The organism is Pseudomonas nitroreducens TX1 (genome assembly GCF_000313755.1).
GTDB classification, from domain to species: domain Bacteria; phylum Pseudomonadota; class Gammaproteobacteria; order Pseudomonadales; family Pseudomonadaceae; genus Pseudomonas; species Pseudomonas nitroreducens_A.
The window spans coordinates 1-57,467 of the sequence record NZ_AMZB01000088.1 but is presented as its reverse complement, the minus strand read 5'-3'; the positions used below and the strand labels follow the sequence as shown (position 1 = coordinate 57,467).

48 protein-coding genes, 1 tRNA gene and 2 pseudogenes (1 of these 51 running past the window's edge) are annotated in these 57,467 nt (G+C 65.0%); 25 read left to right on the top strand and 26 right to left on the bottom strand.

Annotated features, from left to right (window positions below; all coding sequences use genetic code 11):
- The 4 genes from xdhA to guaD form a co-directional block, all read left to right on the top strand.
- Positions 1-596: the final stretch of a xanthine dehydrogenase small subunit gene (gene xdhA, locus C167_RS0106915; RefSeq protein ID WP_017517535.1), read on the top strand. 868 nt of this gene lie to the left of the window's left edge; only the last 596 of its 1,464 coding nucleotides appear in the window; its start codon lies beyond the left edge, outside the window; its stop codon occupies positions 594-596.
- On the top strand, positions 589-2,979 hold the full coding sequence (gene xdhB, locus C167_RS0106910) for a xanthine dehydrogenase molybdopterin binding subunit (RefSeq protein WP_017517534.1): 2,391 nt from the start codon (positions 589-591) through the stop codon (positions 2,977-2,979). The genes xdhA and xdhB overlap by 8 nt, the downstream gene beginning before the upstream one ends.
- A 192-nt stretch (positions 2,980-3,171) precedes the next feature.
- Positions 3,172-4,023, top strand: coding sequence for a xanthine dehydrogenase accessory protein XdhC (gene xdhC / locus C167_RS0106905; protein ID WP_017517533.1), 852 nt, complete (start codon positions 3,172-3,174; stop codon positions 4,021-4,023).
- Positions 4,024-4,106: 83 nt separating this feature from the next.
- Positions 4,107-5,411: a guanine deaminase gene (gene guaD / locus C167_RS0106900; RefSeq protein WP_017517532.1), complete on the top strand. Its 1,305-nt coding sequence runs from the start codon at positions 4,107-4,109 to the stop codon at positions 5,409-5,411.
- 186 nt (positions 5,412-5,597) lie between these two features.
- On the opposite strand, the gene C167_RS0106895 is transcribed toward guaD, so the two are convergent.
- On the bottom strand, positions 5,598-6,020 hold the full coding sequence (locus tag C167_RS0106895; protein ID WP_017517531.1) for a universal stress protein: 423 nt from the start codon (positions 6,018-6,020) through the stop codon (positions 5,598-5,600).
- Between the two features lie 165 nt (positions 6,021-6,185).
- On the opposite strand from C167_RS0106895, the gene C167_RS0106890 reads away from it, so the two are divergent.
- From C167_RS0106890 to C167_RS0106875, 4 genes are all read left to right on the top strand, one after another.
- Positions 6,186-7,109: a LysR family transcriptional regulator gene (locus C167_RS0106890; protein ID WP_026078849.1), complete on the top strand. Its 924-nt coding sequence runs from the start codon at positions 6,186-6,188 to the stop codon at positions 7,107-7,109.
- A 163-nt stretch (positions 7,110-7,272) separates the two neighbouring features.
- Positions 7,273-8,853 (top strand): MFS transporter, encoded by a 1,581-nt coding sequence (locus C167_RS0106885; RefSeq protein WP_017517529.1) that lies wholly within the window; start codon positions 7,273-7,275, stop codon positions 8,851-8,853.
- 11 nt (positions 8,854-8,864) lie between these two features.
- Positions 8,865-9,932: an HlyD family secretion protein gene (locus tag C167_RS0106880; RefSeq protein WP_017517528.1), complete on the top strand. Its 1,068-nt coding sequence runs from the start codon at positions 8,865-8,867 to the stop codon at positions 9,930-9,932.
- Positions 9,929-11,419 carry an efflux transporter outer membrane subunit gene (locus tag C167_RS0106875; protein ID WP_017517527.1) on the top strand — a complete coding sequence of 497 codons (1,491 nt, stop codon included), beginning with the start codon at positions 9,929-9,931 and terminating at the stop codon, positions 11,417-11,419. Before C167_RS0106880 ends, C167_RS0106875 begins: the two co-directional genes overlap by 4 nt.
- A 39-nt stretch (positions 11,420-11,458) precedes the next feature.
- Here the strand turns inward: C167_RS0106875 and C167_RS0106870 are convergent, their stop codons facing one another.
- Positions 11,459-12,235 (bottom strand): GntR family transcriptional regulator, encoded by a 777-nt coding sequence (locus tag C167_RS0106870; RefSeq protein WP_017517526.1) that lies wholly within the window; start codon positions 12,233-12,235, stop codon positions 11,459-11,461.
- A gap of 396 nt (positions 12,236-12,631) precedes the next feature.
- Between C167_RS0106870 and C167_RS0106865 the strand changes: the two genes are divergently transcribed.
- Positions 12,632-13,978 (top strand): NCS2 family permease, encoded by a 1,347-nt coding sequence (locus tag C167_RS0106865; protein ID WP_017517525.1) that lies wholly within the window; start codon positions 12,632-12,634, stop codon positions 13,976-13,978.
- Positions 13,979-14,061: 83 nt separating this feature from the next.
- On the opposite strand, the gene C167_RS0106860 is transcribed toward C167_RS0106865, so the two are convergent.
- Positions 14,062-15,855, bottom strand: coding sequence for an ATP-binding protein (locus C167_RS0106860; RefSeq protein WP_017517524.1), 1,794 nt, complete (start codon positions 15,853-15,855; stop codon positions 14,062-14,064).
- A gap of 159 nt (positions 15,856-16,014) precedes the next feature.
- Positions 16,015-16,368 (bottom strand): hydroxyisourate hydrolase, encoded by a 354-nt coding sequence (uraH, locus tag C167_RS0106855; protein WP_017517523.1) that lies wholly within the window; start codon positions 16,366-16,368, stop codon positions 16,015-16,017.
- A 410-nt stretch (positions 16,369-16,778) separates the two neighbouring features.
- On the opposite strand from uraH, the gene puuE reads away from it, so the two are divergent.
- From puuE to C167_RS0106830, 5 genes are all read left to right on the top strand, one after another.
- Positions 16,779-17,714 (top strand): allantoinase PuuE, encoded by a 936-nt coding sequence (gene puuE / locus C167_RS0106850; RefSeq protein ID WP_017517522.1) that lies wholly within the window; start codon positions 16,779-16,781, stop codon positions 17,712-17,714.
- Complete coding sequence (gene uraD / locus C167_RS0106845) at positions 17,711-18,226, top strand: 2-oxo-4-hydroxy-4-carboxy-5-ureidoimidazoline decarboxylase (RefSeq protein ID WP_017517521.1); 516 nt, start codon at positions 17,711-17,713, stop codon at positions 18,224-18,226. Before puuE ends, uraD begins: the two co-directional genes overlap by 4 nt.
- 79 nt (positions 18,227-18,305) lie before the next feature.
- On the top strand, positions 18,306-18,812 hold the full coding sequence (locus tag C167_RS0106840) for an ureidoglycolate lyase (RefSeq protein WP_017517520.1): 507 nt from the start codon (positions 18,306-18,308) through the stop codon (positions 18,810-18,812).
- A 52-nt stretch (positions 18,813-18,864) separates the two neighbouring features.
- Entirely contained in the window at positions 18,865-20,205 is a 1,341-nt protein-coding gene (locus C167_RS0106835; protein ID WP_017517519.1) for a urate hydroxylase PuuD, read from the top strand.
- Between the two features lie 433 nt (positions 20,206-20,638).
- On the top strand, positions 20,639-21,985 hold the full coding sequence (locus tag C167_RS0106830) for a nucleobase:cation symporter-2 family protein (RefSeq protein WP_017517518.1): 1,347 nt from the start codon (positions 20,639-20,641) through the stop codon (positions 21,983-21,985).
- Between the two features lie 183 nt (positions 21,986-22,168).
- On the opposite strand, the gene C167_RS32285 is transcribed toward C167_RS0106830, so the two are convergent.
- Both C167_RS32285 and C167_RS33230 read right to left on the bottom strand, forming a co-directional pair.
- Positions 22,169-23,386: a methyl-accepting chemotaxis protein gene (locus tag C167_RS32285; protein WP_419146526.1), complete on the bottom strand. Its 1,218-nt coding sequence runs from the start codon at positions 23,384-23,386 to the stop codon at positions 22,169-22,171.
- 490 nt (positions 23,387-23,876) lie between these two features.
- The gene (locus tag C167_RS33230; RefSeq protein WP_157791820.1) at positions 23,877-24,218 is read right to left on the bottom strand and encodes a hypothetical protein; all 342 of its coding nucleotides are present in this window, start codon (positions 24,216-24,218) and stop codon (positions 23,877-23,879) included.
- Between the two features lie 191 nt (positions 24,219-24,409).
- Between C167_RS33230 and dusA the strand changes: the two genes are divergently transcribed.
- Complete coding sequence (dusA, locus tag C167_RS0106815; RefSeq protein WP_017517515.1) at positions 24,410-25,414, top strand: tRNA dihydrouridine(20/20a) synthase DusA; 1,005 nt, start codon at positions 24,410-24,412, stop codon at positions 25,412-25,414.
- Positions 25,415-25,476: 62 nt separating this feature from the next.
- Positions 25,477-26,397, top strand: a complete 921-nt coding sequence (gene tal, locus C167_RS0106810; protein ID WP_017517514.1) for a transaldolase — start codon at positions 25,477-25,479, stop codon at positions 26,395-26,397.
- Positions 26,398-26,462: 65 nt separating this feature from the next.
- On the opposite strand, the gene rssC is transcribed toward tal, so the two are convergent.
- The 4 genes from rssC to C167_RS0106790 form a co-directional block, all read right to left on the bottom strand.
- Complete coding sequence (rssC, locus tag C167_RS0106805) at positions 26,463-26,945, bottom strand: anti-sigma factor antagonist RssC (protein ID WP_017517513.1); 483 nt, start codon at positions 26,943-26,945, stop codon at positions 26,463-26,465.
- On the bottom strand, positions 26,942-28,126 hold the full coding sequence (rssB, locus tag C167_RS0106800) for a two-component system response regulator RssB (protein WP_017517512.1): 1,185 nt from the start codon (positions 28,124-28,126) through the stop codon (positions 26,942-26,944). The genes rssC and rssB overlap by 4 nt, the downstream gene beginning before the upstream one ends.
- 181 nt (positions 28,127-28,307) lie before the next feature.
- Positions 28,308-29,009: a VacJ family lipoprotein gene (locus C167_RS0106795; protein ID WP_017517511.1), complete on the bottom strand. Its 702-nt coding sequence runs from the start codon at positions 29,007-29,009 to the stop codon at positions 28,308-28,310.
- A 166-nt stretch (positions 29,010-29,175) separates the two neighbouring features.
- The gene (locus C167_RS0106790; protein WP_017517510.1) at positions 29,176-29,892 is read right to left on the bottom strand and encodes a UTRA domain-containing protein; all 717 of its coding nucleotides are present in this window, start codon (positions 29,890-29,892) and stop codon (positions 29,176-29,178) included.
- A 112-nt stretch (positions 29,893-30,004) separates the two neighbouring features.
- On the opposite strand from C167_RS0106790, the gene C167_RS0106785 reads away from it, so the two are divergent.
- The 3 genes from C167_RS0106785 (at position 30,005) to C167_RS0106775 (ending at position 31,668) form a co-directional block, all read left to right on the top strand.
- Positions 30,005-30,748, top strand: a complete 744-nt coding sequence (locus C167_RS0106785; protein ID WP_017517509.1) for a hypothetical protein — start codon at positions 30,005-30,007, stop codon at positions 30,746-30,748.
- Complete coding sequence (locus tag C167_RS0106780) at positions 30,745-31,326, top strand: phosphonate degradation HD-domain oxygenase (protein WP_017517508.1); 582 nt, start codon at positions 30,745-30,747, stop codon at positions 31,324-31,326. Before C167_RS0106785 ends, C167_RS0106780 begins: the two co-directional genes overlap by 4 nt.
- Positions 31,327-31,404: 78 nt before the next feature.
- Positions 31,405-31,668 carry a DUF4404 family protein gene (locus C167_RS0106775; RefSeq protein ID WP_017517507.1) on the top strand — a complete coding sequence of 88 codons (264 nt, stop codon included), beginning with the start codon at positions 31,405-31,407 and terminating at the stop codon, positions 31,666-31,668.
- 74 nt (positions 31,669-31,742) lie between these two features.
- On the opposite strand, the gene queF is transcribed toward C167_RS0106775, so the two are convergent.
- From queF to C167_RS35275, 5 genes are all read right to left on the bottom strand, one after another.
- Entirely contained in the window at positions 31,743-32,573 is an 831-nt protein-coding gene (gene queF / locus C167_RS0106770) for an NADPH-dependent 7-cyano-7-deazaguanine reductase QueF (RefSeq protein ID WP_017517506.1), read from the bottom strand.
- Positions 32,574-32,964: 391 nt separating this feature from the next.
- Complete coding sequence (locus tag C167_RS0106765) at positions 32,965-33,672, bottom strand: copper resistance protein B (protein WP_017517505.1); 708 nt, start codon at positions 33,670-33,672, stop codon at positions 32,965-32,967.
- 9 nt (positions 33,673-33,681) lie between these two features.
- Entirely contained in the window at positions 33,682-35,361 is a 1,680-nt protein-coding gene (locus C167_RS0106760) for a copper resistance system multicopper oxidase (protein WP_017517504.1), read from the bottom strand.
- Between the two features lie 14 nt (positions 35,362-35,375).
- Positions 35,376-35,927, bottom strand: a complete 552-nt coding sequence (locus C167_RS0106755) for a cupredoxin domain-containing protein (protein WP_017517503.1) — start codon at positions 35,925-35,927, stop codon at positions 35,376-35,378.
- A gap of 171 nt (positions 35,928-36,098) precedes the next feature.
- On the bottom strand, positions 36,099-36,230 hold the full coding sequence (locus C167_RS35275) for a co-regulatory protein PtrA N-terminal domain-containing protein (RefSeq protein ID WP_017517502.1): 132 nt from the start codon (positions 36,228-36,230) through the stop codon (positions 36,099-36,101).
- 126 nt (positions 36,231-36,356) lie between these two features.
- Between C167_RS35275 and C167_RS0106745 the strand changes: the two genes are divergently transcribed.
- Together C167_RS0106745 and C167_RS0106740 are read left to right on the top strand one after the other, a co-directional pair.
- Positions 36,357-37,037, top strand: a complete 681-nt coding sequence (locus tag C167_RS0106745; RefSeq protein ID WP_017517501.1) for a heavy metal response regulator transcription factor — start codon at positions 36,357-36,359, stop codon at positions 37,035-37,037.
- The gene (locus C167_RS0106740; RefSeq protein ID WP_017517500.1) at positions 37,034-38,350 is read left to right on the top strand and encodes a heavy metal sensor histidine kinase; all 1,317 of its coding nucleotides are present in this window, start codon (positions 37,034-37,036) and stop codon (positions 38,348-38,350) included. Before C167_RS0106745 ends, C167_RS0106740 begins: the two co-directional genes overlap by 4 nt.
- 86 nt (positions 38,351-38,436) lie before the next feature.
- Here C167_RS0106740 and C167_RS0106735 read toward each other — a convergent pair whose 3' ends face one another.
- From C167_RS0106735 to C167_RS0106720, 4 genes are all read right to left on the bottom strand, one after another.
- Entirely contained in the window at positions 38,437-39,216 is a 780-nt protein-coding gene (locus tag C167_RS0106735) for an ABC transporter permease (RefSeq protein ID WP_017517499.1), read from the bottom strand.
- Positions 39,213-40,145: an ABC transporter ATP-binding protein gene (locus C167_RS0106730; RefSeq protein WP_017517498.1), complete on the bottom strand. Its 933-nt coding sequence runs from the start codon at positions 40,143-40,145 to the stop codon at positions 39,213-39,215. Before C167_RS0106730 ends, C167_RS0106735 begins: the two co-directional genes overlap by 4 nt.
- Positions 40,146-40,252: 107 nt before the next feature.
- Positions 40,253-40,870 carry a glutathione S-transferase gene (locus tag C167_RS0106725; RefSeq protein WP_017517497.1) on the bottom strand — a complete coding sequence of 206 codons (618 nt, stop codon included), beginning with the start codon at positions 40,868-40,870 and terminating at the stop codon, positions 40,253-40,255.
- A gap of 172 nt (positions 40,871-41,042) precedes the next feature.
- Positions 41,043-41,702 (bottom strand): transglutaminase-like domain-containing protein, encoded by a 660-nt coding sequence (locus C167_RS0106720; protein WP_017517496.1) that lies wholly within the window; start codon positions 41,700-41,702, stop codon positions 41,043-41,045.
- 248 nt (positions 41,703-41,950) lie between these two features.
- On the opposite strand from C167_RS0106720, the gene C167_RS0106715 reads away from it, so the two are divergent.
- From C167_RS0106715 to C167_RS0106700, 4 genes are all read left to right on the top strand, one after another.
- Entirely contained in the window at positions 41,951-44,386 is a 2,436-nt protein-coding gene (locus tag C167_RS0106715; RefSeq protein WP_017517495.1) for an acyl-CoA dehydrogenase, read from the top strand.
- Positions 44,387-44,502: 116 nt separating this feature from the next.
- Positions 44,503-44,916: a PA2816 family glutamine-rich protein gene (locus C167_RS0106710; protein ID WP_017517494.1), complete on the top strand. Its 414-nt coding sequence runs from the start codon at positions 44,503-44,505 to the stop codon at positions 44,914-44,916.
- Positions 44,917-44,988: 72 nt separating this feature from the next.
- A complete protein-coding gene (locus C167_RS0106705; protein WP_017517493.1) occupies positions 44,989-45,399 on the top strand; it encodes a PA2817 family protein in 411 nt (136 codons plus the stop codon).
- A 292-nt stretch (positions 45,400-45,691) separates the two neighbouring features.
- Entirely contained in the window at positions 45,692-50,209 is a 4,518-nt protein-coding gene (locus tag C167_RS0106700) for a DUF5801 repeats-in-toxin domain-containing protein (RefSeq protein WP_017517492.1), read from the top strand.
- An 81-nt stretch (positions 50,210-50,290) separates the two neighbouring features.
- On the opposite strand, the gene C167_RS32275 is transcribed toward C167_RS0106700, so the two are convergent.
- From C167_RS32275 to C167_RS0106670, 7 genes and pseudogenes are all read right to left on the bottom strand, one after another.
- Entirely contained in the window at positions 50,291-51,049 is a 759-nt protein-coding gene (locus C167_RS32275) for a response regulator transcription factor (protein ID WP_051167946.1), read from the bottom strand.
- 649 nt (positions 51,050-51,698) lie between these two features.
- Positions 51,699-53,078: a TolC family outer membrane protein gene (locus tag C167_RS0106690; RefSeq protein WP_017517490.1), complete on the bottom strand. Its 1,380-nt coding sequence runs from the start codon at positions 53,076-53,078 to the stop codon at positions 51,699-51,701.
- Positions 53,079-53,080: 2 nt separating this feature from the next.
- Positions 53,081-54,394 (bottom strand): HlyD family type I secretion periplasmic adaptor subunit, encoded by a 1,314-nt coding sequence (locus C167_RS0106685; RefSeq protein ID WP_017517489.1) that lies wholly within the window; start codon positions 54,392-54,394, stop codon positions 53,081-53,083.
- Positions 54,375-56,150: a type I secretion system permease/ATPase gene (locus C167_RS0106680; protein WP_017517488.1), complete on the bottom strand. Its 1,776-nt coding sequence runs from the start codon at positions 56,148-56,150 to the stop codon at positions 54,375-54,377. Before C167_RS0106680 ends, C167_RS0106685 begins: the two co-directional genes overlap by 20 nt.
- Positions 56,151-56,522: 372 nt before the next feature.
- A pseudogene (locus C167_RS0106675) lies at positions 56,523-56,759 on the bottom strand (tellurium resistance protein TerC); the annotation flags it as partial.
- Positions 56,756-56,925 (bottom strand): annotated as a pseudogene (locus tag C167_RS35445) (hypothetical protein); the annotation flags it as partial. The pseudogenes C167_RS35445 and C167_RS0106675, both read right to left, overlap by 4 nt.
- Before the next feature lie 364 nt (positions 56,926-57,289).
- Positions 57,290-57,365 (bottom strand) — tRNA-Gly (locus C167_RS0106670).
- Positions 57,366-57,467 lie beyond the last annotated feature (102 nt).

Here is a 57,467-nt window from a genome sequence, read left to right as displayed (position 1 = left end):
ACCGCTTCGCCTCGCTGCAGATCCGCAACCAGGGCACCCTGGGCGGCAACATCGGCAACGCCTCCCCCATCGGCGACTCGCCGCCGCTGCTGATCGCACTCGGTGCGCGCCTGGTGCTGCGCAAGGGCAGCGAGCGCCGCGAGCTGCCGATCGATGAATATTTCATCGACTACAAGGTCACCGCGCGCCAGGAAGGCGAATTCATCGAGCAGGTGATCATCCCGCGCCCGCAGGCCAACCAGGCGTTCCGCGCCTACAAGGTGTCCAAGCGCCTGGACGACGACATTTCCGCCGTCTGCGCCGCGTTCAACCTGACGGTCGAGAACTGCAAGATTACCGCCGTGCGCACCGGTTTTGGCGGCATGGCCGCCATCCCGAAACGTGCCAAGACCTGTGAAGCCGCCCTGCTCGGCCAGGCCTTCAACAGCGCCACCTTCGAACGTGCGGCGCTTGCGCTGAGCGAAGACTTCACCCCGCTCACCGACTTCCGTGCGAGCAAGGAATACCGCCTGCTCACCGCGCAGAACCTGCTGCGCAAGTGCTTCCTGGAACTGGAAGCTCCCCAGGCCGTAACTCGGGTGACCTCTTATGCATAAGCCACAAAAAACCCAGGAAGAACTCGCCGAACTGTTCCGCGCCGACCTGACCACTGGCGTCGGCCGCAGCGTCAAGCACGAGAGCGCACCCAAGCACGTCAGCGGCGAGGCGATCTACATCGACGACCGCCTGGAATTCCCCAACCAGCTGCACGTGTATGCCCGCATGAGCGACCGCGCCCACGCGCGCATCACCCGGCTGGACGTCAGCCCCTGCTACCAGTTCCCCGGTGTGGCTATCGCCATCACCAAGGACGACGTGCCCGGCCAGCTGGACATCGGCCCGGTGGTCGCCGGTGATCCGCTGCTGGCGGACGGCAAGGTCGAGTACGTCGGCCAGATGGTCATCGCCGTGGCCGCCGACAGCCTGGAAACCGCGCGCAAGGCGGCCATGGCCGCGATCATCGAGTACGAAGACCTGGAGCCGGTGCTCGACGTGGTCGAAGCGCTGCGCAAGAAGCACTTCGTACTCGATAGCCACCAACACAAGATCGGCGACTCGCAAGGCATGCTCGCTACCGCGCCGAACCGCATCCAGGGCACCCTGCACATCGGCGGCCAGGAGCACTTCTACCTGGAGACGCAGATTTCCTCGGTGATGCCCACCGAAGACGGCGGCGTGATCGTCTACACGTCCACGCAGAACCCCACCGAAGTGCAGAAGCTCGTCGCCGAAGTGCTGGGCATCTCCTTCAACAAGGTCGTCATCGACATGCGCCGCATGGGCGGAGGCTTTGGCGGCAAGGAAACCCAGGCGGCCGCTCCGGCCTGCCTGTGCGCCGTGATCGCGCGCCTCACCGGCCGCCCGGCGAAGATGCGCCTGCCGCGTGTCGAAGACATGCAGATGACCGGCAAGCGCCACCCGTTCTACGTCGAGTACGACGTGGGCTTCGAGGATGACGGCCTGCTGCACGGCATCAACATCGACCTGGCTGGCAACTGCGGCTACTCGCCGGACCTCTCCGGCTCCATCGTCGACCGCGCGATGTTCCACTCCGACAACGCCTACTTCCTCGGCAACGCCACGGTGAACGGTCACCGCTGCAAGACCAACACCGCGTCGAACACCGCCTACCGCGGCTTTGGCGGCCCACAGGGCATGGTCGCCATCGAGGAGATCATGGACGCGGTCGCGCGCCACCTCGGCAAGGACCCGCTGGAAGTGCGCAAGCGCAACTATTACGGCAAGGACGAACGCAACGTCACCCACTACTACCAGCAGGTGGAACACAACCTGCTGCAGGAGATGACCGAGGAGCTGGAAGCCAGCGCCGAGTACGCCAAGCGTCGCGCCGAAATTCGCGAGTTCAACGCCAACAGTCCGGTGCTGAAGAAAGGCCTGGCGCTGACCCCGGTGAAATTCGGCATCAGCTTCACCGCGACCTTCCTCAACCAGGCTGGCGCGCTGATCCACATCTACACCGACGGCAGCATCCACCTCAACCACGGCGGCACCGAGATGGGCCAGGGCCTGAACACCAAGGTCGCCCAGGTGGTGGCCGAGGTCTTCCAGGTCGACATCGACCGCGTGCAGATCACCGCGACCAACACCGACAAGGTGCCCAACACCTCGCCGACCGCCGCCTCGAGCGGTGCCGACCTGAACGGCAAGGCCGCGCAGAACGCCGCCGAGATCCTCAAGCAGCGCCTGGTGGAGTTCGCCGCCAAGCACTGGAAGGTGACCGAGGAAGACGTCGAGTTCCGCAACAACCAGGTGCGCGTGCGCGATCTGATCGTGCCCTTCGAGGAGCTGGTACAGCAGGCCTACTTCGGCCAGGTATCGCTCTCCTCCACCGGCTTCTACCGCACGCCGAAGATCTACTACGACCGCAGCCAGGCGCGCGGCCGGCCGTTCTACTACTTCGCCTACGGCGTGTCCTGCTCGGAGGTGATCGTCGACACCCTCACCGGCGAGTACAAGATGCTGCGCAGCGACATCCTGCATGACGTCGGCGCCTCGCTGAACCCGGCCATCGACATCGGCCAGGTGGAAGGCGGCTTCGTCCAGGGCATGGGCTGGCTGACCATGGAAGAGCTGGTGTGGAACGCCAAGGGCAAGCTGATGACCAACGGCCCGGCGAGCTACAAGATCCCGGCCATTGCGGACATGCCCATCGACCTGCGGGTGAAGCTGGTGGAAAACCGCAAGAACCCGGAGCAGACGGTGTTCCATTCCAAGGCCGTCGGCGAGCCGCCGTTCATGCTGGGCATCTCGGTGTTCTGCGCGATCAAGGACGCCGTGGCGAGCCTGGCCGACTACCGCGCCCAGCCGCAGATCGACGCCCCGGCCACCCCGGAGCGCGTGCTCTGGGGCGTGGAGCAGATGCGCAAGCTGAAGCTGGCCCAGGCCGAGAAAGCACCGGCTCAGGTCGAACCGGCCTGATGTGACCATGGGGTGCCGCTGGCACGGGAAGACGTCCCCAATCCCGTCCTCCCCCGGACCAGCGGCGCCCCACCCTTACCAAGAACCGTAGGGCGCATAAAGCGGAGCGCTTTATCCGCCACCGCCATTTCGGCGGATAACGCCCGAGGCGTTATTCGCCCTACGACCAGCCCAGCTTTGAGGTTCGTAACGATGAACTGGATCAGTGCCCTCGCCGACCTGCAACAGCGCGCCGAAGCCAGCGTGCTGGTGACCATCATCGAAGAGCGCGGCTCGACCCCGCGCAACGCCGGCTCCAAGATGGTCGTCAGCGCCGACAAGGCCTACGACACCATCGGTGGCGGCCACCTCGAATTCAAGGCCATGGCCATCGCCCGCGAGATGCTGCAGAGGCGCGAGCGCGAGCCGAAGCTGGAGCGATTCAGCCTCGGCGCCAGCCTCGGCCAGTGCTGCGGTGGCGCCACCGTGCTGCTGTTCGAACCCATGGGCCAGCCCCAGGCGCATATCGCCGTGTTCGGCGCCGGCCACGTCGGCCGCGCCCTGGTGCCGCTGCTCGCCAGCCTGCCGTGCAAGGTACGCTGGATCGACTCACGGGAAGCCGAGTTCCCCGACCACATCCCCGAAGGCGTGACCCGCGTGATCAACGAGGACGTCATCGACGAGATCGACGAGATGCCCGCCGGCAGCTACTTCATCGTCATGACCCACAACCACGCGCTGGACCTGGAGCTGACCGCGAAAATCCTCGAGCGCAACGACTTCGCCTACTTCGGCCTGATCGGCTCGGACACCAAGCGCGCCAAGTTCGAGCATCGCCTGCGCGACCGTGGCTTCGCCGCCGACACCGTGCAGCGCATGCGCTGCCCCATGGGCATCAGCGAAGTGAAGGGCAAGCTGCCGGTGGAAATCGCCGTGTCCATCGCTGGAGAAGTCATCGCCACCTACAACGCCACCTTCGGTCAGCAGACCAGCAAAGGCGAGAACACCGTGGCCAAACTGTTACCTACGAGCCGCCGCGCACGCACCGCCGAAAGCGGCGCCTGAAATTTCCGTAGCATGGGCGCACGCCCATCACGCCCCGGCACTTGCGAGCGCCCCGGCCCCGAAACACGACTGAAGAGAGATCGATGAGCATTCAAGCCAAAGCCTACCGCGCCAGCATCCTGCACAGCGTCGCCGACCCCGCCGAAGTCGGCGTGGAGAAGTCCTACCAGTACTTCGAAGACGGCATCCTGCTAGTGGAAGACGGCAAGGTCGCCCGCCTCGGCCATGCCGCCGAACTGCTGCCGCAACTGGGCGGTGTGGAAGTGGTCGAGTACCGCGACGCGCTGATCACCCCCGGCTTCATCGACACCCACATCCACTACCCGCAGACCGGCATGATCGCCTCCTACGGCGAGCAATTGCTGGACTGGCTGAACACCTACACCTTCCCCACCGAGAAGCAGTTCGCCGATCCGGCCCACGCCGCTGACGTCGCCGGTATCTTCCTCAAGGAACTGCTGCGCGCCGGCACCACCACCGCACTGGTCTTCGGCACCGTGCACCCGCAGTCGGTGGATGCGCTGTTCGGCGCCGCCGAAAAGCTCGACCTGCGCCTGATCGCCGGCAAGGTGATGATGGACCGCAATGCGCCGGACTACCTGACCGATACCGCCGAAAGCAGCTACGTCGACAGCAAGGCGCTGATCGAGCGCTGGCACGGCAAGGGCCGCTTGCTGTACGCGGTGACCCCGCGCTTCGCCCCGACCAGCACGCCGGAACAGCTCGACGCCGCCGGCCGCCTGCTCAAGGAACACCCTGGCGTGTACCTGCACACGCACCTGTCGGAAAACCTCAAGGAAATCGAGTGGGTCAAGGAACTGTTCCCGGAGCGCAAGGGCTACCTGGACGTCTACGACCACCACGGCCTGCTCGGCCCGCGCTCGGTATTTGCCCACGGCGTGCACCTGTGCGACGGCGAGTGCCAGCGCCTGTCGGAAACCGGCTCGGCCGTGGCCTTCTGCCCGACGTCGAACCTGTTCCTGGGCAGCGGCCTGTTCGACCTGGCCAAGCTTGAGAAGCACAAGGTGAAAGTTGGCCTGGGCACCGATGTCGGCGCCGGCACCAGCTTCTCCCAGCTGCAATCGCTGAACGAGGCCTACAAGGTGATGCAACTGCAAGGCATCAAACTGGACCCGTTCAAGTCGCTGTACCTGGCCACCCTCGGCGGCGCCCGCGCGCTGGAGCTGGAAGACAAGGTCGGCAGCTTCGCCCAGGGCAACGAGGCCGACTTCGTGGTCCTCGACTACAAGGCCACCCCGCTGCTGGACTACCGCCTGCAACAGGCCAAGACCCTGGAGGAGAAACTCTTCGCACTGGTCATCCTCGGCGACGACCGTACCGTGAAGGAAACCTTCGCGCACGGCCGCAACGTGCATCGCCGCGGCTGACCCCTTACGGCTTCGGCGCCGGGTCCTCGCTCAGGACCAACCCGGCGCCGGGGCCGCTTTTCTTTCCAGCGGCGCGCGGTACATCGCGCGACTGCGCCTTCCCGTAGGAGCGGACCTTGTCCGCGAAGGCCAATCGTCGCACCGATTTCGCGGATAAGATCCGCTCCCACGAAAGCGGTACCCGGGCTACTCCCGCACCTCGACCAGCACCGGACACGGCGCCCGCTCGATCACCCGCTGCCCCACCGACGGGTCCAGCAACCGCTCGATACGCCCCAGGTGCCGGTGACCGATCACGATCAGATCGCACTCCAGACGCTCCGCCTCGCGCAGGATGGCCCGCGCCGGATCGCCCGCCACCACGGCACCCGATGCACTGCAGGGCTGCAGTTGCGCCACCGCCTCATCCACCAGCGCCTGAGCTTCGTTCTGCTCCTGTTCGGCCGGCGGGTACTCCAGCGCGTCCTGGCGCGGCATGGCGAAGGCGCGATCCACGGCGCACACCACGTGCACCTGCGCCCCGTTGCAGCGGGCCAGCTCGCCGGCGGTCGCAATGATGCGCGGCGACTGCGCTGCGCCGTCAATGGCCAGGAGAATCCGTTGGTACATGCCTTTCTTCCCCAAACAATGAAATCCGTCGCCATTCTTCGGGCCAGGGCGCGGAGCGTAAAGGCACGCAAAACGTAATGGACCATTGCATGAAACGCACGCTTGCCCATTCAACCCTTCGCCATGGAACATGACACGTTCCGCGTCAACCGCTCCGGAGTCACCATGGCCCTGCCCGATCTCAACCTGCTGGTCGCCCTCAACATCCTGCTCGAAGAAGGCAGCGTGGTCGGCGCCGCGCGGCGCATGCACCTGAGCCCGCCAGCGATGAGCCGCACCCTGTCGCGCATCCGCGAGGCGGTGGGCGACCCGATCATGGTCCGCGCTGGACGCAACCTGGTCCCTACGCCCCGTGCCCTGCAACTGCGCGAGGAAGTCAGCGACCTGGTGGAACATGCCGTGCGCCTGTTCAACGCCAAGGAAAACCTGCGCATGGACCAGCTCGAGCGCTGCTTCGTACTGCGCTCCAACAACGTGCTGGTGGGCGGCTTCGCCTCGCGCATGCTGGCGGTAATGAAGGCCGAGGCGCCGCGCTGCAGCCTGCGAATCGCCCCGGAAGCCGACTTCGATGACGAAGCCCTGCGGCAGAATCGCATCGACCTGTATATCGGCGGCGCTTCGACGCTGGAGCCGGAAATCCGCACGCAGACGTTGTTCACCACCAACTTCGTTGGCCTGGCGCGGCGCGACCATCCAATCTTCGACGACGAAATCACCGCCGAACGCTTCGCCGCCTTCCCGCAGATCAGCGTGTCGCGGCGCGGCAAATCACGCGGGCCGATCGACGAGGAACTGGCCAATCTCGGGTTGCATCGGGAAATCCGCCTGACCGCACCGACCTTTCACTCTTCGATCTTCGCCCTGCTGGAGTCCGACCTGGTATTGCCGATTCCCGAGCACTCGCTATGGCGCCTGGACCGCCTCGGCTTCGCCCTGCGCCAGTTCGACATTCCGCTGCCGCTCAAGTCGGTGGTGATCATCCAGGCCTGGCACCCGCGCTTCGACAACGACCCGGCGCACAGTTGGCTGCGACAGACGGTGAAGCGCGTATGCACTGAACTGCGCGAGAGTTCCGGCCTGCTGAGCTGAGCGCACGATCAGTGCACCAGACACACTGATTAGCTGCAATCATTTCAATTTCCACAGCTATCGCCCTTCCCTAGACTCGGTCGCAAATACCCGAGTTGATTCCTATGCCTTGCACATCACCGCCCACCGGCGGCGGCATCGGCCATCCCCGTGGAGGCCGGCCATGACCGCGCTCGCCCCGGTTTCCGCCGCCAGCCCGCAAACCGCGAAACCGTCCGCACCTGTCGCCCAGCCATTCGGCCTGCGCATCGTGGTCGGCATGATCGGCGTACTGGTCGCCTCCCTCAGCGCCGGCCTCAACGAGAAGGTCACGGACCTCGCCATGACCGACGTGCGCGGCGCGCTGTCCATCGGCCACGACGAAGGCACCTGGCTGATCGCCCTGTACTCGGCGGCGCAGGTTGCCGCCATGGCCTTCGCGCCCTGGTTCTCGGTCACCGTGTCGCTGCGCCGCTTCACCCTCGGCGCCATCGCCTGCTTCGCGCTGCTTGCGTTGCTCTGCCCGTTCGCGCCGAACGTCGAGACGCTGTATCTGCTGCGCCTGCTGCAAGGCTTCGCCGGCGGTTGCATGCCGCCAATGCTGATGACCGTGGCGCTGCGCTTCCTGCCGCCGGGAATCAAGCTGTACGGTCTGGGGGCCTATGCGCTGACCGCGACCTTCGCGCCCAACCTGGGGATGCCGCTGGCGGCGTTGTGGACCGAGTTCGTCGGCTGGCAGTGGGTGTTCTGGCAGGTCATCCCGCTCTGCGCCGTGGCGCTGGCCGCCGTGGCCTGGGGTATCCCGCGGGACCCGCTGCGCCTGGAGCGCCTGAAGCAATTCGATTACCTGGGTCTCGCCCTCGGCCTGCCGGGCATCCTGATGCTGGTGATGGGCCTGCTCCAGGGCGAGCGCCTGGACTGGTTCGAATCCGAACTGATCACCCTGCTGGTGATCGGCGGCGCCGGACTGCTGGTGGCCTTCTTCATCAACGAATGGACGCATCCGCTGCCCTTCTTCCGCCTGGACATCCTCAAGCGACGCAACTTCACCCACGCTCTGATTACCCTCGCCGGCGTGCTGGTGGTGCTCGGCGCCTGCGCTGGCGTGCCGGCGTCCTACCTGGCCTCGGCCCATGGCTATCGCCCGCTGCAGTCGGCCCCCATGGCGCTGCTGGTGGCGCTGCCCCAATTGATCTCCCTGCCGCTGATCGCCGCGCTGTGCAACATCCCGCGGGTGGACTGCCGCTGGGTGCTGGCCATCGGTATCAGCCTGTGCGGCCTGTCGGCCTTTGGCATGAGCCAGCTCACCAGCGGGTGGACGCGGGAGAACTTCTACTGGCTCCTGGCGCTGCAGATCATCGGCCAGCCGATGGCCGTGGTACCGCTTCTGATGTCCGCCACCAGCGTCGTCGCGCCCATCGAAGGACCGTTCGCCTCGGCCTGGTTCAACAGCGTGCGCGGCTTCTCGGCGGTACTCGGCAGCGCCGTGGTGTCGATCCTGATGACTTGGCGCGAGCACTACCACTCCAACCGCCTGGTCGATCACTTGGGCAATGCCTCCCAAGCCCTGGGCCTGCGTCTGGAGCAACTGGGGGGCGCCGAAAACATCGGCCGACTGGCCAGCCAGTTGCGCGGCCAGGCCGGCGTGCTCGCCGCCGCCGACACGCTGCTGGCGATGTCCTGGCTGGCCGCAGCCCTGCTCGTCCTGATTCCCCTGATGCCGCTGCGGGTCTATCCGCCGCGCCCTGTCGTCCCCGCAAATTAAAAGGTCTGCCCATGCCGAAACTGAGCTCCCGTCGCGGCAGTCTGGCCCTGGTTGCCGTACTGCTTCTCGCCCTTGTCGTCTATCTGCTGCTGCGCCTGCTGGGCCCCATCCGCGAGCAGAGCACCGACGACGCCTACGTCCATGCCGACTTCACCCTGGTGGCGCCGAAGGTCGCCGGTTTCATCGAGGAAGTGCTGGTGGAGGACAACCAGTCGGTGAAGGCCGGACAGGTCCTGGCACGCATCGATGCCCGCGACTACCACGCCGCGCTGGACGCCGCCGAAGCCGACGTGCTGGCCGCCGAGGCGCGCCACCATCATGTCGCCGCCGACCTCGAGCGCCAGCAGGCGGTGATCGCCCAGAGCGCCGCCCAGGTTCAGGCCGACCAGGCTGCGCTGACCTTTGCCGCGCAGGAACTGAACCGCTACCAGCATCTGGCGACCCAGGGTGCCGGCACCCTGCAGAATGCCCAGCAGGCGCGCTCGCGCGTCGATTCGGCAAAAGCCCTGCTGGACAAGGACAAGGCCGCCGCGCTGGCCGCCCGCAAGCAGCTCGACGTGCTGCTGGCCCGGCAGGCCGAAGCTCTCGGCGCACTGAAGCGTGGCCAGGCCCAGCTGCAACAGGCGCAACTGAACCTCTCCTACACCGAAATCCGCGCGCCCTTCGACGGTATGGTCGGCCGCCGCGCCGTGCGCGTCGGCGCCTACACCACGCCGGGCAATGCGCTGCTGGCGGTAGTGCCGCTGCAGGACGCCTACGTGGTCGGCAACTTCCAGGAAACCCAGCTCACCGAGGTGCAACCCGGCCAAGCCGTGGAGATCAGCATCGACACCTTCCCCGGCGAAACCCTGCACGGCCACGTCGACAGCATCGCCCCGGCCACCGGCCTGAGCTTCGCGCCCATCGCCCCGGACAACGCCACCGGCAATTTCACCAAGATCGTCCAGCGCATCCCGGTGAAGATCGTCCTCGACACCGACCAGCCGCTGCGCGAGAAGCTGCGCGTCGGCATGTCGGTGATCGCACGGATCGACACCGGCAAGCACCCCAGCACCGAACAGAAGGTAGCCGCGCAATGATCGCCCCGCGTGCTCCCCTGCTCCTTGCCCTGCTCGCGCTCGGCGCCTGCAATGTCGGCCCGGAATTCCAACGCCCTGGCGATGCAGACGCTGTGAACTGGTCCACCCAGCGCGGCCAGGCGCCTAGCCAGGCGCTCAACGCGCCCATGGAAGCACAATGGTGGACGCTGCTCGGCGACCCACAGCTGGATGACCTGCAACGCCGAGTGGCCGCCACCAACCTCGACCTGCGCGAAGCCGATGCGCGGCTGCAGCAAAGCCGGGCCATCCGCCAGGCGCTGGGCGGCGATGCCATGCCCAACGTCGGCGCGGAGCTGGGCTACCAGCGCAGGCGCAACAGCGAAGTCGGCCTGAACGATCCGTCCGGCAAAGCCGGCAAGGACAGCTTCAACCAGCTCGACGGCGGCTTCGACCTGTCCTGGGAGCTGGACTTCTGGGGCCGCGTGCGCCGTGAACTGGAGGCCGCTGATGCGAACGTCCAGGCCACCGAGGAAAGCCGCCGCGACGTGCTGGTCTCGGTGCTCGCCGAGACCGCGCGCAACTACCTGCAGCTGCGCGCCGAACAGGACCTGGAAGCGATCATCCGCAGCAACCTGGAGATCGCCCGGCGTAGCCTGGAGCTGACCCGCCTGCGCCGCACCGATGGTGTCGCCACCGAGCTGGATGTCGCCGAAGCCCTGACCCAGGTCGCCAGCATCGAAGCGCGCCTACCCGACAGCCAGAAGCGCCAGGCACGGCTGATCAATGCCCTGGGCTACCTGCTGGGAGAAGCGCCCGGTGCGCTACAGGCGGAACTCGCCCAGGCCAAACCGGTGCCGCAGCCGCCGCGCGGCGTGCCGGTCGGGCTGCCGTCGGAGCTGGCGCAGCGCCGACCGGATATCCGCCGCGCCGAAGCCGCGCTGCACGCTGCCACCGCCAGCATCGGCGTGGCCAAGGCGGACTTCTACCCGCGCATCAGCCTCAACGGCAGCTTCGGCTTCCAGGCGCTGCAACTGTCGAACTTCGGCGACTGGAACAGCCGCACCTTCGGTATCGGCCCGAGCCTGTCGCTGCCGATTTTCGAAGGCGGGCGCCTGAAGGGCATGCTCGCCCTGCGCGAAGCGCAGCAGCAGGAATCCGCCATCGCCTACCGCCGCACGGTGCTCAACGCCTGGCGCGAGGTGGACGACGCCCTCACTGACTACGCCGCCGAGCAGCGCCGCCTGGCCAGCCTCGACACCGCCGCCGAGCATGGCCGCACCGCCCTGGCCAACGCCCGCGAGCAGTACAAGGCCGGCGCCGTGGACTTCCTCAACGTACTCAGTGCCCAGCGCGAACTACTGGCTACCGAGGAGCAACAGGTGCGCGGCCGCGAGGCCGTGGCGACCACGCTGGTGCTGCTCTACAAATCCCTTGGCGGTGGTTGGCAGCAGGCCGAAGAAAGCACCCAATCACCAAAAAGCGTTTCGCCCCAAGGCGTTCACGAAAAGCGCCCCGTGCAAAAATGAAAAAGCCCCGCACTGCGGGGCTTTTTTCCAGCTCGGCGATCAGGCCGCCGAGTCGGCGTCCGCCTTGCTGCGGCGCGGCTTCTTCTTGCCCGCCAGCAGATGCGAGAACACCGCGTGCAGGTCGCCGGAGGCGCCATCCACGTCCAGGTTCAGCTTGTCGTCGATGTGCGCCATGTGGTGCATCATCAAGGTCACGGCCTTTTCCTTGTCGCCCTTCTCGATGGCGTCGAGGATCTCGTTGTGCTCGTCGAACGAGCAATGCGAGCGGCCGCCGCTTTCGTACTGGGCGATGATCAGCGAGGTTTGCGAGACCAGGCTGCGCTGAAATACCACCAGCGGTGCATTCTTCGCCATCTCGGCAAGCTTCAGGTGGAATTCGCCGGAGAGGCGGATGCCCGCGCCGCGGTCGCCACGAGCGAAGCTGGATTGCTCCTGCTTCACCATGTCGCGCAGTTCGGCGAGGGTGTCGCTGCTGGCGTTGTCCACCGCCAGTTCAGTGATCGCGCGCTCGACGGTGCGGCGGGCGAAGAGAATCTGCCGGGCTTCGTCGATGCTCGGGCTGGCCACCACGGCGCCACGGTTCGGGCGCAGCAGCACGACCTGTTCGTGGGCCAGGCGCGACAGGGCACGACGGATGATGGTGCGGCTGACGCCGAAGATTTCGCCGAGGGCCTCTTCGCTCAGCTTGGTGCCTGGCGCCAGGCGCTGCTCGAGGATGGCGTCGAAGATGTGCGCGTAGACGATCTCGTCCTGAGTGCCGCTGCGCGCCTTGCCATTGCGCGGCTGCTTCCTGATCTGTTGCAACTGGTCGGTCATCGGAGTCGAACCCTGTTCAGCCGGGTTGAACCGGCGCGAAATCCGTGGGGGCTTTACGTGGAGCTGGCCGCGGGCCAGGCATGGGGCACAGTGTACACAAAGTGGCCACTATCGTGCAGCCGTCGCGAGCGACTCGGCATCCATCCCAAGGCCGCACGGTGCAGGAGCTTGGCGAAGTTCAGCGTGCGACCATTCCGATGCTTTTCTTGTAAAAATCTTTCAGACAGACACTAAACATTATTTGAACTTTTTGTACACAACTGCATAATCGCGGCGTGACTTCCTGACCCAAAGGTCAACATTCACACCCTCACAACTCTTTCCGTTAGCGCAAGGGACGCAGGTGAACCAGCCGACGGCAAGGGACCAACAACAAGAGCGTTGAGGAGTACCGCTGTGGAAAGCACCAAACAAGAACAACGAGCCTTTGCATCCAGTCCCCCCGCCACCGGCCTGCTCGAACGCCTGTTCAAGCTCAGCCAGCACGGCACCACCGTGAAGACCGAACTCGCCGCAGGTCTCACGACCTTCATCACCATGGCGTACATCATCTTCGTCAACCCCAACATCATGGCCGATGCCGGCATCGACCACGGCGCCGCGTTCGTCGCAACCTGCCTTGCCGCGGCGCTCGGCTGCTTCCTGATGGGCCTTTACGCCAACTGGCCGGTGGGCCTGGCGCCGGGCATGGGCCTCAACGCCTTCTTCACCTACACCGTGGTCAAGACCATGAACTACAGCTGGGAGATCGCGCTGGGCGCGGTGTTCATCTCCGGTATCGCCTTCATGATCCTGACCTTCTCGCGCATTCGCGAATGGCTGCTCAACAGCATCCCAGTCAGCCTGCGCTTCGCCATGGGCGCCGGCGTCGGCCTGTTCCTCGGGCTGATCGGCCTGAAGACCGCCGGCATCGTGGTCGCCAGCCCCGCCACCCTGGTCCACCTGGGTGACCTGACCAGCCCCGGCCCGCTGCTCGCCGCCATCTGCTTCCTGATGATCGCCGTACTGGAATACCGCCGCGTGTTCGGCGGCATCCTGATCAGCATCCTTACCGTCACCGTGGCCGGCATCGCCCTGGGTATCGTCCAGTTCGGCGGCGTGTTCTCGATGCCGCCGAGCCTGGCGCCGACCTTCATGGCGATGGACATTTCCGGCGCGTTCAACGTGACCATGATCAGCGTGATCCTGGCCTTCCTTTTCGTGCACATGTTCGACACCGCCGGCACCCTGATGGGCGTCGCCCAGCGTGCTCACCTGGTGCGTGAGGACGGCCGCATCGAAAACCTGTCGAAGGCGATGAAGGCCGACAGCACCTCCAGCGCCTTCGGCGCGGTGCTGGGCGTGCCGCCGGTGACCAGCTACGTGGAAAGTGCCGCGGGTGTTGCCGCGGGTGGCCGCACCGGCCTGACCGCCGTGGTGGTGGGCGTGCTGTTCGTCGCGGCGATGTTCTTCGCCCCGCTGGCCGGCATGATCCCCGCCTACGCCACCGCCGGCGCGCTGATCTACGTCGCCATGCTGATGATGGGCGGCATGGCCCATATCGACTGGAACGAGCACACCGAAACCATCCCGGCCATCGTCACCGTGATCATGATGCCGCTGACCTTCTCGGTCGCGGACGGCATTGCCCTGGGCTTCGTGACCTACGTGGCGATGAAGGTCTTCACCGGCCGCCACAAGGACGTGACCATCAGCCTCTATGCGCTGTGCGCGATCTTTGTGGCGAAGTTCATCTTCCTGTAAGACCTGACCCTGCCCCATGAAAAAGGCCCCGATCAAGGGGCCTTCTTCATGGAGCCTGGATTTTCATGGGGCAGCGATCGTCGCTAGTGCGCGGCAGCAGGCAACGAGAGCTGCACATTGAATTCCGAGCCGACGCCAGGCTGGCTCTTCACATCAATCTGCCCGCCCATCAATTCCACCAGGCTGCGGCACAAGGCCAGGCCGAGGCCGGTACCTCCGCTACGTACACGCGCGTCCTCCAACGGGAAGGAAAACGGCTCGAACAGGTGCTGCTGATCCTCAACCGAGATTCCCGAACCGGTGTCGACGACATCGATCTCGACGTTGACCATCGCCGCTCCCTGCCCCCGCGCGCGCAATCGCACCAGCACCGTCCCGACCTCGGTGTGCTTCACGGCGTTATCCAGCAGGTTGAATATCACCCGGCGCAGTCGCTGCGGGTCGCCCCAGACGCGTGTCTGCAAGGCCAGGCCGAAATCGGTCTCCAGGCGGATCCCTTTGGCCCGGGCAGAATCGCCGACGAGCTCCAGTTGTCGTTCGAGCAATGCCCGTACATCGATGTCCTCGGGCGCCAACGGCAAGCGCCGGGACTTGGCACGGCTGAGCAACTGCAGGTCATCCAGAAGCGCCAGCAGGTTGCCGGTCAGCTTCAGCGCTACCGCCAGGGGTTCGTCACGGCGCGCCGAATCACTCTGGTTTCGCGCCAGTTCCAGCATCGCCAGGACATTCTGCAAGGGCCCCTGCAATTCGCTGCCCATACCGGCCAGGAACTGGCTCTTGCCACGGCTGATTGCATCGACCCGCGCGTTCGCGCTACGCAGTTCGCGTACCAATTCGTCGCGCCCGGTGACATTGATCGAGCCACACAACGCGCCCATCAGATTTCCCTCGCTGTCGCGGTAAGGCCGGACCCAATGCTGGTAGACCTCGCGCCCGTTCTGCGAGCGAAACTCCACATCCGCGTCAAAGGGTTCACCACGACTGATCGCGTCTCTCAGTTGCCGGCCCAGTAGTTCTGCCTCGTGAGGGCTGGCGAACAACCCCAGGTCGGCCACCATCTTGCCTACCACATCCTCCAACTGAAGCCCAAGCAACTCCAACGTATGGCGATTGCAGAACAGGATGCGGCCATCGAGCCCCCGGACAGTCATGGGATGGGGCTGTGCATCGAGCATATTGCGCAGCAGCACCAGCTCCTTCGTCTGCGCCGCCGACATGGGAGCCGGCTCCGCCATTGCGTCGGACGTGTCGCCCTCCACCAACCCGTGGCGGCGCCCGATATCCACCAACTCGACCAGCGACTTGGCGTGCAGCTTCTGCATCAGGCGTACTTTGTAGGTGCTCACTGTCTTGTCGCTGATCGACAACTGATCGGCAATGGCCACGTTGCTCAGCCCACCCGCCAGCAACTGCAGCACGGTCAACTCGCGGACAGATAGCTCCTTGAGCAAATCACCATGGCCTACCTCCTCCGCCATAGCGACGCTTCCAAGCGCATGGCTGGGGAAATAGCTGTGCCCCTGGGCGATCGCCCGCACCGCCTCACGCACTGCCTGGGGGTTCTCCTGCTTGCTGACAAAGCCAGCCGCACCCGCCGCCAGGCAACGACCGGCGAAATACTCCGAGTCTCGCGAGGTCAGCACCAGGACTTTCACTGTCGCACCTTGTGCGACCAGGCGCTGGATGACCTCCAGCCCCCCGAGCCGAGGAATCGACAGCTCCAGAATCATCAGGTCGGGACGACAGGCGCGCACCTGCTGCAATGCTTCAGGCCCATTGTCGGCCTCACCCACGACCTCGTGCCGATCAGCCTCCATCATCAGCCGCAAGGCATGGCGTGTTACCGGCTGCTCGTCGACGATCAGAATCTTGCTCATGACATCCCTCGAAATAATAACTGCCTGATTTCTAGCTCAAATCCTCGAATCGCGCCTGCCTCTGCGCTGGAAGGTAAAGTTGCGCGCAAAAAAAAGCCCGCAGTGTGGGCGGGCTGAGGAAGACTCCACGAAGAGTCCGGGGGAAGACCGGGGCGGGGACTAGCTGCCCCGGTAAGTCGAATAGCTGTAGGGGGAGATCAGCAGCGGCACGTGGTAGTGATCGCTTTCCGAGGCAATGCCGAAGCGCAGCACGACCTGGTCGAGGAACGCCGGCTTCGGCAGCTCGACGCCACGGGCGCGGTAGTAGTCGCCAGCATTGAACAGCAGCTGGTAGACGCCGGCACGGAAGTCCTCGCCCTGCAGCAGCGGCTCGTCGCAACGGCCATCGTCATTGGTCACGCGGGTGGTGATCAGCTCCAGCTGCTGGCCTTCGACGCGGTACAGCTCGATCTTGATGCCGTGGCCAGGGCAGCCGTGGGCGGAATCCAGTACGTGAGTGGTCAGGCGTCCCATGGGCTTATCGGTGTCCTGCGGCGGAGCCGGCCGACACCTTCCTCCTCTGTCTTGTTGATGCGAATGAGCGGGCCGCCATCGAAGCAGCCCGCGGGTACGTTTGGTAGAAGCGAATATACCCAGCGGCACAATTGATTGTATACAAAAAACTGATTCAACCTGCCAAAAAGCCCCTGTAGCACCCTCTGGCCAGGAATGGCAAGAGCCCGCACACAGCCAGCCAGGGCCGCGCCAGAGCAGAGCCCGCAAGGCATCCACGCCCTATCGAACACGGAGGGACGGAATGAAACGACCGTTGCGCAGATTGTATTTACAGACCGCCTAACATTTTGTATACAATGCAGCCATCAACGGCAGCGCACAGTCCACCGACCCGGCGCCGACCGCCAACCACAAGAAGGAACACTGCAGTGAGCGCTGACTACCCACGCGACCTGATCGGTTACGGCAACAACATCCCCCACCCGCACTGGCCGAACGATGCGCGCATCGCCCTGTCCTTCGTCCTCAACTACGAGGAAGGCGGCGAGCGCAACATCCTGCACGGTGACGCCGAATCCGAAGCCTTCCTCTCCGAAATGGTCGCCGCCCAGCCGCTCAAGGGCGAGCGCAACATGTGCATGGAATCGCTGTACGAATACGGCAGCCGTGCCGGCGTGTGGCGCCTGCTCAAGCTCTTCAAGAAGTACGACCTGCCGCTGACCGTGTTCGCCGTGGCCATGGCCGCCCAGCGTCATCCCGAGGCGATCCGTCAGATGGTTGCCGACGGTCACGAGATCTGCAGCCACGGCTACCGCTGGATCGACTATCAGTACATGGACGAGGCGCAGGAACGCGAGCACATGTTCGAGGCCGTGCGCATCCTCACCGAACTGACCGGTCAGCGCCCGCAGGGCTGGTACACCGGCCGCCTCGGCCCGAATACCCGCCGCATCGTCCGCGAGGACGGCAACTTCCTCTACGACTCCGACACCTACGACGACGACCTGCCCTACTGGGACCCGGCCAGCACAGCCGAGAAGCCGCACCTGGTGATCCCCTACACCCTGGACACCAACGACATGCGCTTCACCCAGGTGCAGGGCTTCAACAAGGGCGACGACTTCTTCGAGTACCTGAAGGATGCCTTCGACGTGCTCTACGCCGAGGGTGCCGAGGGCGCGCCGAAGATGCTCTCCATCGGCATGCACTGTCGCCTGCTGGGCCGTCCGGCGCGTATGGCCTCGCTGGAGCGTTTCATCCAGTACGTTAAAGGTCACGAGAAGGTGTGGATCACCCGCCGCGTCGATATCGCCAAGCACTGGCACGAGAAACACCCGTTCAAAGCCCAGGAGAACAAGGCATGAGCCGCTTCCAGACCCTGACCCCGGCCAGCCTCGAGCGCGCCGCCTTCGTTGCCGCCTTCGCCGACATCTACGAACACTCGCCGTGGGTTGCGGAGAGAGCCTACGACCTGGGCGTCGACGACAGCCTGAACGACATCGAACTGCTGCAGCAGCGCATGGCCGACATCCTCCTGTCCGCCAGCCATGAAGCGCAGCTGGCGCTGATCAACGCGCACCCGGACCTCGCCGGCAAGGCCGCGGTTCGTGGCGAGCTGACCGCCTCCAGTACCGCCGAACAGGCCGGCGCCGGCATCCAGGATTGCACCGCCGAGGAGTTCGCCCGCTTCACCGAACTCAACGACGCCTACAAGGCCAAGTTCGGCTTCCCCTTCATCAAGGCGGTGAAGGGCAGCAACCGCCACCAGATCCTGGCCGCGTTCGAAGAACGCATCCACAACACGCCGGAGCAGGAGTTCCAGACCGCCCTGGCGGAGATCAACAAGATCGCGATGTTCCGCCTGCAGCAACTCTGAGCGAGCGGACCTTCACTCCCCTTCCCTGGGATGCATTCAAGGGAAGGGACCATGCGAACAACGAAAAAGAAGACCAGCCATGCGTACCCTGAAGATCGAGCCGTTGACCAAGGAAGCCTTCGCACCGTTCGGTGATGTCATCGAAACCGAAGGCAGTGATTTCTTCATGATCAACAACGGTTCCACCCGCCGTTATCACAAGCTCGCCACCGTCGAGACGGCTCAGCCCGATGACAAGGCGATCATCAGCATCTTCAGCGCCGAGTCCCTGGAGATGCCCTTGCGCATCCGCATGCTGGAACGTCACCCGCAGGGCAGCCAGGCTTTCATCCCGCTGCTCGGCAATCCATTTCTGATCGTGGTCGCGCCAGTTGGCGATGTACCTGTATCGGGCCTCGTCCGCGCTTTCCTGTCCAACGGCAAGCAGGGCGTCAATTACCACCGCGGCGTCTGGCACCACCCGGTGCTGACGATCGAAAAGCGGGATGACTTCCTGGTGGTCGATCGCAGCGGTTCTGGCAACAACTGCGACGAGCATTTCTTCACCGAGGACGAACAGCTCCTCCTCGACCCCCAAGCAAACTAATAAGAGAGGCCCGCACTCCGCGACGACGGTTTCCGGGCAAGAGGTAAAAACTGTGGAAGCACATCTCATCGAATGGCTGAACCTGCTGGTCCGCTGGGTCCACATGATCGTGGGTATCGCGTGGATCGGCGCCTCGTTCTACTTCGTCTGGCTGGAAAACAACCTCAATCGCGCCAACCCGCGCGAGGGGCTTTCCGGTGACCTCTGGGCGATCCACGGTGGCGGCATCTACCACCTGGAGAAATACAAGCTCGCCCCGCCGAAAATGCCGGACAACCTGCACTGGTTCAAATGGGAGGCCTACTCGACCTGGCTGTCGGGTGTCTGCCTGCTGACCATCGTGTTCTACCTGAACCCGACCCTGTACCTGATCGCCCCGGGCAGCGACCTGGCTCCGGCCGCCGCCGTGGCCATCGGCATCGGCTCGCTGATCGCCGGCTGGTTCGTCTACAGCACCCTGTGCGACTCCCCGCTGGGCAAGAAACCCGCCCTGCTCGGCGCCATCCTGTTCGCCCTGCTGGTGCTCGCCGCCTACCTGCTCAGCCAGGTATTCAGCGGCCGCGGTGCATACCTGCACGTGGGCGCCATCATCGGCACCATCATGGTGGGCAACGTCTTCCGTGTGATCATGCCGGCCCAACGTGCGCTGGTTAAGGCCATCGAGGAAGGCCGCGAGCCCGACCCGGTACTGCCGGCCAAAGGCCTGCTGCGTTCGCGCCACAACAACTACTTCACCCTGCCGGTGCTGTTCATCATGATCAGCAACCACTTCCCGAGCACTTACGGCAGCCACTACAACTGGCTGATCCTGACCTGCATCGCGGCGCTGGCAGTGATCGTCCGCCACTACTTCAACACCCGCCACGAAGGCAACGGCATGGCCTGGGCCCTGCCCGCCGGGGCCGTCGGCATGATCGCCCTGGCCTTCGTCACCGGCCCGAACTGGCCGAGCAGCGATGCCTCCTCCAGCACCGCCCAGGCACCGAAGGTCGAGTACCAGCCGCTGCCGGAAACCGCCATCGGCGGCAAGACCCCGGCCGAGCGCGCCAAGGACGAGGAAGCCGCCAAGGCTGCCGCCGCCCAGCAGGCTCAGGCTGCTCCGGCCCAGGCGTCCACCGCCGCCGGGTCTTCCGAAGGCTTCGACAAGGTCCACCACGTCATCCAGGAACGCTGCGCCGTGTGCCACTCGGCCAAGCCGACCAGCAACCTGTTCAGCACCGCGCCGGCTGGCGTGATGTTCGATACCCCGCAGCAGATCCAGCAGCTCGCCCCGCGCATCCAGGCGCAGGCCGTGGCTTCGCAAGTGATGCCGCTGGGCAACATCACCCAGATGACCCCGGAAGAGCGCAAGCTCGTCGGAGACTGGATCTCCAGGGGCGCCCAGGTTAATTGAGCCTGCGGCACGGCCAGGAAAACCGCACCTTCGGGTGCGGTTTTTTTATGCCCGCGCGATACCGGATCTGTAGGAGCGAGCTTGCTCGCGAAACCATCAGCGCACGCCGGATCGTTCGGGTATCGCCCGGTTCGCGAGCAAGCTCGCTCCTACGAAAAGCGCGTACTGAGACAAAAAATGTAGTCCACTCGACCAATGGCTACAGAATCACCGAAACCAGCAAACATGCGGCCTAGAGCCCCACAGCACCGCCAAGGCAAAACGTGACCGACGAGTTGTATACAAAAATCGATTGAACGTAATACACATCGCGTTTATAAAGTCCCGCACCGCTTCACCCGCTCGGCCCCGGGGGTGAGATCGGCCAGTACTTCCCGGTTGTCGTGCCCGTCCGGCAACCAGCGACTGACAACAATAAAAACCGAGGTGTTGCATGTCCGTGGTAACTGAGCGCTCCCATACCGGCTCGCCCGTCGACCAGCGTTTGCCCTTGCTGCAGCTGCTGCTGGTCGGCTTCCAGCACGTTCTCCTGATGTATGGCGGCGCCGTCGCCGTCCCGCTGATCGTCGGCCAGGCCGCCGGTCTCTCCCGCGAAGAAATCGCTTTCCTGATCAATGCCGACCTGCTGGTCGCCGGCATCGCCACGCTCGTGCAATCGCTCGGCATCGGCCCTGTGGGCATCCGCATGCCGGTGATGATGGGCGCCAGTTTCGCCGCCGTCGGCAGCATGGTCGCCATGGCCGGGATGCCCGGCGTGGGCATGACCGGCATCTTCGGCGCCACCATCGCCGCCGGCTTCTTCGGCATGGTCATCGCGCCGTTCATGAGCCGCATCGTGCGCTTCTTCCCGCCACTGGTGACCGGTACCGTGATCACCTCCATCGGCATGTGCCTGTTCCCGGTGGCGATCAACTGGGCCGGCGGCGGCAAGGCGGCAGCCAACTTCGGCGCCATCGAATACCTTGCCCTGTCATCCTTCGTGCTGGCGGTGATCCTGCTGATCAACCGCTTCCTGAAAGGTTTCTGGGTCAACGTCTCGGTGCTGATCGGCATGCTGCTGGGCTACATCATCGGCGCCAGCATGGGCATGGTCAGCCTCGACGGCATCGAGCAGCGCCCCTGGTTCGACGTGGTCACCCCGCTGCACTTCGGCACGCCGGAATTCCACCTCGCACCGGTGCTGTCCATGTGCCTGGTGGTAGTGATCATCTTCGTCGAGTCCACCGGCATGTTCCTCGCCCTGGGCAAGATCACCGACACCGAGATCTGCCCGAACCGCCTGCGCCGCGGCCTGCTGTGCGACGCCAGCGCCTCGTTCGTCGCCGGTTTCATGAACACCTTCACCCATTCCTCGTTCGCCCAGAACATCGGCCTGGTGCAGATGACCGGCGTGCGCAGCCGCTATGTCACCGCCGCCGCCGCGCTGTTCTTGATCGCCCTCTCGCTGCTGCCCAAGGCCGCCTTCCTGGTGGCCTCGATTCCGCCGGCAGTGCTGGGCGGCGCCGGTATCGCCATGTTCGGCATGGTCGCCGCCAGCGGCATCCGCATCCTCCACGAAGCGGACATCGTCGACCGCCGCAACCAACTGCTGGTGGCGGTGAGCATCGGTATGGGGATGGTGCCGGTGGTGCGTCCGGACTTCTTCGCCGCCCTGCCCCAATGGATGGAGCCGATCACCCACAGCGGCATCGCGATGACCGCGATCTGGGCCGTGGTGCTGAACATTCTGTTCAACATCCTCGGCGAGCACGGCCGCGACGCCCTCTGCGGGCATCACTGAAACCCTTTCGCGGGCGTCTCCCGGACGCCCGCCCCCAGCCGCGTACACTCCTTCGCGGCTTTTTTTATTTTCGCAGCGCTTGGTAGCGAATCGCCCCTGGCGCCGCGGTGCCAACGACAAGCCATCGCAAGAGAAACCCGCCCCCACGCCGCCTGCAGCGCCGCAATCGACCTGCAGGGGCCGTCAGGCCTCCGGACGGTAGCCCAGGCGCAACCCACCCCACTGGCGACCGCGCACGTAGATCGGCACCGAAAGGTCGTGCATCAGCTCGCCGGTATCGCGGCAATAGGTCTGTAGCAGCATCGGCTGGTTGTGGCTGCCACAGCGCACACCGGTGCGGTCATTGAACAGACGCTTGCTGCGGCTCTTGAGCATGTCCACCTGCAGGTCGCCGCTCGGGGGGTGGCTGAACGCCCGGTTGTGCGTGGGCACGTAACCTTCGGCAGTACAGGCGATGGCGAATACCAACCCCTCGTGGCGTTGCAGCAGGTCCTCCTGAATGCGCGGCAACACCTCGTCCGTGTAGCGGTCGAAGCGCGTACGGAACTTCTGCGGGCGGGTTCCAGGCATCGGCTGGTAGTCGCGGTCGAACAGGTCGTCGAAGCCGATCCGGCCGCTGTCCACGTCCGCCTCGAACTTTGCGCCTATCGCCTGGGCGCCGGCGCGGGCGAGGTCATAGATGCGCTGGTGATAATCATCCAGCGCGACCTCCGCCAGGCGCTCGCTGATGGTTTCCGCCTGGCTCTCCAGCTGCATCGCGGCGTCGGCCAGGCGGTGAGTCTGCTCGTCGCTGGCCCGCAGGTCGCCGCGCACCTGTTCGACGGCGGAGAACAGGCTGTCCAGCTGGTTGCGGTTGATCTCCGCCCCCTCGGCGATCTCGGTGATCTGGGTTTCCACGGTGGCGGCCAACCCGGCAATATCCTGCAGCTGCCGGCCGGTGCTCTCCACTTGGCTGACGCCCAGGCCGAGGTCATCGGTGAGCTGGCGGATCTGCTCCACCACCTCGCCGGTCTGGCGCTGGATATCCTCGATCATCTGCCCCACCTCGTCGGTAGCCTCGGCGGTACGTCCGGCGAGCCCGCGCACTTCCTCGGCAACCACGGCGAAGCCGCGTCCGTGCTCCCCTGCCCGCGCCGCCTCGATAGCCGCGTTGAGGGCCAGCAGGTTGGTCTGGCTGGCGATGGACTGGATCACCTGGGTGACGCGCTGGATATCCTCGCTGCGCGCATTCAGCGTCTCGATCAGCGCACGGCTGGCGCTGGCGCGCTGGCTCAGCTGGCGCATGCAATCGATGGCGGCCTGCAACTCGCTGCGCCCGGTATCACTGCCAGCGCGGGCGAGGGTCGCCGCCTCCTTCGCCTGGCGAGCGAGGTTCGATGTGGCCCGCTCGGTATGGATCATCACCTCGGCACTGCCGACGATCTGCTCGGCGGCCACCACCTGGGACTCCAGCTTCTCCACCAGGCGCTGCACCGAGAAGGACACTCCGGCGGCGGACAGCGCATTGCGGCTGGTGCCCTGGGACAGCTCGCGGGTCAGTTCGGCAACGTCCGGCAGCACCGCCAGCGCCCCTGCTGGCGCTGTCTTCTCGCGGATGAACCAAGGCCCCCAGAGCAGCCCTGCCATGAGCAGCAGGCACAACGACAGTGGCCAGCCGCCCAGCGCCTGGGCAATGAACAGCAGCACCAGGCCGCAAGTCTGCAGGGTAAGGATGAGGACGATACGCGGATGCGCGATACCCATGGCGGCAGCTCTCTTCTGGCGGGCCCTGCCGCTGCGCAGCGCAGGAACGCTGCCGGTGAGCCCGATTATTCTTGTCGGAGCCATTAGGCCGCCTGCTGCACCCGGCGGCTATCGTTCCTTAGTGGTAGACGAGGCGCTGCTTGAGTCGCTACAGGCAGCTGCGCGCCGCCAGGGCGATGGCGTCGTCCGGGCTGGGCGCATCACGGCGATAGAGCACGACATCGCTGCCCTTGTCCGTCGCCGTCGTCTCCAGCAACACCGCGGTGGTATCGCCCGAGGCAGCCGGCATCTGCAACCGGTAGCCGAAACGGATCTCCTTCACCGCCGCCAAAGGGCGTATGGCCTGCCATTTCGGCAGCAGGCAGGCCATGTAGACCGAAGGCGACTTGCCGCTCTCCAACTGCAAGGCCAGGGCCTCCTCCTTCAGCTTGCCCGGCGAGGAACAGGCGGCCAGCAGGATCAGCGGTAGCATCAACAATAGGGGTTTCATCGAGTGAGATCCTTCTGTCAGGTACCCAGAGGGTAGCAGTTGCGCCAAAGCGGACCGCCCGCCCAGGTCAAGCCGGCGGCAGACCGCCTGCCGGTTTCCGTGCGCTACGCCGGCAACCCCGGTAAAATCCTCGCCCTTTCCGCCGGCGCGAGCGATTTCGCGCCCCTTGCGAAGCCAGATACTCCGTACCCATGACCGACGCCGCACCGACCACCAACGCCCGCCCTGAGCCCTCCCGCCGCTTTTCCGTGGCGCCGATGATGGATTGGACTGACAGGCACTGTAGATTTTTCCTGCGCCAGCTTTCCAGCCACGCGCTGCTCTACACGGAAATGGTCACCACAGGCGCCGTCCTGCACGGCGATGCCGCGCGCTTCCTGCGCCACGACGAGTGCGAGCACCCACTGGCGCTGCAACTGGGCGGCAGCAACCCGGCAGACCTGGCGGCGGCGGCCAAGCTGGCTGAGCAGGCCGGCTACGACGAGGTCAACCTGAACGTCGGCTGCCCCAGCGACCGCGTGCAGAACAATATGATCGGCGCCTGCCTGATGGGCCACCCGGCGCTGGTAGCCGATTGCGTAAAGGCCATGCGCGATGCCGTATCGATCCCGGTGACGGTCAAGCACCGCATCGGCATCAATGGTCGCGACAGCTATGAAGAGCTCTGCGATTTCGTCGGCCAGGTGCGCGATGCCGGCTGCCGCAGCTTCACCGTCCACGCGCGTATCGCCATCCTCGAAGGCCTGTCGCCCAAGGAGAACCGCGAGATCCCACCGCTGCGCTACGACATCGCCGCGCAGCTCAAGCACGACTTCCCGGAGCTGGAGATCGTCCTCAATGGCGGCATCAAGACTCTGGATGAATGCCGCGAGCACCTGCAGGTTTTCGACGGCGTGATGCTCGGCCGCGAGGCGTATCACAACCCCTATTTGCTGGCCCAGGTCGACGCCGCACTGTATGGCTCGAATGAGCCGGCCATCACCCGCGCCGAAGCCCTGGCGCGGATGCGCCCGTACATCGAGCGGCACATCGCCGAGGGCGGCGCCATGCACCACGTGACCCGCCACGTCCTGGGCCTGGCCCAGGGCTTCCCGGGCGCGCGACGCTTCCGCCAGCTGCTCTCGGTGGACGTGCACAAAACCAAGGATTCCCTCGGACTGCTCGATCAGGCGGGCGAACTTCTCGCCGGTCACTGAGTCCCGTTGAGCGTTGCATCGCCCTCGGGTAAGGTCGGTGCACTCTCTATGGAAGATGCGCCATGACCTCCAAGCTGGAACAACTCAAGCAGTACACCACGGTTGTCGCCGATACCGGCGACTTCGACGCCATTGCCCGCCTGAAGCCGGTAGATGCCACCACCAACCCGTCGCTGCTGCTGAAGGCCGCCGCCTTGCCCCGCTACGCCGGGCACCTGGCCCGCGCCACCGAAGGCGCACAGGGTGACGCAGGCCTTGCCTGCGACCGCTTCGCCGTCGCCGTGGGCAAGGACATCCTGGGCGTGATTCCGGGGCGCATCTCCACCGAAGTGGACGCCCGCCTGTCCTTCGATACCCAGGCCACGCTGCAGCGCGCCCATCGCCTGATCGAGCTGTACGACCAGCAGGGCATCGGACGCGACCGCGTGCTGATCAAGATCGCCTCCACCTGGGAAGGCATCCGCGCCGCCGAACAACTGGAGCGCGAAGGCATCCAGACCAACCTGACGCTGCTGTTCTCTTTCGCCCAGGCCGCGGCCTGCGCCGACGCAGGGGTATTCCTGATCTCGCCCTTCGTCGGGCGCATCTACGACTGGTACAAGAAGGCCGCCAATCGCGACTACGTGGGTGCGGAAGATCCGGGTGTGCAGTCCGTGTCGCGCATCTATCGCTACTACAAGGCCAACGGCTACGAAACCGTGGTGATGGGCGCCAGCTTCCGCAATCTCGGACAGATCGAGCAGTTGGCCGGCTGCGACCGCCTGACCATCAGCCCGGACCTCCTGCAACAACTGGCCGAGGCCCAGGGCGAACTGCCGCGTGCGTTGCAGCCGGGCGGCGGCGAAGCCCGCCAGGTGCTGGACGAGAGCGCCTTCCGCTGGCAGATGAATGAAGACGCCATGGGCACCGAGAAGCTGGCCGAAGGCATCCGCCTGTTCGCCCGCGACCAGGAGAAGCTCGAGGCGCTGCTCTCCGGCCGCTGAAAACCTGCGGACGCACCAATGCAAACCGGCGCCGCAGGGCGCCGGTTTGCATTGGGTTCATCGAATCAGTGGCGCTCCAGCGCGCTTACCAGATCGTGGAAGGCCTCGCGGTTGGTCTCGTTCAGGCCCATCAGGATACGGTGGGCTTCGAGCACCTTACCGCGCACCACCTCCTCGGACTGGTCCTGGGGAGGCAGATCGGTCAGGCAATCCGAACACGGAATCGGACGATCGACGATGTTGAACACCTGATCGAAGCCCATCGACTGCAGCAGCCGGGTGATGTCCGCGTTGGTGGTCACCAGCGTGGGCAACAGGCCGACCTTCTGCCGCGAGAGAATGGACAGCTTCGCCAGGAGGCCCAGCGTGGTGCTGTCGATGCTCTGGGTTTCCGTGAGATCGATGATGATCGCCGAGAAATTCAACGCGGCGAAGATTTTTTCAATGGTGGCATCCAGCGCCGAACACAGGGTCAGTCGGACTTCGCCCACGAACTTCAGGACAAATGAGCCATCCTGCTCGGCGAACTGGATTTTACCGGTACTCATGCAAGGTTCCTGCTCAACACCAGCAAGGCAATATCATCCGGCATCTCGGACAACTTGGCCAGTCCGAAGACTTGACGCAGGCCATCCAGAGTTCCGCCGGCGGCGACGACCTGCTCGGGCAAGGCCGTCTCCTTTTCCTTCAGCGTAGCCCCCGGAAGGACGTCGAGAATTCCGTCCGAGAACAAGGAAAGGCTGAAGGACTTGGGTAGATCGAGGACATGATCCTCGTAAGTCGCTTCCCCGAACAGCCCCACCGGCAGGCCACGGCCTTCCAGGTAGCGGGCTTCGCCGTCGACATAAAGCACAGGCAAGGGCAGGTGACCGCCGACGCTGTAGGTCAGGCGATCAGTTTCCAGATCGATCACACCACCGAGCATGGTCACGTGCTTACCCAGGTTGCAGTTGATCAGACCGCGATTGATGTGGCCAAGGACGTCCGACGGCTTGAACTCCGGCAACATGTCGTTGCGCTTGGATTCGTACAGCAGCCGCGTGGTCATGAACTTCAGCAGCACAGTGACGAAGGCGGACGAAGCGCCGTGACCGGAAACGTCGGCCAGATAGAAGCCGATGCGGCGGGCATCCACGCGGAAGTAGTCGACGAAGTCACCCGACAGGTACAGCGACGGGATGATCTGGTGGGAGAAGGCCAGGCCTTCGGATTCCCAGGGCGTCTCCGGCAGCATGTTCATCTGCACCTGGCGACCGGCGTTCTGGTCTTCCTGGAGCAAATTCAGGCTGGCCTGCAGCTCGCGGTTGGCGGTTTCCAGCTTCTCGCGGTAGCGGCGATTCTCCGAACGCAGGAAGGCGCGGTCCAGGGCACGGCGTACCGAGTGCTCGAGGACGGCGAGGTCTTCCAGCGGCTTGATCAGATAGTCGGCGGCGCCCAGGCGCAGGGCCTCGACGGCATCGCTCATGACGCCGGCACCGGACAGCACGATCACCGGGGTTTCCACCGCCATCTCGCTGACACGACGGATCAGCTCGAGACCGTCCATCTGCGGCATGCGCAGATCGCAGATCACCAGGTCGGGGAGTTGGTGCTCGAAGACTTTCAGGCCTTCCAGGCCGTTGGTGGCCTGTGTGACCTTGAATCCGCTGTCTTCCAGGTAGGCGGCGAGGCTTTCGCGGACGACGTCGTCGTCATCGATAATCAGCAGCGAGGCACTGGCTTTGTGCATGGGTCATCCAGGCAAACGGCGCCGGGGTTGTGGTTTGGCGCTCATTCTAGGGAACAGCGGCGCGGGTCGGTCGCGACAAGGCGCAGACACTACTCCCATCCGCTCAAGGGTTCAAGCAGGCACCGCCCGCGCCACGATCGGCGCGGGCTGGAGGACAGGAAAGGGCTGCACGCAAGACGGATCAGAAGTCGTCTTCGACCTCGCCGTCCTTGACCTTGAACTCGCGGTTCTGCAGGTAGGCGTTGCGGATGAAGGTGTACTTGTCGCCGCTGATCAGCTTCTCGGACTTGAGCAGGTCGGCACGGGTATCGACCACGTTGACACCGCGCAGGCTGTTACGCACCGAGACGTTGTCGATATAGGGATAGGGGCCGGTGTAGGCGTCCGGAATCAGCGACGGGGCATCGCGCAGGGTGCTCGGGCCCAGCAGCGGCAGCATCACGTAGGGACCGCTGCCCACGCCATAATGGCCAAGGGTCTGGCCGAAGTCTTCGTCGTTGCGGCGCAGGCCCATATGGGTGGCCACGTCGATGAAGCCGGCCAGGCCGAAAGTGGTGTTGAACAGCAGGCGGCTGGTGTCGACGCCGGCATCGCGGAACTTCAGCTGCAGCAGGTCGTTGACCAGGTTCTTCACGTCACCGATGTTGCCGAAGAAGTTGTGCACGCCGTCCTGCACGACATTCGGGGTGACGTACTGGTAACCCTGCGCCAGCGGCTTGAGGGCATAGGTGTCCAGGGTGTCGTTGAAGGTAAAGATCGGACGATTGACGCTTTCCCACGGATCGTCTTCGCTGGCGGCCTGCGCCAGGAACGGGATCGTGGCAAGGCCGGCGACGAGCAGGCTGCAGCAGCGTTTGGTCCATTGGACGCCTAGTGGGCGCATCGGGAGTTCTCCAGTGAATGACAATCGGGCCAGCCTTGGCGGCCCCGCTATGCGGGCAGATTATATAGAGGCGCAACGGTTTTGCAGACCCGGCTCGATCTAACAGGATTTCGATTCGGCGTCACGGACCGTTTCGCTTGCTTGCAATTGAAAGCATAGTGCCACTTCAGTCGGGATACCGTGCGTCGATGACAATTTCCAGTGCATCGGAGCGCCAGAACTCCTGATCCCACTCCACCAATCGACCGTCTTCCACGTAGCTGGCGCGCTCCACGTACAGGCCCGGCGAGCCTGGGGTCAGCTGCAGCGGCGTCGCGCGCGCCTCCATCAGCGCGGTGGAGTGCATGGCCAGCTCCGAGCGGCCCAGGCTCAAGCCCAGTTCCTCGCGCAGCACGCGGGTGAGCGAGGTATCCAGCGGGAAATCGAGCAGCCCCGCACACCAGCTGGCGTCCAGGGTGATTTCCTCCAGCATCACCGGCCGCTCGTCGACCCAGCGGCGGCGCAGGATGTGGAATACCTCGGCCTCTCCACCCAACCCCATGCGCCGTGCCAGGGCCGGCCCGGCGGCGCGGCGTTCGGCCGCCAACAGCTCGGTACGCGGCACGCGTCCCTGGGCCGCCACATAGTCCATGAAACCGGTGGTGCGGGTCGGGTTGTAGCGGATGCGCGGCGGCGAGACGAACCAGCCGCGGCGGTTCTCCCGGTACAACACGCCTTCGGTTTCCAGTTGCTGCAGCGCCTCGCGCAGTGTCACGCGGGTACAGCCAAAGCGCTCGGCCAGTTCGCGTTCGGCGGGCAGGCGCTGGCTGAGGGTGGAGTTGGCAACGTCCTGCGCCAGCTGCTCGCGGATGCGCAGGTAGTGAGGCATGGGTTCGACCGGCATGAACGTCTTCCGCAAAAAGGCGCGTCGATTATAACGGCCCGGCGGGCGACTTCATCGGACCGTCACATTGGCCCGCTAGTCTGGCCTAGACCAACTATCAGAAAAGCCCACCATGCCTGCGACCGCCCAGCTTCCGCGCTTCACTACCCTGCTGTTCGGACTGTCGGGCGACCTGGTGGACTTCGGCGCAAGGACGCTGCCGGTAGCCCTGCAACGCACCTGCCCCGACTGTCCGCCGGCGCGCCTGCTCGAAGCTGCCGCTCTACCCCCACATCATGCCCTGGAGCTTGCCCTGGGCCGCTACGCCGAGCCCCAGGAGCGCAACCGTTTTCAGTCCGCACTGGACGACGCCGCCCAGGCCCACGCCGAGGCCACTCCCGGCGCTCTGGACGCCCTGCGGACGCTGCACCAGCGCAGCGTCCCCTGCGCCTGGCTCGATGAACTGCCCAACGCCACTGCGTTGCACCTGGCCACCGCTCTGGAAGACCACCTCGCCACCGGCCTGGGCATCACCGGCCGCCCCTGGCCCGCGCCGGACTCCTGCTGGCAGGCGCTGATGCAGCTCGACAGCCCGCATCTCGACGGCTGCGTACTGGTCAGCGGCCAACCGCGCCTGCTCCAGGCGGGACTGAATGCCGGCCTGTGGACCATCGGCCTGGCCGCCAGCGGCCCACTGTGCGGCCATGCACCGGGAGACTGGGATGCCCTTGGCAACCTGGACCGCGACCGCCTGCGCGCACAGGCGACGCTGGGCCTGTACCGCCTCGGCGTGCACTCGGTCATCGATCATCTGGGCGAGTTGGATTCCTGCCTGCAGGACATTGCCGGCCGCCGCCTGAAAGGAGAAAAACCATGAAGCACGAGCGCCATCGCTTCCTCCACGAACTGGCCGAGCGCTTCGCCAGCCACGGCTCCGAGCCTTACGGCGAAGCCGTCAGCCAGGCCGAACACGCGCTGCAGTGCGCCACCCTGGCCGAGCGGGCCGGGTGTTCCGACAGCCTGGTGATCGCGGCCCTGCTCCACGACATCGGCCATCTCTATGAAGACCCGCAGCTGATCGATGAACAGGACCAGCGCCACGAGGAGTTCGGCGCCAACCTGCTGCGCGAGCTGCTACCCGAAGCCGTCTGGCAGCCGATACGCCTGCACGTGGCCGCCAAGCGCTACCTCTGCGCCGTCGACCCGGCCTACCACGCCGGCCTGTCCTGGGCCTCGCGGCAGAGCCTGGCGCTGCAGGGCGGGCCGTTCGACGAGCGCAGCGCCAGCGCCTTCCTCAGCGCGCCCTTCTCCCAGGACGCACTGACCCTGCGCCGCCTGGACGACCTGGGCAAGGACCCAGCCATGCGCACACCGGAGCTGGAACACTTCTTCCCGCTGCTCGAACGCCTCCTGCGGGTTGATCGGCATCAGGCAAGGGTGCGCGCGGCGAGTTAAGCTCAAAGGCATGGCGATGGACCTTTTACCCGCCGGGCGAGGTCCATCTTTGCGTCAGTACCGCAGAAGGACACCACCATGCCGACACAACGCCTCCAGGAAGAACTCCAGGCCCTGCGCGACCAGCTGGAGCGCCAGCCGCCGCTGGACGCGCAAGAGCGAGAATCGCTGCAAGCCCTGATCAAAGACATCGAGTTGCAGCTGGCCAATGAAGAGGCGCTGGCCGACGAGACCCTGATGGACAACGTGAACCTCGCCGTGGAGCGCTTCGAGGCGAGCCATCCGACGCTGGCCGGCACGCTACGCTCGATCGTGCAGAGCCTGGCGAACATGGGGATCTGAGCCCGGAATCGCTTTTCCGGACATGAAAAACCCGGCATTGGCCGGGTTTTTCATGTCCGCGTTATACCGCGAGCTTACTGGCGCACCAGCCGGCGGTTGTCCGGCTGCACCGCTTCGCTGCTGCGGTAGGGGTTGATATCCAGGCCGCCACGGCGCACGTAGCGCGCATAGACGGTCAGGCGGGCAGGCTGCAGCAGGCGTTGCAGGTCGAGGTAGATGCGCTCGACGCACTGCTCGTGGAAGTCCTGGTGCTGGCGGAAGGAAACGACATAGGCCAGCAGGCTCGCGGCATCCAGCGCCGGGCCACTGTAGTCCACGACCAGGGTGCCCCAGTCCGGTTGGCCGGTGACCGGGCAGTTGGATTTGAGCAGATGGCTGTAGAGCACTTCCTCGACGCGGCGGGTGCCGTCGCAGCGCAGCAGCTCCGGGCGCGGATGGTCGTAACTCTCCACTGCGATGTCCAGGTCGTCGACGCAGGTACCTTCGATGACTGCAACCCCCTCGCCCGCCACCTCGTCCAGACCACGCACGCGCACACCGACCGGCGCGCCAGCGGCGGCGGACAGGTCACGTTCCATCACCGCGCGCACGGCGTCGGCGCTGTCGAAGGCGGTCTGGTTCAGCGAGTTGAGATAGAGCTTGAAAGACTTGGACTCGATGATGTTCGGCGACTGGGCCGGAATCGCGAATTCGCCGATGGCCACCACCGGTTTGCCCGACGCGGTCAGCCAGGACAGTTCGTAGCAGTTCCACAGGTCCACGCCCTGGTAAGGGAGGGTCTCAGCGCTCAGGCCCAGCTCCGCCCATTTGGTGGTGCGGGAGATCGGGAACAGCAGCTCCGGCGCGTAGGTTGAGACGTATTCGCTGGATTTGCCCAGGGGCGAGTGTTCGGCGGGATGCTGCATAGGGAGGACCTGCTGGATCGGCGATGCGGTGGTGGCGCGAGGCGGCGAGTGTATACAAATCCGCCGGCCCTTTCAGCAGGCGGCGGACGAGCCGGCTACAGCCGGCATCCCGCGGTAAGAGCAACAGTCTTGTTCTGTAAGATCGCTCCCTGGGCATCCCTCTCCCCCGCCCTCTCCCTGAAGGGAGAGGGAGCCATCCGTGCCGGCTGACGCATGGGTTTCAGCCTGCACCGAACCAGTGCCCTCTCCCTGAAGGGAGAGGGAACCATCCGTGCCGGCTGACGCGTTAGTTTCAACCTGCACCAAACCAGTCCCCCTCCCTTCAGGGAGAGGGTTAGGGAGAGGGCATGCTCTCACGCAGGAATTCACGTAGGAGCGTAGAGCAGGCCGGTCAGAACCACATCCTCACCCCCGCGACCCAGTAGCCCTCCTCGTCATGCTCGCCCTCGGCGCGGGCGATGTCGCCGCTGCGGCCGTAGGTCCTGCTCCAGACATAGCCGAAGTACGGGGCGAATTCCCGGCGCACCTCGTAGCGCAGGCGCAACCCGGCCTCCAGTTCGCTACCGCCGGCGCCCACGCCAATGTCGCGGTCATCGGCCAGGGCCAGGTTGTATTCCAGCGAGGGTTCGAGAATCAGCCGCTGGGTCAGTAATAGCTCGTACTCGGTCTCCAGGCGCAGGGACGGGTCGCCGCGTTCGCTGAGGAACAGGTTGGCGTCCACCTCGAACCACTGCGGCGCCAGGCCCTGGATTCCCAGCACCGCGTAGCTGCGCGACGGCCCCGGCTGGTCATCGTGGCGTACCCCCACTTGCCAGTCCCAGAAATCGGCGACCATGTGCTGATAGAGCAGTTGCACCTCGTTGTCAGTGGTCGGGCCGCCAGCGTCACGCTCGCCTTCCAGCTTCAGGCGCAGTTTCTGGTAGTCGGTGCCGTACCAGCCCTGGGCTTCCCAACCCAGCGCCTGGTCGTTGCCCTGGAAGCGGCTTTCCAGGCGCTGGATCAGCAGCGAGCCCATGGGCATGTCGTCCATCTCGGCACTTTCGGCGGGCAAGGCCAGGCCCAGGGTCGCCGCGCAGGCCACCGTTGCTATGCGTTTCATGGCGGTTCCTCAGAGGCTGGCGCTGGCGGGTGCCGGCTCGACTATGACCTTGCGCATCATGCCGGCGGCCATGTGGTAGATCAGGTGGCAGTGGAAGGCCCATTCGCCCAGCGCATCGGCGGGCACGTCGACGTCCAGGGTGCTGCCCGGAGCCACGCTGACCACATGCTTGAGCGGGTTGAAGCGGCCGTTGCCCTTGTCCAGCTGCATCCACATGCCGTGCAGGTGCATGGGGTGGGTCATCATGGTGTCGTTGACGAAGCGGATGCGCACCCGCTCGCCGTAGGTCAGGCGGACAGGCTCGGCCTCGGAATACTTCTTGCCATCGATGGACCAGAAGTAGCGCTCCATGTTGCCAGTCAGGCGGAACTCGATGGTGCGATCCGGCGCGCGGTAGTCGGCGTAGGGGCGCATGGCCTTGAGGTCCGCGTAGACCAGCAGGCGATTGCCCGGCTCGGCCGGTTGCGGTGTCAGCCCGCTGCCCGGCGCGTAATCGGACTTCGGCGCGGCAGCGCCCATGGCCGAGTGATCCATGCCGGGCATCTGCGAGTGATCCATGCCCGCCATGCTGGAGTGATCCATCCCGCTCATGGCCGAATCCTCCGACTCGCCCATGGCCATGTCGCCATGGTCCATTCCGTCATGACTCGTGCCCATGTCGGCCATGCTCAGCAGCGGCCGCCCGCGCAGCGCCGGCACCTCGGCCTGCATCCCGGCGCGCGGAGCCAGGGTGGCGCGGGCGTAGCCGCTGCGGTCCATGGCTTCGGCGAAGAAGGTGTAGGCGCGGTCTTCCTGCGGCTGGACGATCACGTCGTAGGTTTCGGCCACGGCGATGCGCAACTCGTCCACCGTCACAGGCTGCACGTCGTTGCCGTCGGCCTGCACCACAGTCATCTTCAGGCCGGGAATGCGCAGGTCGAAGTAGCTCATGCCCGAGCCGTTGATGATGCGCAGGCGCACGCGCTCGCCGGGCTTGAACAGCCCGGTCCAGTTCTGCTCGCCGTCCTGACCGTTGACCAGGAAACGGAAGCCGGCAATGTCGGCGATGTCCGTCGGCGTCATGCGCATGCTGCCCCAGTCCAGTCGGTCGCGAAGGGTCGCCATGAAGCCATTGGCACCGGAGTCGGCGATGAAATCGCCCAGCGTGCGTTGGTTGCGGTTGTAGTAGTCGCTCTGCTTTTTCAGGTTGGCGAACACGGTTTCCGGTCGGGTGTCGTGCCAGTCGGCCAGCAGCAGGGTGTACTCGCGGTCGTAGCGGTACGGCTCGCGCGCCTTGGGCTCGATCACCAGCGGGCCGTAGAGTCCCTCGATCTCCTGGAAGTCGCTGTGGGCGTGGTACCAGTAGGTGCCGGACTGTTTCACGGTGAAGCGGTAGGTGAAGGTTTCGCCAGGCTTGATACCGGGGAAGCTGATGCCCGGCACGCCATCCTGGGTGTAGGGCAGGATCAGCCCGTGCCAGTGCAACGAGGTATCGCGGTCGAGGGTGTTGGTGACGCGCAACTCGACGTCCTCGCCCTCCTTGAAGCGCAGCTCCGGCGCGGGCGTGCGGCCATTCACCGTGAGCGCCTTGCGGGCGCCATCGGACAGCTTCAGCTCGCCCTCGCCAATCGTCAGGTCGTACACGCCCGCCTGCACCGCCAAGGGTGCCAGCAGCAGCGCTCCCAGGGCCCATTCCCTTACGCGAATCATCACGGCGCTCCCGCTCAGGGCTTGACGGTCAGTTTGCCGACCATGCCGGCCTGGTAGTGCCCCGGAATATTGCAGGCGAATTCCAGGCTGGTGGCCTTGCTGAAGGTCCAGGTCAGCTCGGCGGTCTTGCCCGGCTCCACCAGCACGCTGTTGGGGTCGTCGTGCTTCATCATCTGGCCCATCGGCTGGTCACCATGGCCCATCTTGCTGTGGTCCATCTGGCTCATGTCGTGCTGCATGCCGGTGGGGGTGAGCATCCCGGAGTCCATCATCTGCTGCATTTCCTTCTGGTGACCGGCGTGCATGGCGGCGCTGCCCAGGTTGAACTCGTGCAGCAGGCTGCCCGTGTTGTGGATGACGAAACGCACGGTCTCGCCCGGCCTCACGTCGATGCTTTCGGGCTCGAAGAACATCTCGCCCAGCTTGATCTGAACGGTGCGGGTGGCTTGGGCAGCCTTGGCCGGCTTGCCGAAGTCGTAGGCGTGACCGGCATCGGCCAGGGCCGGCAGGCTGATGGCGGCGGCGAGGCCGAGGACGGAAGCGTGCAGCAGATGACGCAGGGACATGGCGAATCTCCTCTCCAAGACGATGACCATGGTCGCTGGCGGCGCCTGAGGCTTGGCTGTCAGGAAGATTACAACTCTGTCAGCTTGGCGCCGGCGCGCCCGCGGCGGGGTATAAAGAGGGCGAAAAAAAGCCCGCCAGAGGGCGGGCAAGGACAGCACGATGAAGCGGATTCAGCAGGCCTGGCGCACCGTGGCGGCCTGTTCCTGCATGCGCTGGAAAGTGATATCCCCTCCTCCGTCAGCCAGGGCCGGCGTGACGGGGAAGAACAGCACGGCAAACAGCGTGGAGATGATCAGGTGCATGGCAGGCTCCTCGATGGCGCTGGAAAATGAATACGCCGCCAGTCTGCAACGCCGACACTGTCAGTTCGCTGACCGCCCCATTACCCTGATGACAGCCGCGCATCGAGCGCGCCAATGGATACCCGGATGAAACTCCTCATCGTCGAAGACGAACCGCGCATCGGCCAGTACCTGCAACAGGGCCTGAGCGAGGCCGGCTTCGCCGTCGACCTGACCGCCGACGGCGACGAAGGCCTGCAACTGGCCCTGGCCGGCGAACATGACCTGTTGATTCTCGATGTGATGCTGCCCGGCCGCGACGGCTGGCAGATCCTCCAGGCGCTGCGCCAGACCGGCAGCGCGGTGCCCGTGCTGTTCCTCACCGCCCGCGATGCCGTGGAAGACCGCGTACGCGGCCTGGAACTGGGCGCCGACGACTACCTGGTGAAACCCTTCGCCTTCGTCGAGCTGCTGGCCCGGGTGCGCACGTTGTTGCGCCGTGGTGGCCAGCAGCTGCAGGAAACCACCCTGCAGCTGGCTGACCTTGAACTGGACCTGCTGCGCCGCCGCGTGCACCGCGCCGGCAAGCGCATCGACCTGACCGCCAAGGAGTTCGCCCTGCTGGAACTGCTGCTGCGCCGCAGCGGCGAGGTGCTGCCCAAGTCGCTGATCGCCTCCCAGGTATGGGACATGAACTTCGACAGCGACACCAACGTCATCGAAGTCGCCATCCGCCGTCTGCGCGCCAAGGTCGACGACGACTTCCCGCAGCGTCTGATACACACCGTGCGCGGCATGGGCTACGTGCTGGAAGAGCGCGAAGCATGACTGCGCGCCTGTCCCTCGGCCTGCGCCTGAGCCTGCTGTTCGCCGCCTGCACCGCTGCCGTGTCGTTGCTGGCAGGCATCGTGTTCAGCCGCGCCAGCGAGGCGCATTTCATCGAGCTGGACCAGCAGTTGCTGAACGGCAAACTGGCGATCTTCCGCGACGTGTTGAACGGTGTTGGCAGCGCCGACCAACTCGCACCGCACCTTGCCGAGCTGCGCCGCGAACTGGAGCGCCATCCCGACCTCGGCCTGCGACTGCAAGGCCACGATGGGCAACGCTGGTTCTGGCAATTGCCGACGATGAGCATGGCCAGCGACGAACCCCCTGCCTACCGCGAACTGCAAGCGCCATTGAATGCCGAGCGATCCGACGGCCCGCAACTGACGCTGATCCTCGACATCACCCACCACCAGCATTTCCTGCAGCGCATGCAGCGGCTGATCTGGATGACCATGGGCTTCTCCGCCCTGGCCACCGCCCTGCTCGGTGCCTGGGCCGCACGCGCCAGCCTGCGCCCGTTGCGGCAAATGAGCGAGATGGCGGCGCAGGTCAGCGCGCACTCCCTGACCACCCGCCTCGACGCCGGGCAGATGCCGCAGGAGCTGCGCGGCCTGGCCGGGGAGCTGAACGCCATGCTGGCGCGCCTGGAAGAGGCCTTCCAGCGCCTGTCGGCCTTCTCCGCCGACATCGCCCACGAGCTGCGCACGCCACTCACCGGACTGCTGACCCAGACCCAGGTGGTGCTGTCGCGCCCGCGCGGACTGGAGGAGTACCGCGAGGCGCTGCACGGCAACCTGGAGGAGCTGGAGCGGCTCACCGCGATGGTCAACGACATGCTGTTCCTGGCCAAGGCCGACCATGGCCTGCTCATGCCCAGCAGCCAGCCCCTTGCGCTGGCCGGCGAGGTGGACGAGTTGCTGGAGTTCTACGGGCCTTTGGCCGAGGAAAAATCCATTGCCCTGGAGCGCGACGGCGAGCTGTCGGTAGAGGGCGACCGCGCGTTGCTGCGTCGGGTACTGGCCAACCTGCTGGACAACGCCCTGCGCTTCACCCCGGACGGAGGGCAGATTCGCATTCGCCTGGAGCCGGGCCGCCTGAGCGTGGAGAATCCAGGGCGGGAGATTCCCGCCGAACGCCTGCCACGCCTGTTCGACCGCTTCTACCGCGCCGATCCGGCCCGCCGCGAAGGCCAGGGAGAACATGCCGGACTGGGGTTGGCGATCTGCCGCTCAATCGTCCGCGCCCATGGCGGGGAGATTCGCTGTGAGTCGGCCGATGGGTGGACGCGGTTCGTCATCGAGTTCACGCAGTAGCGCCTACAGGGGGACTTACCCACCGCGAGATATCAAAAAAGAAAAAGGCCCCAACCGGGGCCTTTTTCATCAGCGCAACGCGCCGCTCACTGGCGCATGCCGCGGCCGCTCACCAGCAGGCGCACACAGAAGAAATACAACACCACCGTCGCCACCAGCATGAAGATCACCGCCGTGCCGATGCGGATGTCGGAGACACCGAGAATGCCATAGCGGAAGGCGTTGACCATGTGCAGGATCGGGTTGGCCAGCGACACGGTCTGCCAGAACGGCGGCAGCAGCGTGATGGAGTAGAACACCCCGCCCAGGTAGGTCAGCGGCGTCAGCACGAAGGTCGGGACGATGGAGATATCGTCGAAGTTGCGCGCGAACACGGCATTGACGAAACCGCCCATGGAGAAGATCCCGGCCGTCAGCACCACCACCAGCACGGTGATGCCCAGGTGGTGGATCTGCAGGTCGGTGAAGAACAGCGACAGCAGGGTGACGATCACACCCACCGCCAGCCCGCGCAGCACGCCGCCGCAGACGAAGCCCAGGAGGATGGTGTGCGGCGAGACCGGCGAGACCAGCAGCTCCTCGATGTTGCGCTGGAACTTGCTGCCGAAGAAGCTCGACACCACGTTGCCGTAGGAGTTGGTGATCACCGACATCATGATCAGCCCCGGCACGATGTACTGCATGTAGGTGAAGCCGCCCATGTCGCCGATCTGCCGGCCGATCAGGTTGCCGAAGATGACGAAGTACAGAACCATGGTGATCGCCGGCGGCAGCAGGGTCTGCGGCCAGATGCGCAGGAAGCGGCGGACTTCCCGGTAGACGATGGTGTTGAGGGCGACCCAGTTGGCGCGCAGTTCGTGACTCATACCGCCACCTTCGACAGATTCTTCTCCACCAGCGACACGAACAGCTCCTCCAGGCGGTTGCTCTTGTTGCGCAGGCTCAGCACCTGATGGCCCATGGCGTTGAGCTGGACGAACAGGCCGTTGATGCCCAGCGACTTGTCCACCTGCACCTCCAGGGTGTGATCATCAACCAGGCGCACCGGGTAGCCATCCAGCTTCGGCGCCTCGCTCAGGGTGCCCTGCAGGTCCAGGTAGAAGGTCTCCACGTGCAGCTTGCTCAGCAGCTTGCGCATGCTGGTGTTCTCCACGATGGTGCCGTGGTCGATGATCGCGATGTTGCGGCACAGTTGCTCGGCCTCCTCCAGGTAGTGCGTGGTGAGGATGATGCTGATGCCTTCGTCGTTGAGCTCGGTGAGGAAGTTCCACATCGAACGGCGCAGTTCGATGTCCACACCGGCGGTGGGTTCGTCGAGGATCAACAGGCGCGGCTCGTGCACCAGCGCGCGGGCAATCATCAGGCGGCGCTTCATGCCACCGGAGAGCTCGCGCGAGGCGGAATTGCGCTTGTCCCACAGGCCCAGCTGGGTCAGGTATTTCTCGGCGCGGCCCTTGGCCACGCTCATCGGGATGCCGTAGTAGCCGGCCTGGGTGACGACGATGTCGAACACCTTTTCGAACTGGTTGAAGTTGAATTCCTGGGGCACCACGCCCAGGCAGCGCTTGAGGCCGTACGGGTCCTTGTCCAGGTCATGGCCGAACACGTTGACCGTACCGCTGGTCTTGTTCACCAGGGTGGAGAGGATGCCGATGGTGGTGGACTTGCCGGCGCCGTTGGGGCCCAGCAAGGCAAAGAAATCGCCCTCGGCGACGTCCAGATCGATGCCCTTGAGGGCCTGGAAGCCGTTGCCGTAGGTCTTCGTCAGTTGACGGATGGACAGCGCGGAACTCATGGGTTTTCCCGTTGCAAGTCGGTGGAAAGACGCATGTCTATGGAAAAAAGGCCTGCTTGATAAGGGTACGCCGCGAGGATTGCAACCTCCGCGGCGCGCGCAGGCATTCAGGTCAGGTCGGTCATCACCGCGGCACGGTAGGCCGGACGCGCCTTCAAGCGTTCGTACCAGGCCTTGAGATGCGGCTGTGCCGGGCGCTCGATAGGCATTTCGAACCAAGCATAGATGAAGCAGCCCAGCGGAATGTCGCCGATGCCGAATTGTTCGCCGGTGAGGTACGGCTGCTTCGCCAGCGCCGCCTCAGGAACCGCCAGCAGGCCCGCGCAGGTATCGATGGCGGCCTGGATGGCGGCAACGTCGCGCTGCTCCGGCGCCGTGCGCACCGTCCCCCAGAACACGGTACGGAACGGCGTTGCCAGGGACGAGGTGGTCCAGTCCATCCATTTCTCGGCGCTGGCGCGTTGCTGCAGGTCCTGCGGGTAAAGGTCCGGAGCGTAGCGCGCGGCGAGGTAGCGGACGATGCTGTTGGACTCCCAGAGAATGAAGCCTTCATCGTCCAGCGTCGGCACCACGCCGTTGGGGTTCAGCGCACGATAAGGCGCGTCGTTGACCACGCCGAATGCGCCGCCGGCATCGATCCGCTCGTAGGCCAGGCCCGCCTCTTCCGCACACCAGAGCGCCTTGCGCACGTTGGAGGAATTCTTCCGGCCCCAGATCTTGAGCATGCTGCGCCTCTCTTGTCGTCGTTGGTATCGCGCCCGGCGGACGCGACTTCGGATGACGGCACCCTACCGGCAAAGGCGCGAGGAAAAAAGACTCGCGTACTGATGGTTACTATCGATTACGTTCATGGGCGATTACGTTCATGGGCGATTGCTTTGATGGGAGCGACAGCGTTCATGCGCCGCGCGCTTCTGCACGCATATCGCCGGCGAGCGCAGCGGCGCCACCGTTGAACAGGTGCGGATAGCACTGTTTGAGGTAACCGAAGAAGAACTCCTCGGGCACATCGGGAAACTGGCCGTGGTCGCGCAGGTACTCCATGTGCCGTTCACCGTCGCGGTTGAAAGCGTGGAAGACGCTGTCGTTGCGCCCGTCGAACTCCAGCGGCAGCACGCCGAAGGCTTCGCACAGACCGATGTCGAAGGCTGGCGTAGCCTTGACCCAGCGGCCTTCGAGGAACAACTCGGTGTAACCATGCATGGCGAACACCTCGCTGCGCAGCAGTTCCAGCAGGCGCGGCGTGGCCAGGTGGTTCTTCACGTCGGCCAGGCCGATGCGCGCGGGGATGCCGCAATGCCGGGCGCAGGCCGCCAGCAGCGTGGCCTTGGGCACGCAGTAGGACTGCCCGGCCTCTAGCGCATGGCTCGCCTTGAGCGTCTGCGGGTCGGGGCTGAACACGTAGGGGTTGTAGCGAATCCGATCGCGCACGGCGTAATACAGGGCTACCGCCTGCTCCAGCGGTGTACTGCCGTCACCGCGGTGATTTAGAGCGAACTCGATTACCCCCGGGTGGTCACTATCAACGAACCGGCTGGGCTTGAGGTATTGCTGCATGGCGCTGTCTCCGGGGTTTCGTCCTTGATGGCGTCAACAGTCTAACCAGCGGCGTCGCCTGCCCGACAAGGCGATCCGGCCAAGCTGTCCGGCCATGCGGCCATCGGTCCTGTCCGGCCAGCTAAGCTTGCGATGCATGATGGAGTGGGAGCCTGATCGGCGATGCCCACCGCTGTGCCCGCGCACTTTCGTCACCAAGCCCGCCGCGGCCTGCTGTCGCCGGGGTGGACTGTCATGGAGGAATCCGCATGTTGCTCGTCTGGTTACTCGTCCTGATCCTTGGCGTCGCCTGGCTCGCGCACCGCCGCGCCGCGCCCCTGAAGGCACTCGGCATCGTCGCCGTGTACCTCGCACTGATGAGCCTGTTCAGCCACGCTCATGGCTGGATGGTGCTGCTGTGGCTGCTCTGGGCCATGGTCGCAGTAACCATCCTTGCCACCGACCTGCGCCGCAGCCTGTTCACCTCGCGGTTGTTCGCCTGGTTCAAGAAGACTTTGCCGCCAATGTCCGAGACCGAACGCGAAGCGATCGAGGCCGGCACCGTCTGGTGGGACGGCCAGCTGTTCAGCGGCCGCCCGGACTGGCACACCCTGCTGGCCTATCCCCGCGCGCAACTGACGGAAGAGGAGCAGGCCTTCGTCGACGGCCCCACCGAGCAGCTCTGCGCAATGATCGACGACTACCAGGTCGGCAAGGACATGGACCTGCCGCCCCAGGCCTGGGCGTTCATCAAGAACCAGGGCTTCTTCGGCCTGATCATCCCGAAGGAATACGGCGGCAAGGGCTTCTCCGCCTTCGCCCACTCGCAGGTGGTGATGAAGCTCGCCACCCGCAGCGGCGACCTCGCCTCCACCGTGATGGTGCCCAACTCCCTCGGCCCCGCCGAACTCCTGCTGCACTACGGCACCGATGCCCAGCGCCAGCGCTACCTGCCGCGCCTGGCCAGCGGCGACGAGATCCCCTGCTTCGCCCTGACCAGCCCGCAGGCCGGCTCCGATGCCGGCGGCATGACCGACGTCGGCGTGGTCTGCAGGGGCCAGTGGGAAGGCGAGGAAGTCATCGGCCTGCGCCTGACCTGGGAGAAGCGCTACATCACCCTCGGCCCGGTGGCCACCCTCCTCGGCCTGGCCTTCAAGTGCCATGACCCGGACCATCTGCTGGGCGAGGAAGAAGACCTGGGCATCACCCTGGCGCTGATCCCCACCGCCACCCCCGGCGTGCAGATCGGCCGTCGCCACGTGCCGCTGGGCGCCGCCTTCATGAACGGCCCCAACTCCGGCAAGGACGTGTTCGTGCCGCTGGACTACATCATCGGTGGCCAGCAAATGATCGGCAAAGGCTGGATGATGCTGATGAACTGCCTGTCGGTGGGCCGCTCGATCTCGCTGCCGGCGGTGGGCACCAGCGCCGCCAAGGCCGGCAGCTACGTCAGCGGCCGCTACGCCCAGGTGCGCGAGCAGTTCAACGTGCCGCTGTCGGCCTTCGAAGGTATCCAGGAAGCCCTCGCCCGCATCGGCGGCAACGCCTGGATGATGGACAGCGCGCGCATCCTCACCGCCAACGCGGTGGACCTGGGCGAAAAGCCCTCGGTGCTGTCGGCCATCCTCAAGTACCACCTCACCGAACGCGGCCGCGAGTGCATCGCCCACGCCATGGATATCCACGGCGGCAAGGGCATCATCCTCGGGCCCAACAACTACCTGGGCCGTTCCTGGCAGGCCGCGCCGATCTTCATCACTGTCGAGGGCGCCAACATCCTCTCGCGCAACCTGATGATCTTCGGCCAGGGCGCCATCCGCTGCCATCCGTATGTGCTCAAGGAGATGGAACTGGCCCGCCGCGAGGACCAGGACCAGGCCGAGCGCGAGTTCGACGAACTGCTGCTGAGCCACATCGGCTTCGCCGTCAGCAACGCCGCCAGCAGCCTGCTGCTGGGCCTGGGCTTCGGCAGCTTCGACCAGGTGCCGGGCGACCGCGTCAGCCGCCCGTACTACCGTGCGCTGAACCGCCTCGCCGCATCTTTCGCGCTGCTCGCCGATTTCAGCATGATGATGCTCGGCGGCGAGCTGAAGCGCCGCGAGCGCCTCTCCGCGCGCCTGGGCGATGCGCTGAGCCACCTCTACCTGGGCTCCGCCGCACTCAAGCGCTACCACGACCTGGACAACCCGGACTACCTGCATCCGCTGCTGCACTGGGCCATGGAGGAAAACCTCGAGAAAGCCGAAGCCGCGCTGGCCGACCTGATCGACAACTTCCCCAACCGAGCCTTCGGCTGCCTGCTGCGTGTGCTGGTGCTGCCGCTGGGTCGTCGCCATCGTGGCCCGAGCGATGCGCTGGATGCGCAGATCGCCGACATCCTCGGCCGCCCGCTCAGCGACCCGGCGTTGCAGGCGATCCTCGCCGGCGCGCACCTGCCCACCGGCGCAGACGATCCCGTCGCCAAGCTCACCTTCGCCTACGACCAACTCGCTGCCGCCGCGCCTCTGCAGAAGAAACTGCACAAGGCGCTCAAGGAGCATGGCGTCACTCCCAAACCGGGGCAGTCGCCTATCGACGCTGCGCGTGACGCAGGCGTGCTGGAGGACGCGGAAGCGGAAACCCTGCACGCCGCCGAAAGCGCCCGCCGCGCGGTGATCGACGTGGATGATTTCTCCAAGGAAGAACTGGCCGGCAAGGCCGAGTGACTGCGATTTTCACGCACGGGGCGCCTTCGGGCGCCTCTTTTTTCTCCGACGCACAGCAATGCCGATCCGGACTATCGGGTGCACACTCAAGGCATACCCTTCATGGAGAACCGCCGATGCGTCGATCCCTCCTCTTGCTGCTCGTGCTGCTGGCCGGCAGCGCCCAGGCCGACCCCTGGCTCTACCCCAGCCGGCCACGCCCGGCGCCAGCGCCGAGCCCGGTCATCGACCCTGTCCAGCAACAGCAGGACAGTCTGCGCCGCCAGCAACAGTTGCGACAGAACCAGCTGGACAGCCAGCGCCTGAATTACGAAGACCAGCGCCTGCAGCGGCAGCAGCAGGACCTGCAGCGCCAGCAGGATAACCAGCAGCGCTGGAACGAACAGCGCCGGCAGAGCGACCAGATGATCCAGCGGCAGAAGAACGACCTGCAGCAACAACAGTTGCAACAGCAGCAGCGCATCCTCGACCAGCAGCGCCAGCAGATCGACAACCAGCGCCGGCAGATCCAGATGCGCCCGCTCCGTTGATCGTCCCGACGGCAGCGGCGGCGAAACCCGATATACTCCCCGGCCGTTTGTACACAGCTCCAGAGGAATCCCATGGCCAGCGCCTATCTCGACCACCACATCGCCCTGCTCAACCACCTGCGCATGATCCTTGGCGCCCTGGGCGAAGCCGAGCAGGTTCCCGAGGACAACCACGGCCTGTTCCTCGAGCGCTTCGACGAGTTGCTGGTGGAACTGCCGCGCGACCCGGAAGGCGCCCAATATCTGGGCCAGGACCTGATCAGTCAGATTTTCCACCGCTATCCGCAGATCGCCCACCTGATCCCGCGCGACCTGCTGTGGTTCTTCGGCGGCGACTGCCTGCACTACATGCCCGACGAAGAACTGCAGATGTACCAGCAGCTCGACGAGCGTCGCTTCGAGGCCGAAGAAAACGGCGAGCCCTTCGACTGGAACCGTGAAAAGCAACTGCTTGCCCTGCCGGAAGACACAGCGAAGCACTGAGCCTCGAGCAGAACCAAAGAAGCCCGCATGATGCGGGCTTTTTCGTGGACAATCGCCAGCTTTTACCCACGATTCGTCGAAAAACGACGCTTCTGCCTCTCGTCCGCAAGCGCAGCGCTGCAACCACCCGGCGCCTGCGCTGCCTGGCCTGCCTAGTCCGAAACTCCCACCTTGCCTGGGAGTATCGGCCGATGCGAATTCCCCGGTGCGTCCCCATAGTCGTGGCATGTAGCAGTAAAAGGCCAGCAGTCGAGGTCTGGCCACCACGCATGGAAATGCTCGGGAGAACATCATGACCATCCATAAGAAGATTGCGTCGCCAACGCGCCCCACCGCAGATGACAGCACCGCTCCTTCCGTGGCCACCGACCAGAACGATTACGCGCCCGGCAGTACCGCCATCATTACCGCCAGCGGCTTCACCGCCGGCAGCACCGTGAAGATCGAGGTGGACCACGCCACCGGCCCGGGCGCCGACGGCGTCTGGGGCACGCCGGACGACGTGCTCAACACCAGCGCCGGTGCCGGCCACGCCCCCTGGTACGTGACCGACGGCGGCGCCGGCGACCTGGACGGCCTGGTCAACGGCAGCGTGACCACTTCCTGGTACGTCGACCCGGACGACTCGGCCGGGGCGCGATTCCTGCTCTCCGCTTCCAGTGACGGCGCCACGGCGACCGCCACCTTTACTGACGCCGGCCCCATCGTATCGGCCACCGGCGTGACCGTCTCGCTGGACGAAACCGCCGGCCTGCAGAACGCCACGGCAACCCCAAGCCCGGCGGGCGACGCCAATGACAACGACATCCTCCTCGCCTCCCTGCCCGCCGCCTTCACCGCCCGCCTGACAGCGCTGGGTGCCGGCACTGCGTCGGGCGCCGCCCTGAGCGGCTATACCGGTGCAGCCGGAAATACCGGCAGCAACGCGTTCACCATCAGCGCCGCTCCAGGTGGCGCAATCACCGACATCCTCTTCACCGGCAGCGGCGGCGCGCCGCTCAATGGCCTGGACAGCGGCCTGGACACCCTCGCCGGGGTGGACATCCTTCTCTACACCGACGCCACCAACAACAACGTCCTGCTCGGGCGCGCCGGCGGCGCCAACGGCACCATCGTGTTCGCCGCTTATATCGAGGAAACCGGCTCGCCGGTCAGCGGCGGCAAGATCTGGACCGTGGAATACCAGCCACTCAAGCACCCGGACGGCACCAATGCCGATGATGCCCTCAACCTCCTGAACAAGGTCTACATCGGCACCAGCCAGGACCTGACCTTCAGCCTGGCCGACGCCCCGTCCGGGCAGAATCTGTTCCTGATGTTCACCACGGCGACCCCGACCACGGTGAATGACAACGGGGTCATACGCATCACCGACCCGACCATCATCGCCACCGGCAAGGACCCGGCCAACCAGTCCACCGGCGCCAACATCACCACCGGCGACACCATCAACACCAGCCAGGCCGGCGGCCCGACCACCTTCGGCACCAACAACCAGATGATCGTCGAGCAGGAAGGCATCCGCTTCACCTTCGTTACCGGTGCCCGACAGGACATGACCATCCCCAACCTGGACCAGAACGAGGCCGATGTCGAAGCCAACATCGACTTCACCCAGATGTTCAACGCCAAGACCGCCAGCTTCGACGTCGTGCAGTTGCAGAGCGGCAAGAGCGCCATCGTCAAGATCAGCGCGTTCAGCACCGCCGCCGAGGCGGGCAACGCCTTCATCGACGGCTATGCCGGTGACACCACGGTCGCTATCACCAACGTCCGCGTCCTGAACAGTACTACCGGCGCGGTGCTGGAAAACTCCAACGGCTCGGTGAACGACCCGGGCATCGTCATCACCATCACTGGCGGCGTGGCAACCATCACCGGCGTGCTGGCCGGATACAAGATCGAGTACACCACCACGGCGGATCACAACCGCGTGCTCGTCGAGAACGGCGCGGCGGTCGATGCCAAAGGCAATGACCACGCCGACTTCGACATCGGCGGCTTCAAGTTGCTGCAGGTGTCCACCGCCACCGTCGAAATCGGCTCGAAGATGATCTTCGAGGATGACGGCCCGAGCATCAGCACCACCGGTACCGAACCCACGCTGACGGTGGACGAAACCGTCCTCGGTACCGACGCCTCGCAGAGCTTCGCCGCCAACTTCACCTCGGCCTTCGGCGCCGACGGCGCGGGCACCCTGACCTACGCGCTGAGCGTGATCGCCGGCGCCTCGGGACTGGTGGACACAGCCACCGGCGAAGCGGTGAACCTGTCCATGAACGGCGCCGTGGTGGAAGGCCGCACAGCGGTCAGCAACGACCTGGTATTCACCGTCAGCGTAGCTGCCAACGGCACCGTCACGCTGGACCAGATCCGCGCCGTGGTCCACCCCGATACCAACGATCCGGATGACTCGAAGACTCTCACCTCCGACGACCTGGTGAAGCTCACCGCCACCAAGACCGACGGCGACGGCGACAGTGCCCGGGCCACCCTGAACATCGGCCAGAACCTGCTGTTCAAGGATGACGGGCCGACCGTCAGCCCCGCTGGCACGGAGCCGGTGATGACGGTGGACGAGTCGGATCTCACGACCAACTCGCTGCAGGGCTTTGCCGCCAATTTCACCGCCTCGTTCGGCGCCGACGGCGGTGGCACTGTCACCTACACCCTGGGCTGCGTCTCCGGGGCCTCCGGGCTGACCGACACCACCACCGGCCAATCGGTGGTCCTCTCGCTCAACGGCAACGTGGTGGAAGGCCGCTGCGCCGTGAGCAACGACCTGGTATTCACCGTCAGCGTGGCCGCCAATGGCGACGTCACCCTCGACCAGTTGCGCGCCATTGTCCACGCCAACGCCAACGATCCCGATGACTCACGCACCCTGAGTTCGGACAGCCTGGTCACCCTGACCGCCACCGTCACCGACAAGGAAGGCGACAGCACCCAGGCCACGCTGAACATCGGCCAGAACCTGATCTTCAAGGATGACGGGCCGACTATCGGCACCACCGGCACCGAGCCGACCCTCACGGTGGACGAAAGCGACTTCAGCACCAACGCCACGCAGAACTTCGCCGCCAACTTCAGTCCCAGCTATGGCGCCGACGGGGCCGGCGCGACCCCGGTGAGCTATGCCCTGAGCGTCATTGCCGGCGCCTCCGGGCTGGTCGACACTGCCACCGGCCAGGTGGTCAACCTGTCGCTCAACAACGGCGTGGTGGAAGGTCGCACGGCGATCAGCAACGCACTGGTCTTCACCGTCAGCGCGGCCAGTAACGGTGACGTCACGCTCGACCAGCTGCGCGCCGTGGTCCACGGGAATGTCACCGACCCCAACGACAGCAGGACCCTCAGCGCGGACAACCTGGTGAAACTCGTTGCAACCGCGACCGACAAGGATGGCGACACAGCCCAGGCGACCCTGAACATCGGACAGAACCTGATGTTCTACGACGACGGCCCGTCGCTGGCCTTCGGCAACATCGTCGGCACCGGCAGTACCCTGGCGCAGACCGGCTACTGGGACCATTCCTTCGGCGCCGACGGCAGCAGCACAGCGGGCCTGGATATTGCCCTGGCGAACGGACAGTTCACCCTGGTACGACCCAACGGCACGACCACCACCGGGACCGGCACGCTCACCGAAACGTCGCCGTCGCCGGATATCAATGGTGCGTACCACTTCGCGGGCACTCTCACCGGTGATTTCGACAACAACGCCAGCACTGCCAACACCAGTGTCGACTACACGCTGACGGCGCTGGCCGATGGCACCTACACCCTGGACCTGGTGCAGGGCTTCAGTTCGACGCTGGTGCTGAGCACCGCCAACGGGTCCCTCGGAGCCGGCGGCCCGGACCCGGTACAGACGTTGACCATAGGCACTGACGCCGTCGTCTTCTTCGCCGCCAAGGCTCTGGCCCCGCAGACGGGCGCGAACAGCATCCTGACCGGGATAGGACAGGGCGCAACCGATCCGACCGAGGCGCAGTTGCAGACCAACCCGCTACCGTCGTACATCGACGACCAGAAGGCCCTCAACGTCAGTACATCCGGCATCGGCGTGAAGAACAACGTGCTGCAGGGCAGCGGCGCCGGCATCACCGCCGGTGACGACAGCTTCGTGGCCAACCCGCAGACGCTGCTGACCTCGGTGAAGGTGTTCATCGACAACTCGGTGGGCGGCTACGACCCAGCCTCGGAATCGCTGTACTACGTCGCCTACTACGACGACGGCACGACGTCCGGTGCGCCGATCAAGGTGGTGGCGGGCAACCTGCAGAACGAGGCTGGCGGACAGAAATCCTTCACCGTGCAGACCGTCGCCGGCAAGATGATCGATGCCATCCAGCTGACCATGGCCGAGGGCATGATCAAGATCCCGACCATCCAGTTCATCCGGCAGGTCGAGAATCTGGCCAGCGACGTCAAGCTGTCGTTCAACGCCACGGTGACCGACGGCGATGGCGACACCGCGACCAGCGCCTTCACCGCCAACCTGTTCGCCAACAAGGCCGCCGGCGGGACCTTTGACTACGTACTGGCAGGCGTGACCGGCACCCGCGAGGCCTTCAACGTCGACCTGGCACGCACCGAGAACAAGTACCAGGTCACCGGTTTCGACACTGCGGGCCAGCGTGACAAGCTGGTCCTCAATGGTGATGCCACGTCGACCGTGCAGAACATCGACAACAACGGCGCCGACAGCATCGTGAGCATCCAGGAGTCCGGCGGGCAGATCACCACCATCACAGTGGTGGGGGTCGACATCCTCAACACCGACATCGTGCATGGCAGCGCAACCTAGTTCGCACGCGGGAAAGAAGCGGGGGTGGCCTGGATGCCACCCCCCTTCATTTTTACCGTCAATCGGGCGCGGCAACGGCGCTCAATTGTTGCGCAACGACGAACCATTGCCCTGGTGCGGGGAGCGGTCCATCTCAACCCACGCAGACTCCGGCGGCTCTTCGCTGCCAGCCAGTCCATGCTTCAACGCATACATCAGCAGGTCCATGCGGTTGATCAGGTTGAGCTTCTGGTAGATGTTGCTCAGGTGGTTGTGCACCGTGTGTTCGCTGATGCCCAGGCGCTCGGCGATGCTCATGTACTTGGCCGACGGGTCTTCGACTATGGCGCTGATCAGCTCCCTTTCGCGCACCGTCAGCCGGGCGTGCTTGGCCTGCTCGTGGTTGCACCTGAGCGGCACGTGCCCACTGGCCGCGTAGCCGGAAAGCCCGCCCGCCCAGGCGCGATCCCGTGCGATATCGCGATGATGGACGTTGACGATGGCCTGGATGATCGATTCGGTCGGATCTTCCGCCAGCACGATGCCCCGCGCGCCCGCCTCTATCGCCTGGGCGGCCGGAACCGCCTCGTACAGCCCCTTGAGCAGCAGCACTTTCATTTGCGCGCTGCGTGTCAGTTCGGTGACCACTTCGAGCGGGTTCAGGGCGTCCGGGAAGAAGCTGAAGAAGATCACATCGGGGCGCTGCTGGTCGGCGAGGTCCAGCGCATAGGTGTAGGTCGTGGCCTGGCCGCTGACCTCCATTCGCGGCCGCCTGGCATTGATCAGATCGTGAAGGCCGATCAGTACGAGCGGACGGCAATCGACCAGCATCACCCGTATCGTTTTTCTGTGGTCAGACATGGCTTTCTGACCCCCTCTTCAAAGGGCTTCGCGTGCGCCCTTCCAGTGGAGCTCTGCATACCGGGCAAGAGCAGTTGGAAGTGCGCCGGAAGCGGTAACGGATGCTTGCGGCGCCAGGACCGTAGCCGGCGGGTGGAGACGTCTTTGGCGAGAACATGCCTTTTACCCGCAGGGGCCGGTGGGGTTGCGCAAGAGCCGAACAACCCATCGAGGCGGCATCAACACGAGTGCCCATCAACACGTTGCACATGATTCCGTGCTCCCTCGACCGGTCATCTGAGTCTAGGTCAGGCCGGTCCTCTACCCGCTTGGCCACCCGTCGACCAGCGGTTCGATTTCGGGGCAGGCGACGCTCCGCGCCGCACCTCCCGACACTCGCCACTTCCCGGAAATCAAACGCTTGCAACCATCAGCGGCACTCGGAATGAGCCTTTCCATCGCAGCGGGATTCGTCAATTAAACGACGAATGGCTGGGGAAAATTACAACAAGGACGATCTCGTCAAAATATCGTCAAGATCGCCGTTCCGGCCCAGGGTGACAGCAGGACGACGACGGCCGGCACCGGCGCGCGCTGGCTTGCCGAAAGAGCTCACTCTCGAACGATGAAGGCAGGGAACGCGAGGGCGCGAGAGCGCCCTGCGGGAGGGTCAAGGACGCGGAAGAGCCTCGCTGGAAGCGCCGGCGCTGAGCCAGCCATTCACGCTCTGTACGCTCTCGATCGGCGGCCTGCCCGCCCAGCGATTCAGGGTGAAGACGTTGCTGAGAAACTCGTACTGAGTCTTGAGCAGATCCCGGCGGGCGCGGAATTCGTTGCGCACAGCGGCAAGTACGTCCACCGCGTTGACCATGCCATAGCCCAGCGCCTTTTCCGCCGACTCGCGCGACTTGTGCGCCGAGACCAGAGCCAGTCGGTTGGCCTGGATCTTCTCGCCATTGGAGTTGGCCGTCAGGTAGGCGCTGGTGATCTCCTTGACCACCCGGCGGCGGATTTCCTCCAGTTGCTCCTCCGCCACCAGTTGGTCCTGGTACAGCCCGCGCACCCGCGCCGAGGTCGAGCCGCCGCTGTAGATCGGCACCTGCAGTCCGACGCCGGCAACATAACTGTCGGTGCGCGGCGCCAGGGAGTTGTTGTAGCCCTCGTTGGTCTGTTGTGCGCTGAGGTTCAGGCTCAGGGTCGGATAATGCCCTCCCTTGCCGCTGCGCAGCGCCGCTTCCGCTGCATCGACGCCGCTCTGCCTGGCCTTGAGCGCCGGGTTCAGCGCGACGCCATCACGCACCCAAGCGTCAAGGCTCTGCTCCGACATCTGCAGGCGTACGTCATCGCGGACCCGACTGAGCCGCTCCTTCACCGGCCGCCCCACTATTTCCGTCAATGCCTCGCGACTGATGGTCGCCTGGTTGCGCGCTTCCAGTTCCTGGGCCGCAAGCAGGTCCACGCGGGCCTGCAGATCGAGCTGGTCGGTCACCAGGGCCAATTGCCGGGCGTACAGCGCATTGACCCGGTCCAGGCTTTCCTGGGTGGTGCGGCGCTCGGCAATCACCAGCTCCAGCTCATCCTCGGCCGCCAGTGCGGTGAAATAGCGCCGCGCCAGTTCCACGGTGGCCTCCGCCTGGGCGTCCAGCGCCTCGTTTTCCGACTGCACCGCCATGCTCTTGAACTTCTGGTAGTTCTCCCAGGCCGCCTTGTTGTAGAGGTACTGGCGCAGCACAAGGCTGTAGTTCTCGCTGTCGTAGCTCTCGTCGATCAGGTCGTTGCGCTGGTGGATCTGGTTGGTCCCGGCATTGAGCGACAGTTGTGGCAGCAGCACGCCCATGGCTTCGCGCTGGTATTCCTTGCCCGCCTGCGCGTGGGCGTAGGACGCCAGAATCTGCGGGTCCTCCAGCCGCGCCTCATGGTACAGGCGCAGCAGGTCGGTGGCGTCCTGCGCCACGCCAACACCCGTGGGCGCCGCCGTGTAGGTCTGCGCCAGCGCGCAACTCGACGCCAGCGTCAGCACCCCCGCCAGCCAGAAGGTCGATGCGTCCATGGTCATTCCTCGATCATCGATTGGGAAAGGGCGTTGCGCGCCGGTTGCATCAGGTACTGCAACAGGGTGCGCTGCCCGGTGATGATCAGCACGTCCGCCGGCATGCCCGGCAGCAACTTTCGCTCGCCCAGCGTGCGAGCCCCTTTTTCGGTGACGCGGACCCGCGTGAGGTAATAGGCAGCGTTGGTCTTCTCGTTGACCAGGCGATCCGCCGAGACGTTGATGACCTCGCCCTCGATCACCGGCGTGGTCGCGCTGTTGAAGGCGCTGAAGCGAATGTCCGCGCGCTTGCCGATGGCCACGCGGTCGATGTCCACCGGCGGAACCTGGGCCTCGATCACCAGTTCTGACACCGAGGGCACTATGTCCAGCAACGGCGTCGCCGGACGCACCACACCGCCGACGGTATGCACCGTCATGCCGATCACCATGCCCGCGTCCGGCGCCCGGATGACGATGCGCCCCAGCCGGTCCTCGAGCGACGAACGCTTCTCCTGCAGGTCATAGATGCGTGTCTGCACCTCGGCCAGCTGTTTGGCGACTTCGGCACTGAAATCCTTGTCGATCTGCAGGATCTGCAGCTGCGTTTCGTTGATCTGCAAGCGCGTGCGGTTGATCGTGGAACGGTGATCGGCGATTTCCGCGCGAATCATCTGCAGCTTGCGCTGCTGTTCCAGCAGGCGCTGCTTGTCGACGTAGCCTTGCTTGAGCAGGTCGGACAACTCATCGATTTCGCCGCCGTAGGAGTTCGCCAACTGGCCCTTGGCACCGATCATCGATTGCAGCCCGTCGATCTGCTGGTTCAACTGGCCGATGCGCTCGCGCAGCACGGATATCTGCCCCTGCCGCGATCCCTGGCGGGCATTGAAGACCTGGGTTTCGCTCTGCCGCGCCTCCTCACCGCGCGAACTGGCGAGGTCGCCAACCCCTTCGAAGTCGATGGCCCCACGCGAGTCGCGCTCGGCTTTGAGCCGCGCCTCCATCGCCTCGGCGGCGATCAGCTGGCTGCGGGTCATCTCGTATTCGAATCGCAGCTGGGCATCGTCAAGCACGATCAATGGGGCGTCGCGTTTGACGATGTCGCCATCATGCGCCAGCACTTCCTTGACGATGCCGCCCTCCGGATGCTGCACCGTCTTGCGGTAGGCCTGCACGGTCACCACGCCGGGCGCATAGACGGCGCCGTCCAGCGGGGCGAACGCCGCCCAGGTGCCGAACAGGCCGAAGGTCACCGCAACGATGGCCACCCCCAGACGGCGGACCTTGAGGTCCGACAAAGGCAGGTCGGCGAAGCTCTCAATGGGGTGACTGGGCATCGGCGTCATCCTTGTGGGTATCCACCGGAGCGATGCTGGCGCCCGCCGGCTTCGGGCGCTGCGGCACCTGTGGCGGCTGCCTGGCGGTGAGCTCGGCGAGCACCTGGTCACGCGGTCCGTAGAGCGTCACGGTGCCGTCGTTCATCAGCATCAGCCGGTCGAGCTGGGAAACGAGGTTGGTGCGGTGGGTGATGACGAAGACAGTCGCGCCGCTCTGCTTGAGCTGGTGGATGGCAGCGGCCAGCGCGCGATCACCGACATCGTCGAGGTTGGAATTGGGTTCGTCGAGCACGATCAGCCTCGGGCTGCCATACAGTGCGCGAGCCAGGCCGATACGCTGGCGCTGCCCACCCGAGAGCATCAGCCCTTCGCTGCCGATGACGGTGTCGTAGCCGTCCGGCAGCAACAGGATCATCTCGTGAACCCCGGCGATTTTCGCCGCCTGGATGACCCTCTCCGATTCCACCTCGGCGAAGCGGGCGATGTTCTCGCCGACGGTGCCCTCGAACAGTTCGATGTCCTGGGGCAGGTAGCCGATGTGCGGGCCGAGGTCGTGCTTGTTCCAGGTACTGATGTCCGCACCGTCCAGGCGAACGACCCCGTGCAATGGCGGCCATATACCCATCAGCGCCCGCACCAGGGTGGACTTCCCCGCCGCGCTCGGCCCGATGATGCCCACTACGCAACCGGCGGGCACGCTGAAACTGATGTTCTTGATGATCGGTGTCGTGCAGCCCGGCGCCGTCACTACCAGGTTCTCCACCTGGATATGCCCCTGGGGTGCCGGCAGCGGCATGCGCTGGGGTTGTGCCTGCAGCTTTTCGAGGATGTCGTTCAAGCGGTTGTACTGCGAGCGGGCCGCGATGAAGCCCTTCCAACTGCCAATGATCAGGTCCAGCGGCGCCAGCGCCCGGCCGAGCAGGACGGCACCGGCGAAGACCATCCCCGGCCCGACCTGATGATCCACCGCGAGATAAGCGCCCAGCCCGAGTACCAGCGACTGCACCAGCAGGCGGAAGGTGCGGGAAAGCGTGCTGATCACCGCCCCCTTGTCACTGGCCACCGATTGCAGCAACAGCACGCTGCGCTGCCGGCTCCCCCAACGGTCCATCAGCGTTTCCAGCATGCCCATGGACTCGATGACTTCGGCGTTGCGCAGGTTCTTGGTGGTTTGGAGCGTTGCCGCGATGTGTTCCTTGTTGGCCTGCGCCAGGGCCGGCGCGGTCACCTTCTCGTTGACCACGGCAAGCACCAGCAACAGCACGGCGCTACCCACCGCCACCCAGCCCAGCCAGGGGTGGAAGAGGAACATCACCGCGATATAGATAGGCAGCCACGGCGCATCGAAGAAGGCGAACAGGCCGCTGCCGGCAAGGAACTGGCGCAGGCCGGTCAGGTCGTTGAGAGGCTGGGCCGAAGCGTCCATCCCGCCACTGTGCAGCGCCCTTTTGAAACTGGCCTTGTAGACCTGGCGGCTGAGCAGCACATCGAGCCGCGTGCTGACCCGCACCAGGATGCGCGAGCGGACCCATTCCAGGGACCCGAGCGTGATCACCAGCAGCGTCATGATCAGCGTGAGCATGGTCAGCGTGGTCAGGCTGCCGCTGGTGATCACCCGGCCGTAGACCTGCAGCATGTAGAAGGTCGGCACCAGCATCAGTGCGTTGATGAACAGGCTGAAAAAACCTACGAACAGGAAACTATCGCGACAGGCCCGCAGTGCGCTTCGGAGGTTCTCCACGGGAATATTTCGCATGCAAACCTCTGATCGCGAGACCGACCTGAGTGGAGCTTAGATCAAGGAAATTGCCGATGTGCGGCCAATGGCCATGCCACTGTCGACGGCGGTTGCAGTCCGTGAAAAACTTGTGAAAATCCCTGTCGTCCAACGCGTTTTCGCGCCCGTGCCACCTTCCCCGGAGGGCTCTGGGACAGGGCTTTCGCGGCGTGATCGAGCGCCCGGCGTGTCCTTTGAAAATTCCGATCACCGGTTCGCCCCCGCGCAACCGCCGGCCACGAAAAAGAGCCCGCGGCGAGGCGGGCTTTTCTTGAATCAAGCGAAATCGCGCTAGCGCTCGGAAACGTCGCCGGCGTCGTCCTCCTTGCCGGGGAATAACTGACTGGCAACGAACAACATGTCAGACACCTCGACCACCACCAGGCAGAGGAACAAAGGAGTAGCGAACCGCGCGCCCTTGGCCAGGCTGACGCCCTTGTTTTCCGGCTTGCGCAGCTCCGTCTCGAGGTGCGTGCGAGCGATGAAGAAACGACTGCCGACCAGCTTCGGCCAGACGGGGAACAACACCCGGTGGCGCAGGCCGTCCGGCACCGTGAACCAGGCGAAGATGGCGATGAAGACGAAAATTCCAGGCCAGGAAGTACCATGGCTCCCAGGCGCCGAAGAAAGCCAAAGTGCAAAAGGCGAACCAGAGGATCGGCAGAAAGCTGTCATGCCGGGTCAGGGTGCCGTCGAAATCGAACACCGACAGGACATTGACCGCGTCATCCTGATCCTCTGCGCTTGGCGGCAATTGGGCCGCGTTCAGGTGACTGCGCAACTTCGGCATCTGTGCATCAACCCCATCACGACAAGCTCCACGAATGCCCGTCCACTTCGCTGGAGCGCTTCATGAATGGGCCCCACTCCATCGCACGGCGATGAGCGCTGGCATTCTCGGGTGCCTGTCCGGGGCGACAAACGGGATTCTCCTCAGGGCTGCGTCAGCATTTTCTTCAATGCAGGCACACGACGGCTTTCGCAGGGAGGCCGCGACAAGCCTGGCAGTCGGGAGAGAACGGCAGGTAGCGCAGTGACGGGGAAGGCGAGGAACAACGAGGGGCAAACTTTTCGCCGCACAAACGAAAACGCCGCCCTGATGGGCGGCGTTTCGATTCTGGAGCGGGAAACGAGACTCGAACTCGCGACCCCGACCTTGGCAAGGTCGTGCTCTACCAACTGAGCTATTCCCGCATCAACTTGCTGTAACCGTCCGCATTCGCTGGAGGTTTAACGAAAACGCCGTCCTGGTGGACGGCGCTTCGATTTTGGAGCGGGAAACGAGACTCGAACTCG

What these genes read in the sequence shown, in the direction of transcription:
- xdhB (WP_017517534.1), top strand. Translation starts at nt 589, where the DNA reads ATGCATAAGCCACAAAAAACCCAGGAAGAACTCGCCGAACTGTTCCGC.
- xdhC (WP_017517533.1), top strand. Translation starts at nt 3,172, where the DNA reads ATGAACTGGATCAGTGCCCTCGCCGACCTGCAACAGCGCGCCGAAGCC.
- guaD (WP_017517532.1), top strand. Translation starts at nt 4,107, where the DNA reads ATGAGCATTCAAGCCAAAGCCTACCGCGCCAGCATCCTGCACAGCGTC.
- C167_RS0106895 (WP_017517531.1), bottom strand. Translation starts at nt 6,020, where the DNA reads ATGTACCAACGGATTCTCCTGGCCATTGACGGCGCAGCGCAGTCGCCG.
- C167_RS0106890 (WP_026078849.1), top strand. Translation starts at nt 6,186, where the DNA reads ATGGCCCTGCCCGATCTCAACCTGCTGGTCGCCCTCAACATCCTGCTC.
- C167_RS0106885 (WP_017517529.1), top strand. Translation starts at nt 7,273, where the DNA reads ATGACCGCGCTCGCCCCGGTTTCCGCCGCCAGCCCGCAAACCGCGAAA.
- C167_RS0106880 (WP_017517528.1), top strand. Translation starts at nt 8,865, where the DNA reads ATGCCGAAACTGAGCTCCCGTCGCGGCAGTCTGGCCCTGGTTGCCGTA.
- C167_RS0106875 (WP_017517527.1), top strand. Translation starts at nt 9,929, where the DNA reads ATGATCGCCCCGCGTGCTCCCCTGCTCCTTGCCCTGCTCGCGCTCGGC.
- C167_RS0106870 (WP_017517526.1), bottom strand. Translation starts at nt 12,235, where the DNA reads ATGACCGACCAGTTGCAACAGATCAGGAAGCAGCCGCGCAATGGCAAG.
- C167_RS0106860 (WP_017517524.1), bottom strand. Translation starts at nt 15,855, where the DNA reads ATGAGCAAGATTCTGATCGTCGACGAGCAGCCGGTAACACGCCATGCC.
- uraH (WP_017517523.1), bottom strand. Translation starts at nt 16,368, where the DNA reads ATGGGACGCCTGACCACTCACGTACTGGATTCCGCCCACGGCTGCCCT.
- uraD (WP_017517521.1), top strand. Translation starts at nt 17,711, where the DNA reads ATGAGCCGCTTCCAGACCCTGACCCCGGCCAGCCTCGAGCGCGCCGCC.
- C167_RS0106840 (WP_017517520.1), top strand. Translation starts at nt 18,306, where the DNA reads ATGCGTACCCTGAAGATCGAGCCGTTGACCAAGGAAGCCTTCGCACCG.
- C167_RS0106830 (WP_017517518.1), top strand. Translation starts at nt 20,639, where the DNA reads ATGTCCGTGGTAACTGAGCGCTCCCATACCGGCTCGCCCGTCGACCAG.
- C167_RS32285 (WP_419146526.1), bottom strand. Translation starts at nt 23,386, where the DNA reads ATGATCCATACCGAGCGGGCCACATCGAACCTCGCTCGCCAGGCGAAG.
- C167_RS33230 (WP_157791820.1), bottom strand. Translation starts at nt 24,218, where the DNA reads ATGAAACCCCTATTGTTGATGCTACCGCTGATCCTGCTGGCCGCCTGT.
- dusA (WP_017517515.1), top strand. Translation starts at nt 24,410, where the DNA reads ATGACCGACGCCGCACCGACCACCAACGCCCGCCCTGAGCCCTCCCGC.
- tal (WP_017517514.1), top strand. Translation starts at nt 25,477, where the DNA reads ATGACCTCCAAGCTGGAACAACTCAAGCAGTACACCACGGTTGTCGCC.
- rssC (WP_017517513.1), bottom strand. Translation starts at nt 26,945, where the DNA reads ATGAGTACCGGTAAAATCCAGTTCGCCGAGCAGGATGGCTCATTTGTC.
- rssB (WP_017517512.1), bottom strand. Translation starts at nt 28,126, where the DNA reads ATGCACAAAGCCAGTGCCTCGCTGCTGATTATCGATGACGACGACGTC.
- C167_RS0106795 (WP_017517511.1), bottom strand. Translation starts at nt 29,009, where the DNA reads ATGCGCCCACTAGGCGTCCAATGGACCAAACGCTGCTGCAGCCTGCTC.
- C167_RS0106790 (WP_017517510.1), bottom strand. Translation starts at nt 29,892, where the DNA reads ATGCCGGTCGAACCCATGCCTCACTACCTGCGCATCCGCGAGCAGCTG.
- C167_RS0106785 (WP_017517509.1), top strand. Translation starts at nt 30,005, where the DNA reads ATGCCTGCGACCGCCCAGCTTCCGCGCTTCACTACCCTGCTGTTCGGA.
- C167_RS0106780 (WP_017517508.1), top strand. Translation starts at nt 30,745, where the DNA reads ATGAAGCACGAGCGCCATCGCTTCCTCCACGAACTGGCCGAGCGCTTC.
- C167_RS0106775 (WP_017517507.1), top strand. Translation starts at nt 31,405, where the DNA reads ATGCCGACACAACGCCTCCAGGAAGAACTCCAGGCCCTGCGCGACCAG.
- queF (WP_017517506.1), bottom strand. Translation starts at nt 32,573, where the DNA reads ATGCAGCATCCCGCCGAACACTCGCCCCTGGGCAAATCCAGCGAATAC.
- C167_RS0106765 (WP_017517505.1), bottom strand. Translation starts at nt 33,672, where the DNA reads ATGAAACGCATAGCAACGGTGGCCTGCGCGGCGACCCTGGGCCTGGCC.
- C167_RS0106760 (WP_017517504.1), bottom strand. Translation starts at nt 35,361, where the DNA reads ATGATTCGCGTAAGGGAATGGGCCCTGGGAGCGCTGCTGCTGGCACCC.
- C167_RS0106755 (WP_017517503.1), bottom strand. Translation starts at nt 35,927, where the DNA reads ATGTCCCTGCGTCATCTGCTGCACGCTTCCGTCCTCGGCCTCGCCGCC.
- C167_RS35275 (WP_017517502.1), bottom strand. Translation starts at nt 36,230, where the DNA reads ATGCACCTGATCATCTCCACGCTGTTTGCCGTGCTGTTCTTCCCCGTC.
- C167_RS0106745 (WP_017517501.1), top strand. Translation starts at nt 36,357, where the DNA reads ATGAAACTCCTCATCGTCGAAGACGAACCGCGCATCGGCCAGTACCTG.
- C167_RS0106740 (WP_017517500.1), top strand. Translation starts at nt 37,034, where the DNA reads ATGACTGCGCGCCTGTCCCTCGGCCTGCGCCTGAGCCTGCTGTTCGCC.
- C167_RS0106735 (WP_017517499.1), bottom strand. Translation starts at nt 39,216, where the DNA reads ATGAGTCACGAACTGCGCGCCAACTGGGTCGCCCTCAACACCATCGTC.
- C167_RS0106730 (WP_017517498.1), bottom strand. Translation starts at nt 40,145, where the DNA reads ATGAGTTCCGCGCTGTCCATCCGTCAACTGACGAAGACCTACGGCAAC.
- C167_RS0106725 (WP_017517497.1), bottom strand. Translation starts at nt 40,870, where the DNA reads ATGCTCAAGATCTGGGGCCGGAAGAATTCCTCCAACGTGCGCAAGGCG.
- C167_RS0106720 (WP_017517496.1), bottom strand. Translation starts at nt 41,702, where the DNA reads ATGCAGCAATACCTCAAGCCCAGCCGGTTCGTTGATAGTGACCACCCG.
- C167_RS0106715 (WP_017517495.1), top strand. Translation starts at nt 41,951, where the DNA reads ATGTTGCTCGTCTGGTTACTCGTCCTGATCCTTGGCGTCGCCTGGCTC.
- C167_RS0106710 (WP_017517494.1), top strand. Translation starts at nt 44,503, where the DNA reads ATGCGTCGATCCCTCCTCTTGCTGCTCGTGCTGCTGGCCGGCAGCGCC.
- C167_RS0106705 (WP_017517493.1), top strand. Translation starts at nt 44,989, where the DNA reads ATGGCCAGCGCCTATCTCGACCACCACATCGCCCTGCTCAACCACCTG.
- C167_RS0106700 (WP_017517492.1), top strand. Translation starts at nt 45,692, where the DNA reads ATGACCATCCATAAGAAGATTGCGTCGCCAACGCGCCCCACCGCAGAT.
- C167_RS32275 (WP_051167946.1), bottom strand. Translation starts at nt 51,049, where the DNA reads ATGTCTGACCACAGAAAAACGATACGGGTGATGCTGGTCGATTGCCGT.
- C167_RS0106690 (WP_017517490.1), bottom strand. Translation starts at nt 53,078, where the DNA reads ATGGACGCATCGACCTTCTGGCTGGCGGGGGTGCTGACGCTGGCGTCG.
- C167_RS0106685 (WP_017517489.1), bottom strand. Translation starts at nt 54,394, where the DNA reads ATGCCCAGTCACCCCATTGAGAGCTTCGCCGACCTGCCTTTGTCGGAC.
- C167_RS0106680 (WP_017517488.1), bottom strand. Translation starts at nt 56,150, where the DNA reads ATGCGAAATATTCCCGTGGAGAACCTCCGAAGCGCACTGCGGGCCTGT.